The sequence below is a fragment of the Proteus sp. G2675 genome, assembly GCF_963886535.1.
GTDB classification, from domain to species: Bacteria; Pseudomonadota; Gammaproteobacteria; order Enterobacterales; family Enterobacteriaceae; genus Proteus; species Proteus mirabilis.
The window spans coordinates 57,672-115,342 of record NZ_CAWPCB010000031.1 but is presented as its reverse complement, the minus strand read 5'-3'; the positions used below and the strand labels follow the sequence as shown (position 1 = coordinate 115,342).

The following is a 57,671-nucleotide window of genomic DNA, read 5'->3' as shown; positions in this document are numbered from 1 at the left end:
GATAAAAATAATGAGTTAATGATTCTGTATATTACACATTATAAATTGGACTTTATTAGGCTATTTTAGTTATTTAGTTTATTTTTTCTTATTAATCGATATGTATTAAATTATATATCAATGTTAATCAATTGATTAATTTTAAATAATACATAGGGTTAAGAAAACAGCGACAATTGATAACCTTCGTAATAAATCATGTTTCTTTGATGTAAAGCAACTACCACTTTTTATAAGTAAGTAATATCCACATTAACAGTTGGGTTTTATTATCTTACGTTAGCGTGCTTATTTATTAACAAAAATGATAACAATAATTTCTATATAAGCTCTTTATTTTTCTTCTTAAAAATATAATTAAGTGAGTAATGTATGAAAAACATCAAAGAGATGACGTTACTTTCCACCCCCCTATCTCGCCGACGCTTTGTCAAAGTGGGAGCCGCTGGTGGATTAGTTGCAACGGCGGGTGGATTATCTCTCCCCTTTAGCCAAGCCATGGCTTCGGAGCAAACAGCGCCGACATCTACCAATAAAGAAAAAGTCGTCTGGAGTGCATGTACCGTCAATTGCGGTAGTCGTTGTCCATTGCGTATGCATGTCGTTGATGGCGAAATTAAGTACGTTGAAACAGACAATACCGGCAATGACGTTTACGACGAGTTCCATCAAGTACGAGCTTGCTTACGTGGTCGCTCTATGCGTCGGCGTGTTTATAATCCAGATCGCTTACGTTATCCCATGAAACGCGTAGGTAAACGTGGTGAAGGTAAATTTGAACGTATCTCTTGGGATGAAGCCTTTGATACTATTTCCGACACCATGAAACGCCTGATAAAAGATTATGGCAATGAATCTATTTATCTAAATTACGGTACAGGCACCCTCGGTGGCACCATGACAAAATCTTGGCCACCAGGAGCAACCCTTATTGCCCGTTTAATGAATTGCTGTGGTGGTTATCTCAACCATTATGGCGATTATAGTACTGCGCAGATCGCTGCAGGCTTAAATTACACCTACGGGGGATGGGCTGATGGCAATAGTCCTTCAGACATCGAAAATACTAAATTGGTTGTTATGTTTGGTAATAATCCCGGCGAAACACGTATGAGTGGCGGTGGTGTAACTTATTATGTTGAGCAAGCTCGTGAAAAATCAGATGCTCGCATGATAATTATTGATCCTCGCTATACTGATACGGGTGCAGGTCGTGAGGATGAGTGGATCCCCATTCGTCCAGGTACTGATGCAGCCTTAGTTAATGCGTTAGCTTATGTCATGATCAAAGAAGATTTAGTCGATAAACCCTTCTTAGATAAATACTGCGTAGGTTACGACGAAACTACGATGCCAGAAGGGGCACCTAAAAACGCCCACTATAAAGCCTATATTTTAGGTGATGGCGCAGATGGTCAACCCAAAACCCCAGAATGGGCAGCACAAATTACCGGTATTCCCGCGGCACGTATTGTCAAATTAGCCCGTGAAATCGCTGGTGCTAAGCCGGCTTATATTACTCAAGGTTGGGGCCCTCAACGCCGTTCAAATGGCGAATTAGCCTCTCGCGCTATTGCAATGCTCGCTATCTTAACTGGTAATGTGGGAATAAATGGGGGCAATACCGGTGCCCGTGAAGGCTCTTACAGCATTCCTTTTGTCCGTATGCCAACCTTAACTAACCCTGTCACGACCAGTATTTCTATGTTTATGTGGACAGATGCCATTTTACGTGGTCCTGAAATGACCGCTACACGTGATGGTGTGCGAGGTAAAGATAAACTGGATGTACCTATTAAAATGGTATGGAACTATGCGGGGAACTGCTTAGTTAACCAACATTCAGAAATAAACCGTACTCATGAAATCCTACAAGATGATAAAAAATGCGAAATGATTGTGGTTATCGATAATCATATGACCGCATCGGCAAAATATGCAGATATCTTACTGCCGGATTGTACGGCATCAGAGCAAATGGATTTCTGTATGGATGCTTCTGCGGGGAATATGGCTTACGTGATTTTCGCTGACCAAGCGATTAAGCCACGTTTTGAAAGTCGCAATATCTATGAGATGACCAGCGAAATTGCTAAACGTATGGGGGTGGGTGAGAAATTTACCGAAAATCGTACCCAAGAAGAGTGGTTACGCCATCTTTATGAGCAATCTCGTCAAAATTTACCAGAACTGCCTACCTTTGAAGAATTTCGGGCACAAGGTATCTTTAAAAAACGTGATCCACAAGGCCATCATGTGGCTTACCGTGAATTCCGCGCTGATCCACTCAACAATCCACTGACAACGCCGTCAGGAAAAATTGAAATTTATTCTTCGCAATTAGCTGAAATTAAAGCGACATGGGAATTAGCGGCAGACGATGTGATTGATCCACTGCCAATCTACTCCGCAGGTTTTGAAAGCTATGGCGACCCTGCTATGGATAAATACCCATTACAAATGACGGGTTTTCACTATAAAGCTCGTACCCACTCAACTTATGGCAACGTAGATGTATTAAAAGCGGCTTGTCCACAAGAAATTTGGATAAACCCTGTTGATGCTACAAAACGTGGTATCAAACATGGCGATTTAGTTCGTATTTATAACGATCGCGGTGAAGTACGTATCAACGCTAAAGTGACACCACGTATTTTGCCGGGTGTTGTCGGATTAAGTGAAGGGGCTTGGTATAACCCAGACAGTAACCGTATTGATCATGCAGGTTGCATTAACGTGTTAACGACCCAACGCCCTTCACCACTTGCTAAGGGTAATCCTTCTCACAGTAATCTTGTTGAAGTCGTCAAGGCGTAAGGAGTCTGGTTATGTCAACGCAATATGGTTTTTATATCGATTCAAGTCGTTGCACCGGCTGCAAAACCTGCGAACTCGCGTGCAAGGATTTTAAAAATTTATCCCCTGAGGTCAATTTCCGCCGTATTTATGAATATGCCGGTGGTGATTGGACCGAGCAAGATGGTGTGTATACGCAAAACGTTTTTGCTTACTACTTATCTATTTCATGTAACCACTGTGACGATCCGGCTTGCGTAAAAGTCTGTCCAAGTGGCGCCATGCACAAACGCGAAGATGGTTTTGTGGTGGTGAATGAAGAAGTGTGTATAGGCTGTCGTTATTGCCATATGGCATGTCCTTATGGTGCACCGCAGTTTGATGAAGTCAAAGGCCACATGACCAAATGTGATGGTTGTTATGAGCGTGTTGCTGAAGGCAAAAAGCCAATTTGTGTCGGATCTTGCCCATTGCGTGCATTAGATATGGCACCGATTGAAGAGTTACGCGCTAAATATGGTGATCTTGCTGAAATAGCCCCTCTTCCATCTGCGAAATACACTAAACCGAATATTGTACTTAAATTAAATGCCAATAGCCGACCTGTAGGTGACACCACCGGGCATCTGGCTAACCCAGAGGAGGTTTAAGATGGGCATGGGATTACATGAATGGCCACTGATGTTCTTTACCGTTATTGGTCAAAGTGTGGCTGGCGCCTTTATTATTATGGGTTGCGCCATTCTTTCAGGCAAACTGCCTGAAGCGTTAAATCGCAAAGTGCATTACAGCATGTTTGGTTTGTGGTTATTAATGGGGATTGGTTTTTTACTCTCCATGATCCATATGGGAACCCCAATGCGTGCCTTTAACTCTTTTATCCGTTTTGGTCATTCATCATTAAGTAATGAAATTGCCAGTGGTGCCACATTCTTTGCTTTAGGTGGCTTATATTGGCTAATTAGTGTGTTAAATAAAATGCCCGCTGCATTAGGTAAATTGTGGCTAGTGGTTGTCATGATACTTGCGGTGCTATTTATCACGGCTATTTCGCGAGTTTATCAAATTGATACTGTACCTACTTGGTATAATGGCTATACCACAGTTAACTTCGTACTAACCGCATTTATTGGTGGCCCTATTTTAGCGGCACTGTTAATGCGTATTGCCGGTTTTAACTTAAATTGTATTAGTGCATTACCGCTATTAAGTGTCATCGCCATTATTATCAGTGCTATTGTGGCTACCTCTCAAGGCTTTGAATTGGGTTCAATTCAAACCTCCGTACAAAAAGCGGTTGATTTAGTTCCTGATTACGGTTTTTTAATGGGCATTAAATTGATTGCCCTAACATTAGGGTTAGCTTGTTGGATAGCACCGTTATTACGCAAAAATAATCCTTCTGTTTCTTTAATGGTGTTAGGTTTTATTTTGGTGTTTGTTGGTGAATTTATTGGTCGTGGCGTATTCTATGGCTTACATATGACAGTAGGAATGGCTGTTGTAGGTTAATCAACCTATTTATCCTTAAAAACCGCCGTAATGGCGGTTTTCTTTTACTGTGTTACCCTTTTTTAATCTTAGTCATTATGTTTATATAGGGAATAACCTATTATAGATAATATACATTTCAGCGGATAATAAAAATATTATGGAACAACAAGTTATTACAGATATTTCTCTCTCTGCCCGTATTATTGGGGCTGCTTTCTATTACCCACCAACTGAAAAAAGTGACATTGCTGAGTTACTCTCAAGCGGCAAATGGTTAACTGAATGGCCTTATGGCTCTGAAGAAGAAAAACAACGCATTGCCTCATTATTGGCGCAAACTACCTATCAAGATGAAACATTAGCACAAGCCTATCAACGTTTATTTATTGGGCCTTATGCGCTACCTGCACCACCTTGGGGATCGGTGTATCTTGATCATGAGAATGTCTTATTTGGTGATTCAACCTTAGATTTACGTGAATGGATGCTGGAGAATGGTATTGATATTGCCTTGACTCAAAATGAACCTGAAGATCACTTTGGTTTAATGGTGATGATGGTGGCATGGGTTGCAGAAACACGCCCTGAAAAATTAACTGAACTACTTGCTGAACATTTATTACCTTGGGCTTATCGCTATCTAGAGAAATTGTCATTACAAGGGGCATTCCCTTATTATGAAGGTCTTGCCATGTTAGCAACGTTAACGCTTAAAAGCTGGCAATCCCTACTCTCGATTACTCCTGTTGAAAAACAGCTATTTTGCTAATCGACTGATTTGATCAAAAGAAGAACAGCCCTAATTGGGCTGTTATTTTTAGTTAAGATTGTTGAGACCACAGCTGATAAAGTGCCGGTTGTTTTTCGTCTTCAGGTTTTATTTGCACAAATTGCAACCCTTCTTGTTGCTCCGGAGCGACTCTTAATGCCTTAGCAATATTGGCTGTCGATAATCCATAAGGCTGGGCATCATCATTAGAGTAAGCATAAAATATTTGTGAGATCCCCGCCATACGCATAGCCGCCAAACACATTGGACAAGGTTGACCACTGGCATAAACCACACAATCATCCAATTTTGCTCGTCCTAACACTTTTCCGGCTTCTCGTAATGCTAATAATTCTGCATGTGCAGTTGGATCATTTGTCGCTGTAATTTGATTAACAGCATGAGCAATCACTTGGCCATTTTTCACGATCACCGCGCCAAAGGGACGCCCACCAACTTTCACATTCTTTGTGGCAAGCGAAATGGCTTGCTGTATAAATTGCTTATCTGACATTATTTTGCCCCTGCTTGTTGAAGAATATTGATGATATTGGTATAGCCTTTATCTTTCGCTAAGGTTAATGGTGTACGTCCAGATCCATCAGCCAAATTAACATCCGCCCCACCATCGATCAGCAACGTCACGATATCTGCATATTTTTGACTTCCATCACCTAAAATAATGGCTTCAATTAACGCAGTCCAACCAAGGCGATTAACATGATTGACATCTACACCGGCATCAATCAAGGTTTTTACTGTGGCAACATGGCCGCGCTCCGCCGCAGGAATCAATGCCGTACCACCATAACGGTTGATGCTATTCAGATCTGCGCCATGGGCTAAGGTTAAAGCTAAAATTTCCTGCAATCCTCTCGCTCCAGCATAAAGATAAGGTGAATCATAGATAGCATCGCGGGCATTGACGTTAGCCCCTTGTTCAATCAGGTATTTTGCCACCTCAATTTGATTCGCATGAGTAGCCGCCATTAGCGGTGTACGCAATTTGATATCTCGTTGTTCAATATTCTCTCCTTGCGCTATCTGGCGCTTTAATTCTGGCAAGTTTCCCTCTTGTGCCAGTGTTACTAGATCTGCTTTATCAGAATTTGCCATTGCTTTTACCATAAAGATAGATGAAACCATTAATAGGCCTAAGAAGTAGAAAAACCACTTGGTCTTTAAATAGATAGCATTCATTCAATCTCTCCTCGTGAAGGGGTATTTTCAGCCTGCTTAATCAGCAGATTATTCGACTATTTATTACATCTAACAAAGGGATGGCATTATTTCAACCCATTGAGGAATAAAATATTCCACCATTAAGCCTTGATTTAGGTTTGGTCAGCATTTTTATACTTTTTTTACATCCGCCATAGCGCTTTTATCAACATCTTTACACCTCTTTCAGTAGCTTTACTCAATCTAAATCACAAAAGGATAGTTCAAATGTTGATATTCGGTGCTGTGGCATTAGTGATTGTGCTCACTGCTTATCTTATTTATGTGTTGTTTCATGCAGAGGCATTTTAAAAATGGCAACAACAACGTTGATCTATATTGCCGTTTTTCTCACCGTCTTACTGATTATGGGAAAAGTGATTGGCAATTATCTTGCTCGTCTCATAGAAGGTGATTTACCTCGTTGGGTAACAAAAACAGAACAGGTTATTTGGCGTAGCTGTGGTTTTAAACCTGCCGGCAAAGCAATTCAGCCTATGAGTTGGTATCACTATATGTTCGCCCTGTTAATTTTTAACTCAATGGGAGCATTTTTATTATTGGTAATTTTACTTAATCAAGGTTATTTACCTTTAAATCCACAGTTTGCACCTAATATGAGTTGGGATTTAGCATTAAATACCACCATTAGTTTTATTACTAATACCAATTGGCAGGCCTATAGCGGTGAAACAGCCGTCAGCTATTTAAGCCAAATGATGGGGCTTACAGTACAAAATTTCTTATCAGCAACAACGGGGATCGCTGTTGCCTTTGTATTGATCAGAGCATTAACACAATCTTCTTGCCATTCCATTGGTAATGCTTGGGTAGATATTGGTCGTATTACCCTATATCTGTTACTACCTTTAGCCATTATTTGGTCACTGTTATTTGTTAGCCAAGGCGTGATCCAAAATTTCCATCCCGCGCTATTAAGCCAAGGACTTGAAAATCAGCAATGGTTACCAATGGGCCCCGTTGCTTCTCAAGAGGCAATTAAACTGTTAGGAACCAATGGAGGAGGCTATTTTGCAGCAAACTCTGCTCATCCTTATGAAAACCCAACCTCTTTCAGTAGCTTTTTGCAAATACTTGCCATATTCCTGTTACCTACCGCGCTATGCTTCGCCTTTGGCCGACTGAGTGGTACACAACGGCAAGGCTATACCTTACTTTGGGTAATGACATTGATTTTTATTGTTGCGGTTAGCGTGATTGTTTGGGCTGAATGGCGAGGTAACCCACAATTTACGTTAATGGGTGCGGATAGTTCATTAAATATGGAAGGTAAAGAGAGTCGCTTTGGTTTAATAGGCAGTGCGTTATTTGTTGCCGTCACTACAGCTGCTTCTTGTGGTGCAGTAAATGCCATGCATGATTCATTAACTGCATTAGGAGGTATGGTTCCTATGTGGTTAATGCAAACTGGAGAAGTCATCTTCGGCGGTGTTGGTTCTGGTTTTTATGGCATGATCTTGTATGTTTTGTTAGCTGTTTTTATCGCTGGATTAATGGTGGGTCGAGCACCTGAATATCTCGGCAAAAAAATTGGTGTAGCAGAAATGAAATGGGTTGCTGTCGCTATTTTAATATCACCAGCAATCACCTTATTAGGTACAACACTTGCCCTCTTTAGCGAAGTAGGTCGCGAAGCGATTTTAAATCCTGGTCCTCATGGTTTTAGTGAAGTTTTATACGCTTTTACTTCAGCTGCCAATAACAATGGCAGTGCTTTCGCCGGACTGAATGCTAATTCTGTTTTTTATAATCTGTTATTAGGTATCACTATGCTTGTCGGACGTTTTGGTGTCATGTTGCCTGTCTTAGCTATCGCCGGTAGTTTGGCAATAAAAAAACGCCAAGCTGAAAGTTTAGCCACATTGTCCACTACTTCACCGCTATTTATTTTTCTATTGTTCCTCACAGTAATAATGATTGGTGCACTCACCTTTGTTCCGGCATTAGCACTAGGCCCTATTGCTGAGCATTTACAGTTGTTATGGGCTAAATAAGGACACTCATCATGAAAAAAACACCTCTTTTTAATAGAAAAACAATGATGTCGGCTTTCTTGGATGCTATCAAAAAATGCACCCCTCAAGCGCAATGGCATAATCCGGTGATGTTTATTGTTTATGTTGGTGCACTACTCACTACGGGTATTTGGTTTGCCGTTTTACTGGGGTATCTACCACCAGATAATCATTTTACTTTTCAAGTCATGCTTTGGTTATGGATAACCCTACTATTTGCCAATTTTGCTGAATCTTTAGCAGAAAGTCGTAGTAAAGCACAGGCGGCAAGCTTACGAGGTGCGAAACAACAATCTAAAGCGGTGCGCTTACAGCATGCTGATCTTCACGCTCCCCAAGAAATCATTGATTCACTTTTATTACATAAAGGCGATATTGTTTTGGTCAATGCTGGCGAGGTAATTCCTTGTGATGGTGAAGTGATTGAAGGTGGCGCTTCTGTTGATGAAAGTGCGATCACCGGTGAATCAGCTCCCGTTATTCGTGAGTCAGGTGGCGATTTTTCTTCTGTTACTGGAGGGACTCGTGTGTTATCTGACTGGTTGATTATTCGTTGTAGTGCTGAAGCAGGTAATTCTTTCCTCGATCGTATGATTGGTATGGTGGAAGGGGCTAAACGCAGAAAAACGCCGAATGAAATTGCATTAACTATTTTATTAACGGCCCTAACGCTGATCTTTTTATTCGCTTGTACCACACTCTATCCTTTTAGTGTGTTTGCCGTGCAATTCCAAGAGCATGGTGAGGTTATTTCTGTTGTAACGTTAATCGCATTATTAGTTTGTCTGATCCCTACAACCATCGGCGGACTACTCTCTTCTATTGGTGTGGCAGGTATGAGCCGGATGTTAGACGCTAATGTGATCGCGACGAGTGGACGTGCAGTAGAAGCCGCAGGAGACGTTGATGTTTTATTACTCGATAAAACAGGGACAATTACTTTAGGTAATCGCCAAGCTTCTCGTTTTATTCCTCTATCAGGAATAACTGAAAAACAATTGGCAGATGCGGCGCAATTAAGCTCTTTAGCAGATGAAACACCTGAGGGTCGTAGCATCGTTATATTAGCCAAACAGCGCTTTAATTTACGTGAACGAGATTTAACTTCGATGGGAGCCTCTTTTGTTCCATTCTCAGCGATGACCAGAATGAGTGGCGTAAATATTGGCGAGCGTATTATACGTAAAGGCTCGGTTGATGCTATTCGTCGCCATATCGAAGTTAGTCATAGCCATTTTCCCGATGAAGTCAACACCATAGTCGAGCAAGTCGCAAGAGCTGGTGCTACGCCATTAGTCGTCGTTGAAAATCAAAATATCCTTGGTGTAGTTGAACTTAAAGATATCGTCAAAGGGGGTATCAAAGAGCGCTTTGCTCAACTTCGCCAAATGGGCATTAAAACCGTGATGATCACCGGTGATAACCATCTTACTGCGGCGGCCATTGCTGCCGAGTCCGGTGTAGATGATTTTCTTGCGCAAGCCACTCCAGAGGCTAAACTGGCGTTGATCCGTCAATATCAATCAGAAGGTCGACTTGTCGCTATGACCGGAGATGGTACTAATGATGCGCCGGCTTTAGCGCAAGCCGATGTTGCTGTGGCCATGAATTCAGGAACGCAAGCCGCTAAAGAAGCAGGCAATATGGTTGATTTGGACTCAAATCCCACCAAATTAATTGAAGTCGTTCATATTGGTAAACAAATGCTTATGACCCGTGGCGCCCTAACCACCTTTAGTATTGCCAATGATATCGCAAAATATTTTGCCATTATTCCCGCAGCTTTTGCGGTGACATATCCACAATTGAATATGCTCAATATTATGGGATTACACTCCCCAGCATCCGCGATGTTATCAGCCGTTATTTTTAATGCTTTGATCATCGTCTTTTTGATCCCTTTAGCGTTGAAAGGTGTGCATTATCGTCCTGTTTCTGCTCATTCATTATTACGCCGTAATCTCTCTTTATACGGGATAAGTGGGTTAATTGTTCCTTTTTTAGGCATTAAACTCATCGATATGATTTTAGCTATTATTGGGCTTTAAGGAGAATACTATGCATCTTTTTCGTTCATCTTTAGTGATGTTAGTATTACTGACACTTATCACTGGATTAGCCTATCCTTTATTTATAACCGGATTAGCTCAATTGTTTTTCCCTTGGCAAGCAAATGGTTCACTGGTTTATCGGGACGATAAACTGATTGGCTCTGAATTGATTGGACAGTCATTTAATCGAGCCGATTACTTTCAAGGTCGCCCCTCAATGACAAGTGAAATGCCTTACAATAGTATGGCTTCCGGCGCTAGCCAACTTGCTACATCAAATCCACTCTTAAGCGAGAAAGTGGCTGCAGGTGTTCGTTTATGGCAAAAAAGGGTTGATAATCATCAAGTCGTTCCGGTTGATTTAGTGACTGCTTCCGCCAGTGGGCTTGATCCTCATATTTCATTGGCTGCCGCTTATTACCAAGCACCGCATATTGCGTTATTACGTCAATTCACAATAAATGAAATAAAACAATTAATTACAGAAAATACGACATCGCCATTAATACCATTTTTAGGTGAACCTGTGGTGAATGTCTTTAAACTCAATCAGGCACTTGATAGATTGAGTGCAGAAAAAAACAATAAAGTGAGCGGGTAATAAAATGGAACAAGCTCCGCAGTGGCAACGCCCTTCTCCTGATGATTTGCTGGCATTAACGCGAGCACCCCATCGAGGACGATTAAAGATCTTTTTTGGTGCCTGTGCCGGCGTAGGTAAAACCTACGCCATGTTACAAGAAGCTCAACGTTTACATCAGCAAGGTATTGATGTCTTAGCTGGGGTTGTAGAAACCCATCAGCGCCAAGAAACGGCACAACAACTTGAGGGATTACCGTTATTACCGCCATTAAAATTACATTATCGTGGTAGAAAGCTCTCTGCCTTTAATTTAGATGGGGCCTTAGCAAGACATCCTGCGGTGATCTTAATGGATGAATTGGCTTTTAGTAATCCACATAAATGTCGCCATCCAAAACGTTGGCAAGATGTTGAAGAGTTACTTGATGCGGGCATCGATGTTTTAACCACCATTAATGTACAACATATTGAAAGTCTTAATGATATTGTTGGTAGTATTACAGGTATTCGCGTTCAAGAGACTATTCCTGATTATATCTTTGATAATGCTGATGAAGTGGTTATGGTCGACTTACCACCAGACGACCTACAACAGCGCTTAAATGAAGGCAAAGTTTATCTGGCAGGACAAGCAGAACGTGCAATAGAGCATTTTTTTCGTAAAGGTAATTTGATTGCATTACGAGAGCTTGCCCTAAGACGAATGGCAGATCGCGTTGATTCCCAAGTAAAAGAATTCCGTGATAGCCAAGGTGGTACGCCTGTTTGGCATACTACTGATAGTTTAATGGTTTGTCTTGGTGCTCATGGAAGAAATGATAAATTAGTGCGTACTGCCGCTCGTTATGCTGCTGCTTTTGGTTGCCAATGGCATGCTATTTATGTTGAAACACCAAAGCTACATCAGATAGGTGAGCATAAACGCCGTGCTATTTTACATTCCCTCAAGTTAGCACAACACCTAGGGGCAAGAACGGCGATCCTTTCTGATAATCAAGCGGAAAAAGCGGTGATCCGCTATGCCAGAGAGCATAATTTAGGCAAGGTGATTATCGGTCAACGCCCCTATCAAAAGTGGCAATGGTTAAAACGTTGGGTCCGCATGCGTTTCGCTGAAAGGTTAGCGCGTTATGCACCTGACTTGCATGTTATCAGTGTCGCTTTAAATGAAGAAGAGCCGCGTTATAAAACAAAAACATTTGTGCCACAAAATGATAAATGGCGCCAAAATCTTAAAGGCTATCTAACAGCTATTGGTTTATGTCTAGCTATTACGCTTTTTTCACGTACTTTTTTGTTAGCGTTAGATAAGGCAAATTTAGTTACTCTTTATTTATTAGGCGTTGTTCTTATCGCGCTATTTTTTGGTCGTCGCCCTTCTATTTTTGCTGCTTTAATCAATGTGATAAGCTTTGATTTGTTCTTTGTGCAACCGCATTTTTCACTGGCTGTATTAGATATGCAGTATTTAGTGACTTTTTCCGTAATGCTCATTGTTGGGTTAGTGGTGGGTAATTTAACTGCGGGAATGCGTTATCAAACCCGAGTTGCTCGTTATAGAGAACAACGCACTCGTCATTTATTTGAAATGACCCGAGAGCTGAGTCGGGCACTGACTTTACAAGAAGTGGTACGTACTAGTTATCATTTTTTATCAAGTGCTTTTGATGCCAAAGTTTGTTTATTAATGCCTAATCATCATGATGAATTAACGCCATACAATGCTGAAGGTATGGGACAACTTCCCATTGATAGTGGTATTGCCCGTTGGTGTTGGGATAAAGATCAAATCGCAGGTGCAGGAACGGATACCCTACCTAGTGTCCCTTATCAGTTGCACCCTATTAGCGCATCTCAACAAGTATTAGCGATTTTAGCGATTGAGCCAAATAATCTACGCCAAGTACTTATTCCTGAACAACAGCAACTCTTACAGACATTTAATGGCCTAATTGCCAATGCTCTTGAACGGTTACAGCAGGCGGAAATGGCCGAACAATCTCGTATTAATATAGAACGAGAACAATTAAGAAATGCGCTCTTAGCCGCCCTTTCTCATGATCTAAAAACACCACTTACCGTCCTGTTTGGCCAGTCTGAAATTCTTCTTCTAGACTTAAGTGCTGAAGGCTCTGCTCATACTGAACAAGTCAGTCAGATCCGCCAACAAATTTTGACGACCTCCCGCTTAGTCAACAATTTACTGGATATGGCACGTATTCAATCAGGGGGTATCCAAGTCAACCTGCAGTGGAATTTACTGCAAGAAATTGCTGGAAGTGCAGTACGTTCACTCTCTTATTTACTTGATAAACATCCATTACAAATTGATATTCCAGCTGATTTATTACTCTATTGCGATAGTCTGTTAATTGAGCGCGTGTTAACTAATTTGTTAGAAAATGCAGTCAAATATACCGCATCACAGACCAAATTAGGCATAAAAGCCACGGTTGAAGAGGATCAAATTCATGTTGAAGTTTGGGATGAAGGCGCAGGTATTCCCACTGAACAATTGCAGCTTATTTTTAATAAATTTTCACGTGCAGTAAAAGAGTCCGCCATTCCGGGGGTTGGGCTGGGTCTTGCTATTTGCAGTGCTATTATCCACTTACATGAAGGTAAAATTTGGGCTGAAAATAATAAAAAAGGTGGAGCCAGTTTTCACTTTGTTTTACCTTTAAAATCACTACCGAATATTGATGAGATTGAAATAAAACAGTGACGCCATATAACATATTGATTGTTGAAGATGAAAAAGAGATCTTACGATTCGTTCGCCTTGCATTAGAGAACGAAGGTTTTCGTGTTTATGACGCCTCAGAATGTCAACGAGGATTAATAGAAGCAGCATCAAGAAAACCTGATTTAGTCATTCTTGATCTAGGATTACCTGATAAAGATGGGCTTTGCTTTATTCAAGATTTCCGTCAATGGAGTAGCACGCCGATTATTGTGTTATCCGCCAGAGATTCTGAACAAGATAAAGTTGATGCTTTAGACGCTGGAGCTGATGATTATTTAACTAAACCCTTCGGTATGAGTGAATTACTAGCTCGGGTTCGTGCTTCATTACGTCGCTTTGTCAAACAAGAAACAGAAACGACTCAATTTACATTTGGTGATATCACTATTGATTGGGTTAAAAGAATAGTCACTCGCCAAGGCGTACCCATTCACTTTACTCCGACCGAATTTCGTCTACTCAGTGAACTTGTCAACAATAGTGGAAAAGTATTAACTCAACGTCATTTAATGCAGCATGTTTGGGGGCCTAACTTTGTAGAGCATAGCCATTATTTGCGAATTTATATGGGGCATCTACGTCAGAAAATAGAAACCGATCCCACCTGTCCAGTGCACTTAATTACTGAAACGGGGATCGGTTATCGTTTTATGCCTTAAGTCTCTTTTTTCGGTTTATCATAACGACTAAGCCATTGCAGATATCGTTTTTCTAAAACGTAACAGTGCCAATGCAAAAAAGACTGAGCCAATAATAATTAAAACGATAAATTGAGGCCAAACAATCGAGAAATCTGCGCCTCTATATAATATCGCTTGTGCAAGGCTGACAAAATGTGTGGTTGGCATAGTTTGCATCACATCTTGTACAAACTGAGGCATACTCTCTCTTGAGGTCATCCCTCCAGACAACATATTTAATGGCAACAATACCATAATCATCAATAAACCAAATTGTGGCATTGAGCGCGCCATTGTGCCTAAGAAAATACCAATGGATGTCGTTGCAAATAAACTTAACGCGACCCCACACATAAATAACAAAACAGAGCCTTCGATCGGCACATGTAGCAGTGATTTAACCACTAGCACTAAAGACATGGCCGACGCTAACAATACAACCAATCCCATTGACCATATTTTAGACAGCATGATCTCAAATGGTGTGACAGGCATAACTAATAAATGCTCAATAGTGCCATGCTCTCGCTCTCGTATTAGTGCCGCCCCGGTTAATACAATAGATAGCATGGTAATGTTATTGATTATCGCCATAACAGAGCCAAACCAAGATTGTGTTAAGTTTGGGTTAAAGCTCATTCTAACTTCTAAATCCACAGGCAGTGGATCGTTAGTGCGCTCTTTAGCAAGAAAAGTTTTCGCTTCTCCCATAACGATATTTTGAATATAGCTATTTCCTAAGAAAGCTTGGCTCATCCGTGTTGCATCAATATTGACTTGAATTTCTGGCTTACGTCCTGCGAGTAGATCGCGTTGAAAATTAGGCGGAATATCTAACGCAAAAGTATAAGTTCCTCTATCTAATAAACCATCAATCTGCTCGGGTGTAATATCTGCAGGTGGTAAAAAGTAAGGCATATAAAAGCTATTGACAATACGAGCCGAAAGTTGAGATTTATCCTGATCAGCCACCGCTATCGGCGCATGGTGTAATGAGCCCGGTGTTACAGTAGCCGATGAGTATATTGATACGGTAAAGGCAAACACAATTAATGCCAGCATCGCCTTATCACGGGATAAACTTCGTAACTCTTTTATTCCTAAATTAAAAATATTTTGTACGGTATGCCACATTTAAGCCTCCTGCTTTTTCAAGAAAAAGACACTCAGCCCAATCACAATGGGGATCGTGATAAGTAACGGAATAAAAGACCAAGGCAAATCAAATAAGTTAAGTCCTTTTGAAAACGTTCCTCGAGTGATAGTAAGAAAGTGAGAAGTCGGATAAATATGCCCTATCCATTTACCAATACCTTCTAAGGATGATACTGGGTCAATCATGCCGGAGAATTGCGTAGCAGGAATTAAGGTAATAATTGAAGTACCAAAAATAGCCGCAATCTGACTTTTCATAAAACAAGAAATCAGTAATCCCATTCCCGTAGCAATAGTGATATAAAGCAACGCCCCTAATGAGAGTGTTAACATGCTTCCTTTAAAACTGACACCAAAAACAAATACCGAAAGCGCACAGAGCATAAAAAAGTTAAACATTCCCAATAAAATATAGGGGATCTGTTTGCCTAATAAAAACTCGGCTTTAGTGACCGGAGTAACGTATAAATTAATAATAGAGCCTAGCTCTTTTTCACGTACCACACTCAAGGCGCTTAACATCGCGGGGATCATCATCAACAACAACGGAATAACCGCAGGTACTATAGCGGGTAAACTTTTTACATCAGGGTTATAACGATAACGGGTTTCGATATCAATGGGGGAAAATTGATCAACCATATTGGTAGGTTGACGCATGGCCATATCTAACATCCAAGTTAGATGCATTGCCTGAATATACCCACGGACAGTTTCTGCACGATTTGGCATCGCGCCATCAATCCAAACCCCTATTTTTACTTTATGTCCTTTAGCAACATCTCGAGCAAAATTAGGCGGAATTTCAATCGCAACAGTAATATCACCACTGCGGAGACGACGCTCAAGTTGGTTATAATCGGTAATCGGCGCTTTTTCAATAAAATAGCGAGAGCCTGATAGGTTTTGACTATAAGCCTGACTTAGCCCTGTTTGATCTCTATCCATAATGGCAAAGCGTAGGTTTTCAACATCCATACTGATGCCGTAACCCATAATAAACATCAATATTACCGTGCCTAGTAATGCTAAGGTAAGGCGTACTGGGTCACGGCGTAATTCCATCCCTTCACGAATGCTATAACTAAATAAACGGCGTAAACTAAATCGTTGTTTTAACGCTTTTTCCGCACTTTCTTCACTAGAGGCAGGCAATTGTAGCTGTTTATCTTCAATATCGGGCGTTTCTGTTTCACCGGATGCTTTTTTCAAATAATCAATAAATACTTCTTCTAGTGTATCAAATTGACTATTTTTCACTAAATTAGCCGGAGTATCTGTCACTAGCACTTTTCCGGCATGCATCAGAGACATTCTGTCACAGCGCGCCGCTTCATTCATAAAGTGGGTAGAGATAAAAATAGTGACACCGTCACGTCTTGAGAGATCAACCATCAGCTTCCAGAACATATCTCGAGCGATAGGGTCAACCCCAGAGGTGGGTTCATCAAGGATCAGCATTTCTGGTTTGTGGATCACTGCCACCGCTAACGATAAGCGTTGTCGAATACCTAAAGGTAAACCGTCAGGCATCATATCTTCCACATCGGTCAAATTAAAACGCTCACTCATTTCTTTGATACGTTGAGGAATATCCTGTTCTGGGATATGAAAGAGTTTGGCATGTAGCTCTAAATTTTGTCGAACCGTTAATTCGCTATACAGTGAGAATGCTTGCGACATATAACCAACGCGTTTACGGGTTTCGATATCTTTTGGATCAACCTCTTGCCCAAATAACCAAGCGCGCCCTTCACTTGCCTCAAGTAAACCTGTAAGCATTTTCATGGTGGTGGATTTGCCACAACCATTCGAGCCTAGAAAACCAAAAATTTCGCCTTTAGGAATACGAAAACTGACATGATCAACAGCAACAAACTGACCAAAGCGCATTGTTAATTCTTTGGCCTCAATGGCGATAATATCGTCATCACTTTTATCCCGTGGAGGAATAATCACTTTTTGATGGTTTTTGCGTTTTTCTTCCGGTAAAAGCTCAATAAAAGCAGCTTCTAATTCATCTGTCGCCGTTTGCGCCTTTAATTCTTCCGCATGACCTGTGGCTAAAACCTTACCTGCATCCATTGCAACCAGCCAATCAAAACGCTCAGCCTCTTCCATATAAGCCGTCGCAACCAATACGCTCATATTGGTTTGACGTTTACGGATACGATTAATTAACTCCCAAAATTGCGCCCGTGATAATGGGTCAACCCCTGTGGTGGGTTCATCGAGGATCAGCAATTGTGGATCATGAATTAATGCACAGCAAAGCCCCAGTTTTTGCTTCATACCACCAGATAGTTTACCCGCAGGTCTATCCTTAAAAGGCGCTAACCCCGTACTTTCAAGTAAATCATTGATGCGCTCTTCTCGCTCTTGTTTGGATTGACCAAATAAGCGACCAAAGAAATCGACGTTTTCAAAAACAGAAAGTGTGTGATAAAGATTTTTACCTAACCCTTGTGGCATATAGGCAATTTTGGGGCAAACAGCTCGCCGGTGATTAACATCATTCATATCACCATTAAGTACTATCACTTGCCCTTGCTGAATTTCTCTGGCTCCTGAAATAAGAGAAATTAAACTCGATTTTCCGACACCATCCGGGCCTATTAAGCCGACCATTTTTCCGGCAGGAATAGTCAATGTCACATCATCAAGTGCTTTGGTATCACCATAATGTTGGGATACATGAGTCAATTCAATGATATGAGAATGACTTTGCGTTCTCATTAGTTGACTCATTGTGGTAATTTCACCTCTAAATCAGTCGGCCAAGGTTGGCTATTATCTAAGCGAATATAGGCACGTCCCGGTAAACCTGTTTTGACATATTCAAGGTGTTTCTCTAGTAATTCAGGGGAGATCCTCGCTCTTACACGAAACATCAGTTTCAAACGTTCATTGTCAGTTTCAACCGTTTTAGGGGTAAACTGTGCAACACTGGCAACATAAGTCGTTTTCGCAGGGATCACAATATGTGGGGCTGCGTCCAAAATAATATGGACATCACTGCCTAAGGCTGCTTTACCAGCGGCTTCAGTTGGCAAAAAGAATGTCATATACACATCACTAAGGTCGACCATATTTAACACTCGACCGCCAGCGCCTAGCACTTCACCGGGTTCCGCAACACGATATTGTACACGGCCATTACGAGGAGCTTTTAAGATACTATCATCCAACTCAGCCATAATACGTCGTTCGGTAGCTGTTGCTGCATCAACTTTGGTTTTTGCTTGAATAATTCCAGACTTTGCCGAATCAATTGCCGCAATGGTTGCAGTCACTTGTGCTTTTGCAGCTTCAACAGCAGCACGAGCCCCTTCGGTTCTTGCTATATCATCATCCAGTTGTTGAATGGAAATTGCTTTTGTTTTAACTAATGCCCGAGAGCGATTAAGGCGTTTTACTGATGCGTCAAGCTCTGCAATACGCTGACGAACAACCGCCTGCGCTGCAACTTGCTCACTTTGACGTTGAGAAAGTGCCGACTCTGCCGTCATAACGCTACTTTTGGCTTGCTCTAGTTGGGCTTGAACTTCATGAAGTTGCTCTTTTAAGGTACGAGTATCCATTGTTGCCAACACTTCACCCGCTTTAACAAAATCCCCCTCTTTGACCAAAATAGTGTCAATTCTTCCTGGTGTTTTGGTTGAAATATCAATTTCAGTAGCTTCAATTCTCCCATTACTTTGAGCAAACCCATCAGGGAGTGCTGGTGCTTGTGTTTTCCACCAAAAAATACCTGCTGCAATAATTGCAACAATAATAATGCCGTAAACAAAAAAACGATTCGTTTTTTGATTTTTCATATAAATTATTTAACCTTCCTTTTGCCATAAATAACCCAATTTTTTGTGATTTACTGTGTGTAAGAAAATAGTTAAATAACAATTTTTAATTTTATTTCATCTACTTTAAAAATAGTCCATTTATATATATAAAGCGAATTAAAATAAAATAAAAAAAGAGAAAAACAAAAGTTAACCATATGAATTATAAAATATAATAAGAATATGATAGTGTGTTGTGTGAATTTAATGTAGTACTTTTATCACATAATACACTATCAAAATTTGATTATTCGAGATAACACACAAAATGTATAAAATTTAGCATCCATTAGCTTCATTAAAATCAAAATATAATAATAACACTTGGTTACGATAATTGATCGAAGTCACATATTTAATGTTGATGGAGTTAGCTATTTTTTGATTTTGCTATAAATTTAACAACATTAAAAATAAATAATAACCAACATACTTTTATTTTAATATTTTATTTGCAAGGTTTAATTTTAAATTAATTGCATAAAACTCCTTAAATATAACAGTTTGATTATTATAGCATTAATTTAAATTGAAATTATTTGTTATTTTTGCCTGTCATCAGACCACTTATTAGGTAAAGTTTTTATATAGTGATTATTGCAGTTAATAATTATATATCAAATAACAATATACAATTAAAGTAATAACATCCCTGCAAATACACAACTCAATCCGATTAAGAGAAGGTTTATATGAAAAACATTAACTATAAGCTCGCTACACTTACCCTTTGTACTCTTTTTGCCTCTTCTGCGTTAGCTAATAATACACAAGCCCCTATCCGCCTCGTTATTCATGGTGGTGCAGGTACAATAACTAAAGATACCATCACCCCAGAACAAGAAAAAGAATATAAAGCCAAACTGACCGAAGCATTAAATGCTGGATATGCTGTTTTAAATAGCGGAGGCACCAGTATTGAAGCTGTACAAAAATCGATTAATGTTATGGAAGACTCTCCTCTTTTTAATGCAGGTAAAGGTGCTGTTTTTACTCACGATGGTAGAAACGAACTTGATGCTTCTATTATGGATGGTAAAACGCGCAAAGCGGGTGCTGTTGCTGGTGTTACCACAGTAAAAAATCCGATTAATGCCGCGATTGCGGTAATGGAAAAAAGTCCACATGTTATGATGGTTTCTCAAGGGGCTGATCTTTTTGCCAAAGAGCAAGGGTTAACCATCGTTGATCCGAGTTATTTCCGTACTGAATATCGTTGGCAACAACTACAAAAAGCATTAGAAAAAGAACAGGTTGTATTAGATCATGATGGTAAAACTGCAGCTCTTTTTGCTGATCCGATGATGTATGATTATAAATACGGCACTGTTGGTGCTGTTGCATTAGACCAACATGGTAATTTAGCGGCGGGAACATCAACAGGTGGAATGACCAATAAACGTTATGGTCGTGTGGGCGATTCCCCTATTATCGGTGCAGGTAATTATGCGGATAATGAAACGGTTGCGGTATCGGCAACAGGATCAGGTGAAATGTTTATTAGAACGCTGACCGCATTTAATATTGCAGCCCAAGTTAAATATCAAAAACTACCACTAGAGCAAGCGGCACAAAATGCACTTGATGAAGTAAAAGCGATAAATGGAAGTGGTGGTGTTATCGTATTAGACAAATCTGGAAACTATACGATGAGCTTTAACTCTGAGGGAATGTATCGAGGCACCATTGGTAATGATGGCAAACCACTAGTCGCCATTTATAAAGATTAACCTTCATTATTTTAAAACTATGCCTTTGGTTTTTAGCGACTGTTATTAAAAATACAGATAAACCAAGGGCATAATATTAAGCCATTTCCACGATCATCCCCCTATTTTGATCTCTTTATTCCTTTCATGGGTAAAACCCACTGTTCACTTTGCACTCCAAAACCGTTTATAAAACAAACATTATGCACTAAAAACAAACATGATCGCCTCTACTTATTAAAATGATCCTTTGAAAAAGTAGCTTTTTTCTTTTTTAGATCTGTTAGAATATTCAGCATAGTTATATTGATTTAATAAGGAAATTGCTGTGGATTTTCACCACGACGATCAAGAAATAACACCAGAAACATCACTTGTATTGGCGGAAAAACAACCATTATTAGATCTCAATGCAACTTTCACCTCTCCGACACAAACTAACCCTGCACTGGCTTATTTACGCAGTTTAGGCTCTAAACGTAGTCGCCAAACGATGGGATCGTTTTTAACAATCGTGGCAAAAATGATTGGCTTCTCTTCAATAAAGCATTGCCAATGGGGAGCACTTCGCCGCCACCATATTCAAGCAATTATCGACATGTTATCTGATGCGGATAAAGCACCCGCCACGATTAACACTTATTTAGCTGCACTAAAAGGTGTCGCTTTAGAAGCATGGGCGATGAAATTGATGGATACAGAAAGCTATCAACATATTCGCCAAGTTAAATCGGTAAGAGGCAGTCGATTACCTAAAGGTCGAGCGCTTACTGGACATGAAATTCGCGCACTTTTTCGCTGTTGTGAAAAAGACCACTCCTCAAAAGGTTTAAGAGATGCGGCCATATTAAGTGTACTACTTGGTTGTGGATTACGCCGTTCAGAAATTGTTGCGCTTAATTACGAGCATATTCAATTTCGTGATCAAGCTTTTATTGTTAGAGGAAAAGGTAATAAAGAAAGAATATCCTATATGCCAGAAGATACTTGGGAGCGTGTTCAATTATGGATCGATGAAATAAGGGGATCACAAGATGGCGCCCTTTTCACACGTATTCGCCGCTTTGATGATGTAACGGATGAACGAATAACAGACCAAGCCATTTATTATATTTTAGAGACACGCCAACAAGAAAGTGGCATTGATAAATTTGCTCCTCACGATCTGCGACGCACTTTTGCCTCTGCAATGTTAGATAATGGCGAAGATATTGTAACCGTAAAAGATGCCATGGGTCATGCCAGTATTATGACTACACAGCGCTATGATAGACGTGGTGATGATCGTCTTAGAAAAGCGGCTCGACATTTACGTTTTTAGCCTTTTATATTGTAAAAATATACCCAATTCAATCAATGATATTGGGTATATAAATTTTCATCTTATTAATTTTAGCTATGGCTTATCTAAATGGCGGCTCATTAAAGGTTCTTAATTTACGAGAATGTAATTTATCTTCTTCGTCTTTTAATAACTCAATTGCATGAATACCTATTTGCAAATGCTCTGATACCGCACCTTCATAAAAGTGATTAGCTTGTCCTGGTAATTTTATTTCACCATGTAACGGTTTATCAGATACACATAACAAAGTGCCATAAGGAACGCGAAAACGATAACCTTGAGCGGCAATAGTGGCACTTTCCATATCCACGGCAACGGCTCGACTTAAACTAAATCGCCTTGATGTTGCTGAAAAACGTAATTCCCAATTGCGATCATCTGTTGTCACAACCGTTCCTGTTCTTAATCGTTGTTTGATTTCATGTCCAGGCTTACCGCTAATGGCTTTAGTGGCATCATAAAGTGCACGCTGAACTTCAGCAATATTAGGAATAGGAATATCTGGCGGTAATACAGCATCTAAAATATGATCATCTCGTAAATAAGCATGAGCTAAAACGTAATCACCTAATAATTGGCTTTCTCTTAAGCCTCCACAATGACCAATCATTAACCAAACATGAGGACGTAGAACCGCCAGATGATCACAAATTGTTTTGGCGTTTGACGGCCCAACACCAATATTCACTAATGTTATTCCCGGCCCTTCTTTTGCGATTAAATGATAGGCGGGCATTTGATATTTTTTCCATGTCAGATCAGAAATTAATTTTTCCGGATCAACCGTATCGGCGGTTATTTGCTGAAAACCTGCACAAGAAAGTACACAATATGGACTATTTTTATCAGCAACTTGTGCACAGGCCCAACGAACGAACTCATCCACATAGCGGTTATAATTGGTGAATAAAATATAAGGTTGCACATCTTCAGGTAAAGTTCCGGTATAATGCTTTAAACGAGCCAAAGAAAAATCCGTCCGTAGTGCATCAAAATGTGAAAGAGGTAAAAGCTCGCTGTCATCAATTAAACCATCGGTAATATCATCACCAATTTTAGAGAGATCGGTAGTCGGAAAATATTTTGCTAAAGAGGCGCTCATTGACCGATCAAAACCAATGCCAGTGCCATCAATGACAAAAGGATATGGTATCTCTTGTTTTGAGGCCGTCACTTCAAAAGAGACATGATAAGCATCTGCAATAAGTTGCAGTTGCTCAGTTAAATAATTTTCAAATAAAGTTGGATTGGTGATAGTAGTAGAATAAGTACCTGATTTTGATAAACGCCCATAAGCTCTTGTTTTATCTTCTTTTTTAACATCACCATACCAATGTACGGTTAATTGCGGATAAGCAAATAGACCTTCAGCCCTTTGTTTTATATCAGGTAATTTTCCATCTTGAGCATACATAATAATAGCATTACGTAAGGCATCAACAGCATTTTGATATTGTTGTTTTAACTCATTAATAATTTTTTGAATTTCTGGGTTATGAGGTTTTGACATAAAGGAGCCTCTACTTATTCTCACGTTTTTCACATCATAGCAAGAAGCTCTATTTTGACCAAAGAATAAAATTAATAAAAATTATATGAGCATTCTCCACCTAATGAGACTAGTTGTCCTTTATTTAGTTTTAACGTAATATCAACGCTGTCTTCTTTAATGATTTTATTTCGACTCAATAGATGGGAGAATAGCTCTCCTAGCCTTGGTTTTTTATTATCTAGTTGTTTTATTATCTCGTTCATCTTTTCATTTAAAATTTTATCATAAGTTATTTCGATATTATTATTAATAGCAACCATATCATAGATAAAATTATATAACTTACTTTCAAATGGTTGAGCTAAGGGAATATCTAGATTTATTTTATCGCTACTTTTTTTAAAAAATTTTATTTTTAATTCAATTAAATCATCAGAAAGAGTCTTTATACTATAAATTTGTTCTTGCTTAACAACATTACTCATAGAAAAAGATGTTGTTAATGTGTAGTAATCAAAAGAATCATTATATGATTTAATTAAGGTAATCCCTTCTTGATTTAGTAAATAATAAATTGCCTTTTTATTTTCCTCTGAGATATCTTTAGTTAAAGTTTCAAATTCTTCCATTGCCTCGTCTTGATCTTTACTTTTTATTTCTTTACCATTGAAAATATAAGTATTTCTATTTATATCTTTTATTAGTGCCTTTTTTATATTTAAGTTAGCATTATCATTTTCTAAGTTAGCATTATCATTTTCTAAGTTAGCATTATCATTTTCTAAGTTAGCATTATCATTTTCTAAGTTAATATTATCATTTTCTAAGTTAGCATTATCATTTTCTGTATCTAAGTTAGTATTATCATTTTCTATCGCTTTGCTTACGAGCTGTCTTATAGCACTAAAGTTAACTTGATTAAAGTTACTTTTATTAAGCTTTAAGTCTATTTCACCAGAACGTATTTTATTATCTAATTCAATATACAACTCAGCAAAAATTTGATCATTAAGCTCATTTTTATCTAACTTTTCATATAGACATTTCAATGCAATTTCATTAGAAAAAATTAATGAATGCCGATTAAATGCATTAATTATTGTTGACATTTTATTAAGTTGTTCATTGTCTATATCCGTTATAGAAATATTATAATTATCTATTGAAATCGTAATATTTTTATCATTATCATTAGTATTGATTTTTATTCTTTCTTTATATGCATCTGAAGCCATAGTTTTTAGCATTAAAACATGATATAGCATTTTAAAATGATTTTTGTCATCAAATAGATCTTGACATACAATATTTTCAACTGTTTTTAGTGCTTTTTCTCTTTTGTTTGATTGGAACCAGTCTTTTATTTTATCCCATAATGACATCACATCTTTTGTTTTTTCTCCTTGTGATATTCTTAATATTTGTGAATTAGAAATATCATTGTGATTAATTTTTACACTCATCATATTTTCCTCTTAAATTAACCATATAATAATTAAAATTACATTTAAGAGAAGAACACTTTTAGTGAAACTATGCTATAAAAAATCACCCACTATAAATCATATTAGTCGTATTTCCTTTAAGTTTATGGAATTAAAAAACTTAATACGATCGGCAAGGTAACTGCTGCAAGCATGGTTTGTGATGTAATGATCCCCGCCATTAGCTCAGAATCCCCTCCTAGCTGTCGAGTTAAAATATAAGAAGTTGGGGCTGTAGGGATAGAAAAGAAAATGACTAAAAGCATCATAACTAATGAAGACAAACCTAAAAAATTAGCAACACTATATGCAATTATCGGTACAATAAGCAACCGAGTCACTGTGTTAATACTAATCATTTTACTTTCTGCTTTTAATGTTGATAAATGTAATGCCGCACCAATACAGATAAGCCCTAAAGGTAAACTAGTCGCAGCTAACAATTTTAGAAACTGATCGCTACCAAAAGGAAGCCCTATTCCTGATAAATTGATTACAATCCCTATTACACAAGAGATAATTAATGGATTTTTAATAATTGGGAAGATTAATTGACGAAAAGTTACATTTTGTCCTGCGGTTAAACAAAGCACTGAAGTCACATTTGATAGAGGAACCAAGGTTGCTAATATCAAAGCAGCTATTCCTAAACCCTCAACCCCAAATAAATCAGCGACAATAGCTAAACCTAAATAAGTGTTAAACCGAATATTGCCTTGAACGATCGCACCAAAACGGCCAGCAGACCAACCGGTTATTTTTTTTAAAATAACACACAAAATAGTGGTAATGATGACTACTGAGAAAATAGCCCCAGCAAGGTGAGGTAATTGAGGATCAGATAAAGGAGCATTAGCCAAGCTATTGAGAAGTAATGCAGGAAAGAGTAAAAAATAATTTAATTTTTCAGCCCCTACCCAAAATGCAGGTTCAAATGCTTTATTTCTTCTTAAAATAGCGCCTAGCGCAATTAACGCAAATAAAGGCCATAACGTTAACAACACATTTTGCATAGTGTTTGCCCCAGAAAAATAGTCATAATTTACAATATCGTAACATTAGCAAAATTACCAACTGATATTGTTAATATAAAAGCTAATTCAAAAAATGATAAAAATAAAAAATTTTCGCATTTTAAGCCCAACTTTTTCTGTTCTATAATGCTAGGTATAATTTTTATGTCAATAAGGCACTATTTATAAATTTTATAAATCAATATACATTCGATAACAGTGTAAACTTGCCTGAGCCAAGCTAGAATAGTACTCTCGCTCTTCTAAAACAGTGAACCCTTGTTTTAAATAAAATAGCATCGCATTAGGCGTTGCATCTAAAAATAATTTAACAAAATTTCTTTGTTTAGCTTCATATTGTAGCTGTTTAAGAATAAGTCCTGCATATCCTTTTCCCATGCATTCCGGTAATGTAAAAATAGCTTCAGCAAAGCCTGTTTTAAGATCTAAAAATCCAGAAGCTACGGGAATAGATAATTTTTTATCATCAATAACATAGAAAGGATTATTAATAATAGATTGTCTATAGCCGTCAGGCATTTCATCAGGAGTCCAAGCGGCTAATATATCGGGCGGATAGACATGTTGACAGCCAAAACGTAACGCTTTATTTCTTAAATACCATAATCGTTTTGCTTCATGAGGCTCCGCAAGCCTAAGTTGAACACCTTCCATTATAACCTCATTATCCACTGTAGATATTGCAATTATAGAAGTTATTATTCACTATTTTATTTTTATATCACTATTATAAGATTATTTTTATAATGTCCTAAGTGTATCCATTACGCCTGATACACTTAGGCTAATTCACTTGTTAGTTAACTATTTTAGTATAGTTATCTTGTTATTTTCATCGTTATTACACTCAACATTATTCGAAGATGGCAATAATAATGCAATAATATATCCTAATAATAAAATAAAACGCACTATCACCATTGTATCTGAAGAAATAAGTAATGGATATGGCGTAAGGACCATGGTGCCAATGGTAAAGATCAGTGCAATAGTGATAGGATATTTGAAACCAAAATCTCTTACTCGTTGAGTTAAAATAAGTGCAAATACGTAGATTTGTGCTATTAATAATATGAATTCGACTATACCATAAGAACTAAAAGAGAATTGGTAGAAAAATAATTTATCAGGATCATTCCCAACGGAATCAGGTAACAAGGTCATAAATAACATATATATTAAACCGTTTACAATACCAAATAACACAGAAAAAACCACTTCTGCCCCTAAAAAAGAGAGTCTATCCCGTCTTTTTTCCTTCCATTGATAAACTATTTTAGTTTTCATATTCAATCCTTTCTATTTTAAAATTGTATTCTTTCATATCATATATAATATACTTAATATTTTTACCTAAACCTATATGTTTATAAGACAGTATAAGCAATTCTAACATCTTCTGTTTTGATTATTGAAAGAGACAATCAACAAAGTTCTAAATACTTTTAAGCACATATGATGAAATTTTAGACTCACTATATCGGCTCAAAATAGACACTACCGCTCTTTTATCTAATTGATAATAGAGCGGTTTTATCATTTTGAAATTTATTTCACCATTTTATTGATCCACTTAATTTCTTCGTTAGTGAATCGAATATTGCTTTCTTTATTTGTATCAGTATCTTGCAAGATTTTGTCTTTAATTAATTGGCTAACAGGGACAATAATATTAAAATGGTCTCCATTTTTTATATTATAAATTTTCAGAGGAATATCGTGTTCCATTGCAACCACACGTAATTCATTGAATTCATCCCAAAAATAATCATGACCTTCAAAATAAAATGTTGGTGTTTTTATTGATTTAATATAGCGGTATACAGAACGGACATTAAATTCTTCTTCGTTGTTTTTATCAAAGGGTAATTCAACCATCATCCGCCCTTCTGTGCGTAGTTTAAGATCAGGTATTCCTCCTAAAGAGAATATTGCCCTGAATTTATCACTGTATTCACTAGCCAATAATGCTCTCGTTCCCCCAGTGCTATGTCCTACTACGTAAATACGTTTAGGATCAATATAAGGTAATGACGCTAAATATTCTCTAGCTGAGTCTAAATCTTCTAATTCACCATAAAACATTTCATAGCGACCAGGGTTGGTATTTTCACCACGAAAAGAAGGTATCATGAGTACCATATTAGGATCACGAAACGTCGCTCCTGTTTGGTCATTTTCAACTGGTTGTGGTGTCCAAAAATAATCATCTCCTCCTATCCCACCATATCCTCCATTCAGCCAAATCACCGCAGGTAGTTTATTTTTTTTATTCGCCGGCGGATGGGTTAAATAAGCATACATATCACCTAGTTTGGCCGGATATTTAACTACATTGAATATTTCTGCTGGCGCTTCCCAAGGTGCTTCAGTATTGTCAAAACTATCATTTATAATTTGTGTTTTAAAACGCTGATGTGCTTCAAATAAGGTTTCATCGCGAACATCGATATTCGCATTCGCCGAGAAAGTACCAATTGTTAGTAAAGAAAAAATAAGCGCAGGAGCAATTTGTCTAAAACATCTCTTTTTTAGAACCATATCAATCAATTTCCTTATAGATTATTTAAGTAGTGGAATAATAGTATAGATAGCTTAAAAATTTTGAATAGCATTTTTCTTGAACAAAGAAAAATAGATGTAAAAAGTATCTTAATTGGAATGGTTAAATTGCTTAAAAATTAAATAGGCAGAAAACGGCTTTTGGTTTGAGAAATTATTTTACCATTTTTTGGGCTATATTGAGAGCATTCAAACAATTAAAGAACACCATTATCCCTTTTTGATATAACACCTAGATCTCTGCTTGCCATGTTCACGAGACACTTCAATCCGGAGATTGGTTGACGAATCAATACAGATTTATAATGAAAGGCGACCCCATTTATTATTAAACTATAAAACGCCCGATGAGGTTCATCGAGCATTTTATACCTGAAAAGTTGTCAACCTATATCAAGATTAGTCATTATTTTTCAATGGATGGAAGTGTTTTTTCTTGTTAACAATTTACTATAAAATTTTTTAAAGCTTTTCCCAAAGAAAAATAATTCAAATTATGCATACGCTACAAAATGACATCGTTGAAATTATTCGCTGACCCTTTTTATGCTCTAAAACCTCGCCAAATGTTTTCTCCCAATCGCTATATTAAGAAATCACCCATACTGGCAATTTTAAGCCCCTTTCGTGTAGATTTTTAATATCGGGTGAATTGCACGAACTACAGTTATTGCTAGGACTCCAAGTAAAACAATAAATAAGTTAATATTAGTTAACTTATTAGCTTGGAGAAAAGAATATGCACCCATCAAAAGTAAGAGTTTATGTATTTAATTGGAGTACTTTTGTGATGGTATTAGGAATATTAGCATCATTATATTTTCATATTTCTACTCAAAATAACATAGCAGATAGAGACAAAGAAAATAGAGAAAATGAAAGAAATAATATAAGAACAATGTTCGCCTATGAGATTTCATATAATCAATCAAATCTAAGACTTTTAGAAGGAACTAAAAATGCAGGTTTTGATAAAGAAAAGTGCCAAGCAGAAATCTGCACTGCTAGTCCTGTTGAACTCAATGTATTTGCTGGCATAAGATTGATGATTCTAAACTCGCTAAGAGATGATGTATATACTATTTATCTACCTCAGATATATCTTCTTGAACCTAAAGAAGTCTCGTTAATAATGAATTATTATTACAGTCAGAAAGAGCTATTACAAAGCTCAAAAGCCATTCAGATAGGATTAGCCCAAAATAGAGACAATAAAAAATGGCTTGAAGAAAAAACATACCTTCTTACCCATAGTTTTGAGAATGAATACTTATTAGGCGAACAAATACTGTCAATGTATAAAGCTTATATTCCTGATGAATTAGTGAATAAACGTTAATACTCAAAAAATGATATGGCTTATCTACATACTTCTTACAAGATGCCATTCAATATAACCCCTTGAAAGGTAGTACAGAATTACTGGTTTAGAGTGTCCACATATTGTCCACACTTGAACACTTAGGGGCACTTTTTAGCCCTTTTTGATGGTTTTATGTACAAAAAAAGGCATCTTAAAAAAGATGCCTTTCTCTACAACTTATTGATTATCTTTGATTTACTTATTTTGCAGTTGTGCGAATTAAGTAATCAAATGCGCTTAATGAGGCTTTTGCACCTTCACCTGCGGCGATAATAATTTGTTTATAAGGAACAGTTGTACAGTCACCCGCAGCAAATACCCCTTTAATATTGGTTTCACCACGTGAATCAACCACGATCTCACCAATTTTATTACGCTCAACTGTTCCGTCTAACCATTGTGTGTTTGGCAGTAAACCAATTTGGACGAAAATACCCGCTAAGGCAATATCATGCATAGAATCGTTAGTGCGATCTTTATATTTCAGTCCTGTTAACTTAGTGCCATCTCCATATACTTCTGTTGTTTGAGCATTTAAGATAACATCGACATTACTTAAGCTACGCAGTTTCTTTTGTAAAACAGCATCGGCTCTCATTTCTGAGGCAAATTCTAGTACGGTCACGTGCTCCACTAAACCAGCTAAGTCAATGGCAGCTTCAACACCGGAGTTACCACCACCAATAACAGCCACTCTTTTACCTTTAAATAGAGGACCATCACAATGTGGGCAGTATGTTACACCGCGAGTACGGTACTCGTTTTCACCCGGTACGTTCATATTTCTCCAGCGAGCACCCGTGGCAATAATTAAGCTACGGGTTTTTAAAATCGCACCAGATGCGGTTTCAATTTGGTGTAGATCACCTTCCGCTGCTCCCGGAATTAAACGGCTGACAGTTTGGCTGTCAATGACATCAACTTGATAATCATCAACATGAGCTTTTAAAGCCCCAGCTAATTTTGCACCTTCTGTTTTAGGTACAGAGATATAGTTTTCAATATCAACAGTATCAAGAACTTGTCCACCAAAACGTTCACCGATAAGACCTGTATTTAAGCCTTTACGTGCAGCATATACCGCCGCTGACGCCCCCGCAGGGCCGCTTCCGACGATCAAAACATCAAAGGCATCTTTTTTATTTAATAACTCTGCAGTGCGTTTTTCTGCATTGCTATCTACTTTGCTAACAATTTCAGCTAAAGTCATACGACCTTGGCCAAACTCGTTGCCATTTAAGAATACCGCAGGAACGCCCATGATATTACGTTCCTGAATTTCATTTTGGAACATGCCTCCGTCAATCGCCGTATGGGTGATGTTCGGATTTAAAATCGCCATTAAGTTTAATGCCTGAACAACATCAGGGCAGTTATGACAAGAGAGCGAATAATAGGTTTCGAAATGAAACTCACCGTCTAACTGACGAATTTGTTCAAGTAATTCTGGGGCTTCTTTAGATGGATGACCACCGGTTTGTAATAATGCTAATACTAAAGAAGTAAACTCATGACCTAATGGCGAGCCTGCAAAACGAACGCCAGTTGTTTTCCCTGGGTTGGTAATAAGAAAAGATGGTTTGCGCACATTAGCACTGTTATCTTCACGGTATGTGACTTTATCAGATAACGGTTCAATTTCTTTTAATAAGGCTTGGATATCAGCAGAATGTTTGCTGTCGTCTAATGTTGCAACTAACTCAACTGGCTGGGTTAATCGTTCTAGGTAAGCTTTCAGTTGAGCTTTTAAATTATTATCTAACATTTTTGCACCCTCAATAAAATCGGGTGCCGAAACACCCGATAAATAACTACGTTAGTAGCTTCTTTAGTGGCTTGATTCTTATTTAGAATTTTTTAGATTTTGCCAACTAAATCCAGTGATGGAGCTAAAGTTGCATCACCTTCTTTCCATTTTGCTGGGCAAACTTCACCTGGGTGGCTAGCAACATATTGAGCCGCTTTTACTTTACGTAACAGGTCAGCTGCATCACGGCCAATACCTTCAGCAGTAATTTCGATTGCTTGGATGATACCTTGTGGGTCAACAACGAAAGTACCACGATCTGCCAGACCTTCCGCTTCACGCATATTTTCAAAGTTACGAGTTAATGCGCCAGTTGGGTCACCGATCATGCCATATTTGATTTTACCGATAGTTTCTGAGCTGCTATGCCATGCTTTATGAGTAAAATGAGTGTCAGTAGAAACAGAGTAAATTTCTACACCCATTTTTTGGAATTCTTCATAATGATCAGCTAAGTCACCTAATTCTGTTGGACAAACAAAGGTAAAGTCAGCTGGATAGAAGAAGAAAATGCTCCATTTGCCTTCGACGTCCTTTTCAGTCACTTCTACGAATTGACCGTCTTTAAATGCCATGTTTTTGAATGGTTTGATTGGGGTATTAATTAAAGACATTGTATTTCCTCCTGTTTGGTATGAATCTAATGTACCTATTCCAATTGAGAATATCTAATACATTCCTACTATCATATCAATAGGTTTTACCTAATGAGTTTAATAAATTGATAGAGATAGATTAACGAAATGTAGCGACTAACGCAAATGACTAAAAAAAATACAAAAAAACACGATTTAATGACAAAACAAGCTAATTATTGCTATTTTTAGCAGTAAAAATATAAAATTAACTCTATAAAAAGTAACAATTATTTTTTCAATTTAGCGCTTTTTATCACATATATACAGATCAAATCTCTTTGGCGGTTTTTAAAATAGTATAAGTGCATTTAAAAGCGGCCTGTTGGATCCGATAAATATCTTGTTTATCGGTGGTAGATTGCACAACTGCATCACCGGCTTGAAAACGTTGTAGCTCTCCCCAAGGCGCTTCCATTGCAAACTCAGCGGTTTGTTTTGGAACAATAAAATAATTCATTTCAATCCCTTTAGGGATAAAAACTTGATAGCCTTGCCTTATCGGTGTGATGCTTTTCGCTTTGTCTGCATCAGCCAGATTATAGCGCTGAGCAAATTTATCTTTTCTGACCAGAATTTCTTCATTACCTGTTGCTGGACAAATATTTTGTACAACCCAATCACCCGCTTTGGCTGGCTCCGAAATAGTTTCAACCCCTTCACCTTTTATGTAAGTGGTGATCACTTCTCCTTCTTTTGCAGGTCTGGCTAAAACGGGTTTGGTTTTGATAGCCACACCAGTGATGGCCATTTTCTCCGCTTGAGCAAAATAAGAAATGCGATCTTTTTGAGGTAAATGAGTGAGTGATTCAGCCACAGAAAATCTAGGTAGCAAGGCAGAGGCGAGGAATAATATTGCTATGCTATTTTTATAATGTTTGTAAGGCATATAGGTACTGTTTATCTTATCTGTCATCTTATTTATCTTATCTATCATCTTATTCATATAGATGCATGAGTAGCATTTTGGCTTTACCATATATCAATGGTATCTCGAATATTATGACAAATTAAAAAATAACAGTATCAATAAAATCAGCAAGTAATAAACTAAGAATAAAAAAGCGAGGAGTCTCACAACTTATAATAAAAAACTAATAAAAAACCACCGAAATAGTTATAAAGTGCCTCATTAGTAGTGAGAACTATTTGAAAAACAGTGCGTTGAAAGAAATGATGACAGGATAAAAGAAATATGCAAGGCAGCATGCTCAAAACGACAGAAGCTATAGCATATGGATAGCCTCTGTCTAGCATTATCATAGTCTACCTGTTTTTCGTAATGCTCGTCGAAAATAGGATACTGGCATTTTAGGACAAATTTGCTCTTTGACGGCTGGATTATTTTCTAGCTCTTCTTTTTCAATATCATTATTTTTGCTTCTGTTCCGTAATGGTGTTTCTGTTTTATTCATCTTCCCTTACCTCAGAGATCAATGCCTCATTAATGGCTTCTATTTTTTCGACTGCTTCATTAAGTATAAAAGCAATGCGTTGCGCTTTTTCTACAGAAAGTTGTTTCAATACTAACTTATGACGTAATACCGCTTTTAATTTTCCTACCGCAAATTCGATTTCCTCAGAAACTCCCCCTGCGTTTTGTGATAAATCACGTGCATAAGCCAGCTTATTTTGAATATTTTTTTCTGTTTCTTGGTTTTCTGCTAAAAATGCTGAACCTTCTGGCGTAATACTATAATTTTTACGGCCTTTTTCAGCGATATTAGCAACAACTAAATCTTGCTCTTCTAATAGTGTCAGTGTTGGATATATAACCCCTGGACTTGGTACATATAGTCCTGAAGATGCTTCATCTATTCCTCGAATAATTTCATACCCATGGCTAGGTTTTGCTGCGATCATACTCAACAAAAGGACACGTAAATCACCATGGTCAAACATACGTTTTAATTGACGACCTTGGCCTCTTCCTTTTCCTTTACCGGCACCACAACCTCGGCCATGTCGTTTACCATGCTCTTGCTGTTTTTCACCGTGACAACAGCCATGATCGGCATGACCATTATGCTCATGACTTTGCTCACCCTGTTGGCAACATTCGCCATGACGTTCTTGGTGATGGCCCCTTTCACCATGACAACAATGTTCATTATTGCCATTGTGGTGTTGTCCTCTGAGTTTACCTTTACCACCACAACGTCCGATGCCATGACCACCATTATCGGTGTGTTGTTGATAAAGCGAATGTAACGCTTGGATCATCATAATATTCCCTCATTTTTTAGATATATCGAAATCATTGATGACCAATATAATCCGATATATCTAAATGATCAAGTTTTAGATATATCTATTTACTTTTATCTATCATAAGGAATAGTAACAATATGATTTATCTATAGTTACATTCTATCATTCACGCCTAATTATGAATGATTCTCATTCTCGAGCTTGATTTTATGTGCTATTTATAACGAAAATAAGGAGCTAGACAAACGAAACAAGCAAAGGAAGGAGTAACTTTAGTGACAGCGTCACTTTTATAAGGGTAAACTAAAAAAGTTAGCAACCTTTTCCTTGCTAACTTTTACTATGTTAAATAATAAATAGAACAAAATAGCTATTTTAATGCAGATAGGACAACTTTTTTAATATAGTCGCACCCTGCTTTAATATGCTCTTCACTCCATTTGTCAGTGTTTTTTATCGTTAATTGTAAAAGACTTAAGTGGTTAACTTGCTTCCATTCATCTTTACCTAAATGACATTGTTGACAAAACTGAGCAGGTATATCATCGCTATTACGAGCACACAGCACTAATAGGTTGAGATCTGGCTTATATTGGCTCTTTATTTCTAAATTTTTATAAATAGCATTATTTAGCTGATTTTGTATTTTTAAACATTGGTTGCCTTTAAGAGCAATGGCAAAAGTGAGTTTATTAAAATCTGAAACTGGCAAAATATGAATAGCATAAGAGATACCCGATTTTTCAAATTCGTTCTCTTGTTTTAATTGTTGTTCCAGTTTTACTCTAGCTTCCCATTGATTTTGAGCGCATTGTCCATACCCAAAATGATTAAAAGCATATAGCTGATGGATCCCCCACATTGATGCAACCGCAGGTGCTGATTGGATCCCATCAATTTCATCGGGAATATTCCCCTCTTCTGGGCACAGTTTTGGCGGGTTAGCGAGAAAACGACTTAATCGAGCATCTTTTATACAAACAATCCCCGTCGGATAAGGAGAAAATCCCGCTTGAAATGGCTCAAAAGAGACAGAGTCAGCTCTTGAGAGCTGAGTAAAACTATCATAAATATCCGAGGTTAACTCAAGTAAAGGTGCTTCTTGCTTAAGTTTATCGCACAATATGTTATAAGGGATGATGCTATTATTTTCGTCAAGAAACAGGCTTTTCATATAGCCTAATTGGGATGCATCAATGTGAATATAGAATGAGTTGTTATGTTGTTTTTCACACTCTTCACGTAATTCGAAAAGAGGCTTAAGTTTGTCAATGCTACCGTATGTCGATGAGCCTAACACGCCAATAATACCGAGTATCGGCTCTCCCTGTTCTATTAAGCGAAGCACAATATGACGCGTTTTAGCTATATCTGTTTTAAACTCTTCATCTATTGGTAAGGCAATGAGATTATCATAACCTAACCCCAAGATATCCATCGCCTTCTTCCAAAATTCGAAGCGGTATATCGGTACTAGTAATTTACCTAAATGCATCGTTCTTGTCATGCCGGTGCCACGACAAGTTAAATGGCTGACATCATCAAAAATATCTCGTTCATATAGCTGTTCACTGATGGATAAAATATCAGTGATAGACATATTAAATAACTCAAATGCTTTTTTATCTGCAACCAGATCCCTTGATTTTGGATGACGTGCAATCGCCATCGGCAGTGTTTTTAAATTTCTCAAAGCCCACAAAATTTCATAACAAGCAAAAACATGACTGGTGGTAATATGTCCAAATGCTTTCTCTGGTTCAAAACCGATTAGTTTACACAAATCATGAGTTATTTTTTGCTCTTGCTGTTTTTGTATGGGTGAATGTTTGTTAAAAACATTATCAGCATTATAGGCCAGTGCAGAAAGGTAGCCTAATTTCGCCAATCGCATGACGGGAGAGTTGTAATGTGAGAAATAAGGCTCAATCTCAGGTTTATTATTCATTAGCTGCTGGTTTAAATTATTTAAAATATCACCATAAGATCCCTTCACAGCTTTATTTTCAATGGTATTGCTTTTTATTTTGTTCTCTAATCTCTCATTAGTATTTATCTGTGAGTTATTTGGACTAGAATAAAAGGACTCACTATCCATCAACATCTTTACCATCTCTCGATGATAACATGTTAGGGTATCCACGGTTCGGGTATCAAACACACGCTCTGCAGCACTCAGACAGGTTTCTTTGTGATTTGCCATCATCGCACCTATATATAAATTTTTGTTATCAATTTTAATCAGAATTGAGTTTATTTTACGTAAATAATTAGTCTCTTTTTAAATGATATACTACATGATGAGTAAGAATCTTCTTTATTTTATTGATATCAGATAAGATTTTCCAAGTTCGTTCTAAAGTTTTTACTTTTTCATGATAAATGATTTAGTTTTATTAATTAGTTTATAAATTTCATTATCAATTTTGATTTATGCTATTTTTCAAAACTTATTATAATATTTTTACCATAGTCGATACTTAAATCTGTTTTATTTTAAATAAGTGATTTTTTATCTTAGATAAGATGAATTATTAAGTGAGGTTTATTTTTATAATGACGCAAAAAGCACAGGATCATATTAAAGCTTCTTAAATTTTTTATAGAGAATAAAAAAACACATAATATCTTTATTATGTGTTTTTTCAGAATAATCGTGATTGAGAATGAGAATGCTTTTATAACTTATAATAAATAAAATAAATTTATTTTCGCTCTACACCAGTGATTTATTCATATCAATCTCAAGCACTACTTTACCAATTAAGTCACCAGACTCCATTAATTGATGTGCTTTGGCAACTTCTTGTAAAGAAAAGACCGCATTAATAATAGGCTTAATTTGACCTTTGATAATCAACGGCCATACTTGTTGTTTTAATTCTTGTGCTATATGCGTTTTTTCTTCTGGCGTTCTAGAACGCATGGTAGAACCTGTATGAATTAATCGCTTAAGCATCAGTGGCATCATATTTAAGTTTTTAGGGGCCCCTTTCATCATGCCAACTTGGATCACTCTGCCAAATTTCGCCGCAACTTGATAATTTTTTTCCACATAATCGCCGCCGATAATATCAAGTATGACATCAACGCCTTTACCTTGAGTTAATACAGGAATTTCTGTAGCAAAATCTTTCTCACGGTAATTAATAACATGATTAGCCCCTAATTTTTGGGCAACTTCGGCTTTTTCTTTTGAACCTACCGTTGTGTAAATTTCACAACCAAGATTGTGTGCTAACATAATCGCCATAGAGCCAATCCCAGAAGTGCCCCCATGGATCAAAACCGATTCCCCTGCTTTTAACTGACCGAGTTGAAATAGATTTGCCCAAACAGTAAATAAATTTTCAGGTAATGCTGCCGCTTCAATATCGCTTAATCCTTGCGACGGTAAAGCGATATCTTCATGGACTAAACAATATTCAGCATAACCGCCACCAGCAACTAAAGCACAAACACGATCACCTATTGCCCATTTTGTACAATGTTCACCTAATTTCACCACTTCGCCAGCAATCTCTAATCCTAATATAGGAGATGCATCGGCTGGCGGTGGATAACTACCTTGACGTTGAAAAATATCAGGGCGATTAACACCCGCTGCATTAACTTTTACCAACATATAATGAGGGGGCAATGACGGTAATGGGCTATTTTCTAATTGCAGTTTATCAACGCCACCGGGTTCAGTAATAACCACTTGCGTCATAAAAGCAGGTAAGTCATTATTTTTTATCATGATGTCACCTTACTTAGAAATGAATGAGATCTTTATCAACAATCACTATCGCATAAAAATAGTCATTTTATTTAAGTAATGATGTTATTGAGATAAATTTATTTTTGCATAGAACAAATTATAAACACTGTTATAGCCATCCCTGTTTTTGATGCTGAGTACAAATCGGACATAAGGTGGCATTAGGCTCCCAAGCAAAAAAAGCAAGGCGGCATTTATCACATTGTGCATCATAATAATGGTAGTGTGTCGGTGTGCTATTTTTAGCAATTTGTTCTACGACTTTTATTGATTTTGGAAAACAGACAATTTGGCAATTCATACAACCGGTACAACGTTTTTCATCAATGATAAAGCGATTATCTTCGATTGTGATTGCACCTTCATCACACACCTTGGCACATGCAGAACAAAGAATACAACTTTCTTTATCTAATTGAATATGGAACCAGCTATCTTGCGGATAAAGCTGTTTCCTTGCATTTAATCCTGTTTTTACGTGACCTTTATTAAGTGGCTTTTCATCTAATTTTTGTCGAAATAGCATAAAGCGACGACCACTATCGACCGGTTCAGGCTCCACTAAAACTAATTGCCAAATAGGCTCTTGTAAGGTTTTTAATTGCAAATTAAGTTGTGCGAGTATCGGCAGCCACTTATCAACCAAGGGTTCCGCTATTTTCATACCGCGTATTTGATATTGTCGATGCCAAACCAAAAGCTCTTCAATACTGGCCAGTGGTTCATCATGATTAATGACTAATAGATTATCTTGAAAGCTACGTTCATGGGGGGAGATATTTTCTATAGCATCAACAGGACAAGTAAATAGACAATTACCGCATTGGAAACAACGCTCATTATCTATTTCAACGTTCAAAAGACTAAAAGTGATAGCGTCCACAGGACAGACTTTTGAACAGCTATCACAAAGGCTTTGTTTGAGGCGTTTCCTAACACATTTATCATTAATGATAGGTTCAGGAGGAAGATCTACCCTAATAAAACGCCTCATACTTCATGACTCCATTACTATTACTTAACAATAAAAAATGCAAATCGGTTAAGTATTTCAGCAATTAACAGGACAATACCGCTACCCCAAATTAGAGATAACCCAGAAGTAAATACAGCTATACGATATTTATACAGGCTATATCCCATCATTAATATACTGATAATAGACAATATCCATGCAGATATTCTTAATCCGAAAGTCTCATTATACGCAATTATAGGGGTATGAGGAAAAGTAATTGCATCATTGGTTAATTGTATTTCTGACATCCATGATAAATAAAGTGGTTGCTCTGCCATACGGATAGTCACGGCAAGAAAAATACCAACTAAAGCACTTAATACTATTTTTTTAGCAAGTTCGCCATCAGCAAAGGCTTTAACCCTTATTGAAGTGATTAATAACGTGATCACCGCTCCCGCAGAAAAAACAGAGCCGATAAACATAAAATAGGTATTAACATGCATCCAAGTTATCATCGATGTGCTGTAATAAAGTGAAGCCATACAGAAAATATCCACTAACCCCAGTAAACCGATAATGGCTAAGAGGGTTTTATTCATATGACCTTTTATTAGTACTAGCAAGGTATATAAACATAGTGCGCCCAGGTAAAGAGCAGCAAAGATAATCTCACGGCTTAGCCATGATGATGATATATGGCGTAAGGCATGAAACGCATTCCACGGATATCCCATATGCAGTGTTGAGGCTAATAATCCTAAGCATCCCAATATAGCACTTGTCAGTAATACGGGGCGCAAAGTGCGTGTTGCTCGTTGATTACCTATTTCTTTCTCTAACCAACAAAAATAGAGGGCAGTAAAAATAGTAACACCAACAGAACTTTGTACTAACAAAGTAAAGGTAACTAATGGCCATTCACTCATGCTTGGTTCCCTCCTTTTTTAATTGCACCAGTATGTGGTTTGATGACCAAATTAGGGTGAGTGATTGTAAAATCAGGTAACCCTTGAACTTGGCTTAAATGGCCATATTTAGCGCGTAGATCTTTAATTTTTCCAAACTTAATCGCATTTAATGGACATGTATCAACACAAATAGGATTTTTACCTTCTGCTAATAAATCTACGCAGAAATCACATTTCGACATTTGTCCTGTTTCAGTATTCATTTGTGGTGCACCATAAGGACATGACCATGAGCAATAACCACACCCAACACATTTGCTGGTATCAACACGGACAATGCCATCTCCGGGGCGTTTATGCATTGCTGTTGTTGGGCAGTTTTTTACACATATAGGATCGTCACAGTGATTACATGAAATCGTTAATGTGTATGCAAAGACATTATTTTCAAATGCACCTTGCCCATTAGGTGCAAATCCCCCGCCCTGTATTTCATAAATACGGCGAAAACGGCGCCCAACCTCTAAATTATTTTTATCTTTACATGCAACTTGGCATGCTTTACAACCTGAGCAACGAGAAGAATCAATAAAAAAACCAAGCTGTTCATCGCTAACAGGCGCATATTGTTTGAATTCACTCATGCTTTGGTTACCTCAACTAAAACGGTTAAATGTGAATTACCATGGGCTAATGGTGTCATACGTGTTGATGTCAAAACGTTAGGACACCCACCATGATCAACACCGTCTTTATCAGGAGACCACCAAGCCCCCGCCTGTAAACCAACCACACCAGGAATAATTCGCTCGGTAACTAAAGCAGGTATTTGTGTGATCCCTCTGTCGTTATAGATACGCACCATATCGCCATTTTTGATGCCTCTATTTTGTGCATCAATAGGGTTTATCCACATTTCTTGGCGTTGTACCTCTTGTAGCCAAGGGTTAGCATATTGCGTTGAATTAGCTCTATTTTTTCCTTTCCAAGTTAACATTTGTAGTGGATATTTCTCGGTCAATTTATCTTCTGGACCTTCAATTGCGGGAACATAATGAGATAATGCAGGAATATCGACATTATTCATGTCATAGAGACGTTTAGAGAAAATTTCAATTTTTCCTGATGGAGTTGGGAAAGGATGATTTTCTGGATCACGAATATTTTCTTCAAATGCAACAAAAGGTGCATCTTTGAAAAGATAGCGGCGAGTCTTGAGTAATTCATCAAAAGTTGGGAAATCAGGTCTATCTTTAAAGCGTTCTTTGTTAGTATTAACGAGATAAGCTATCCACTCTTTTTCTGTTCGTCCTTCGGTAAAAGCCTCTTTGACTCCCATTTTCTCAGCAACATCGCTGATCCATTCATAATCAGAACGTCTTTCAAAAGCAGGTTCAACGACTTTTTCTGACAGTAAGAAATAGTTGCCCGTTCCCCAAGTATTACCGATATTCCAACGCTCTAAAAAGCTCGTTTCTGGTAAAACTAAGTCTGCGTATTTGGCTGACGGCGACATATATAGATCACTAACAACGATAAACTCTACTTTAGATTCATCTTCAAGTAACTTAGCTGCCGCATTAACATCAGGGTTTTGATTGACAAGATAGTTACCCGCTAAAGAAAAGATCATTTTGATATTACTATCAAGTTTGTCGACGCCAATAAGGCCGTCTTCTGGCGTCACTTTGCTCGCATCCTCAACAGCTTGCATCCAATTCATAATGGATATTTGTGCAGTTACCGGATTTTTGCCAATATTAGGACCACGAATAGATTGACGGTTACCAATTCCGCCATATCCAGCCGCCCAAGCGCCTTTTTTACCCACATTCCCAGTAATTGCTGCTAATAACGTTGAACCACGGGCGGTACGTTCACCACAAATATGACGTTGTGGCCCCCAACCTTGAATTAAAGCCGCGGGTTTTGTCATCGCATATTCACGTGCTAATTGACGGATAGTATTGGCTGGGACTCGTGTGATTTTTGTCGCCCATTCAGGGGTTTTCGCTATACCGTCTTTTTTCCCTAACAAATAAGCCATTAATGATTCGTTAGCTGGCACCCCTTCTGGCATATGATCTTCATCAAAACCTACCACATATTTATCGATAAACGCTTTATCATGTAAATTTTCGGTCACAATGACATACATCATTGCATCCATCAGTGCATTATCTGTGGTAGGAAGTAATGGGATCCATTGATCAGCTAAAGATTGAGCTGTATCTGAATAACGAGGATCGACAACAATAAATTTGGTCCCATTATTTTTCATTTTTTGAAAATAGTGATTGGTGTGACCAAAAATGGTTTCGTTGGGATTATGTCCCCACAAAATAACTAAAGGCGTATCCGCTAAAGTATCAAGAGAACTTCCTGTTTTAGATACGCCATAAGTATAAGGTGTTACTTTAGCGGTATTCCCTAAGCTCACTGAGTGATAATAAGGAAGATATCCTCCTGTGAGATTAAAGAGTTTTTTCATCATAGTATCACCAGAGAAGATCCCCCCAGTGACGGCGGTATTTACCGTAAGAAAACGGCTTGCTGCACCATGCTGTTGAGTTAATCGTGTTACATTATCAGCAATTAAAGAGGTTGCTTCATCCCAAGAGATACGCTCAAATTTGCCTTCACCGCGCTTACCCACACGTTTCATGGGATATTTAAGTCTATCCGCATGATAAGTGAATTTACGATAACCTCTACCTCTTACGCAGGCTCTCATTATCGGCATTTGTTCATCTAAATCAGCATCTGGTCTTGTGGTAATACGGGTAACAATCCCCTCTTTAACATGAGCTCGGATATCACATTTACCACCACAGTCAAAGGTGCTACATGTTGCGACGACAGTAGCAGGTTTCTCATCAATGTTGGCAATAGGTAGGCTTTTATCAAGATTGGCCTGTGCATTTTGTGCGAAAAAAGGCATACTCACTAATGCTGCACTGGCTTGTACAAAATGACGACGCGTTAATGGCATCCCCTCTTGATTAGCAAGCCTTTTTTCTTGTTTTTTTATAGACATATCATTCTCACATAACTATTTTTATTAATGAAAATGATAAAAGATAGTGGATAACCCTTATTGATACATATCAATACCACTTAATAGGTAAGCGAATGTTTCAAAACTCCATTCGTCTTTGTATGGGATCTGCCATTTTATAAGGAAAAGCTAATTCAAGTTAGCATTAAGTTGTATCAAAAATACATTTAGCTAACTTTACTTAGGAAGTGTTAACAGATGATTAATTTCTGTTGGCAAAACGAAAAGTTAAGAAAATAAAGTGAATAAGATGTTAATCCTTGAATAAAATTTCTTGAGTTCCCTCCTAATTTTTAGTTTTACCAAAGATAATTTAGCAAATACCCTATGACTTCCTTAAAAAATCGAATAATATACCAATCGTGTATAGGGTTAGCGCAAATTATTCTAAATAAGTCACCAAACAAAACACGGGCTTAATCAATCTATATCGTTTTTTACATTCAGAATTATTTCTATGCGTACCATTATTCCCCTTACCAATTACAGCAATGTGTGTTAAAATTGACACATATCAATATTTTTATTTGTAATGAGCAAGCTTATGATCCCAGAAAAACGCGTCGTTCGCCGAATCCAATCTGGCGGTTGTGCAATCCACTGTCAAGATTGCAGTATTAGCCAGCTCTGCATCCCGTTTACTTTAAACGAGCATGAGCTTGATCAACTGGATAATATTATCGAGCGTAAAAAACCTATCCAGAAAGGTCAAACCTTGTTTAAAGCCGGTGATGAGCTGAAGTCACTTTATGCCATTCGTTCAGGAACTATTAAAAGTTATACGATCACTGAAGAAGGCGACGAACAGATCACAGGTTTTCATCTTGCAGGTGACTTGGTTGGATTTGATGCCATTATCAACACCGAACACCCAAGCTTTGCACAAGCTCTTGAAACATCAATGGTTTGTGAAATACCATTTGAAACACTAGATGATTTATCAGGCAAAATGCCTAATTTACGTCAACAGATGATGCGTCTAATGAGTGGCGAAATCAAAGGTGACCAAGAGATGATCTTACTGCTATCAAAGAAAAATGCAGAAGAACGTTTAGCCGCCTTTATTTATAACCTCTCTCGCCGCTTTGCGCAGCGCGGTTTTTCACCTCGTGAGTTCCGTTTAACCATGACTCGTGGTGATATTGGTAATTACTTAGGCCTGACAGTAGAAACCATTAGCCGACTATTAGGTCGTTTCCAGAAAAGTGGTATGTTAAGTGTAAAAGGTAAATATATCACTATTGAAGATAGTGAAATGTTAAGTGAACTCGCAGGCAAACTGCCTTCCTCAACAGAAGCTTAATCTTTTACATTACATCACCTATTTTTATAACGGGGCACACAAATTTGTGTCCCGTTTTCTATTTTGTGCTATTGCATTTTAGCTTCTTGGGTTATCTTTAAAAATGTAGATGGATAAATCCAGCCCTAAAGAGGATATAGCAATGGAAAAATATCAAAACCTTCTCGTTGTCATTGATCCTAACCAAGATGACCAACCAGCACTACGTCGTGCTGTTTATATCGTTCAGCGTAATGGTGGGCGGATAAAAGCTTTTCTACCTGTTTATGATCTCTCATATGACATGACCACCCTTTTATCTCCCGATGAACGTAATGCGATGCGCAAAGGCGTGATTAATCAAAAAACTGCTTGGATAAAACAGCAAGCTCGCTATTATCTTGAAGCCGGCATTCAAATCGACATAAAAGTGATTTGGCATAACCGACCGTATGAAGCCATTATTGAAGAAGTGATCACCGATAAGCATGACTTACTGATTAAAATGGCTCATCAACATGATAAGTTAGGCTCCTTAATTTTTACTCCCCTAGATTGGCAATTGTTAAGAAAATGCCCTGCTCCTGTATGGATGGTAAAAGATAAAGAGTGGCCGGAATACGGCACTATTGTTGTCGCCGCTAATCTGTCCAATGAAGAGTCATATCATGATGCATTAAATTTAAAGTTAATTGAATTAACTAACGATTTATCTCACCGTATACAAAAAGATCCAGACGTTCATTTACTCAGTGCCTACCCTGTTGCACCCATTAATATTGCAATTGAGTTACCTGACTTTGATCCTAATCTTTATAACAATGCCTTGCGTGGACAACACCTTATAGCGATGAAAGAGCTTCGCCAGAAATTCTCTATTCCTGAGGAAAAAACACATGTCAAAGAAGGATTGCCTGAGCAAGTTATCCCTCAAGTATGCGAAGAGCTAAACGCGGGTATTGTCGTATTAGGTATTTTAGGGAGAACCGGACTTTCTGCCGCTTTCTTAGGCAATACAGCAGAACAGCTGATCGACCATATAAAATGTGATTTACTCGCTATCAAACCTGATGGCTTTACCTGTCCTATCACTGTTGATTCAGATAACGAATAACGCTTTTAATACTGTATAACAAAACGCCCGCTATCACTTAAATAGTCGGGCGTTTTTTATTAAAGATTATTTGCTAAACAGATCACAAGGCTTTTAAAATCGCATCGACACTGGCTTTAGCATCACCAAATAACATTTGGGTATTTTCTTTAAAGAATAATGGATTTTGTACCCCCGCATAGCCGGTATTCATAGAGCGTTTAAACACGATCACGTTTTGAGCTTTCCATACCTCTAATACCGGCATACCTGCTATTGGACTATTAGGATCGTCTTGTGCGGCTGGGTTAACAGTATCATTTGCACCAATAACTAAAACGGTATCTGTATCAGCAAAATCATCATTGATTTCATCCATTTCTAAGACAATATCGTAAGGTACTTTCGCTTCTGCTAACAATACATTCATATGCCCCGGTAGACGACCCGCAACTGGATGAATACCAAAGCGTACTTTTATACCACGCTGACGAAGCTTTTCTGTTATATCATGTACTGGGTATTGTGCTTGTGCCACTGCTAAGCCATAACCCGGCGTAATAATCACTGAAGTTGAGTTTTTCAATAGTTCAGCAACTTCTTCTGCGGTTGTTTCACGATATTCCCCCATCTCTCCTTCGTCACTGGAGCTGCTACCATCTGTACCAAAACCACCGGCAATCACGCTAATAAATGAGCGGTTCATTGCTTTACACATGATATAAGAAAGAATAGCGCCCGATGAACCCACTAATGCCCCTGTCACAATTAACAAATCGTTGCTTAACATAAAACCAGCAGCAGCGGCGGCCCACCCCGAATAAGAGTTCAACATTGACACAACAACAGGCATATCCGCACCACCAATGGAGGCAACTAAATGCCAACCAAATGCTAATGCAATGACAGTCATCACAATCATTAAAAAGACTTGTAAACCAACACTGTCAGTTTTAACAAACCAGATCATTAATAAAAATGAAATAACTAAAGCCGCTAAATTAAGTTTATGGCGATTAGGCAACATCATAGGTTTGGATGACATTTTGCCACTTAGCTTGCCATAAGCGACAATGGAGCCGGTAAAAGTAACCGCACCGATAAAGATACCTAAAAAGACTTCTGTGAGATGAATGTTGGCCATTACAGGATCAATGGCAGGATTGTGATCTAGATAACTATTAAAACCAACCAGAACCGCGGCTAAACCTACAAAACTATGCAAAATAGCCACTAACTCTGGCATTTGCGTCATTTCAACTTTTTTGGCTAAACGGATACCAATAACGGCACCAATAACCATAGCAACAATGATCCAACCTACATTATCAGCATAAGGCCCAAAGATAGTCGCAAATAACGCGATAGCCATCCCTGCAATACCAAAGTAATTCCCCTGTTTTGAGGTTTCATGTTTGGATAACCCTGCAAGGCTAAAAATAAATAATATTGCGGCGACAATATATGCCGCTGTAACAACACCGCTGGACATAATTGTCTCCCTTATCCTTTACGGAACATTTTCAACATACGTTGAGTGACGGTAAATCCACCAAAAATATTAATACTGGCAATTAAAATAGCGATAAATGAGAAAAAGCTTACCCAACCACCACTACCGATTTGTAGTAATGCACCAACGACAATGATACCTGAAATGGCATTTGTCACTGACATTAATGGGGTGTGCAATGAATGGCTGACATTCCAAACAACGTAATAACCAACAACACAAGAAAGTGCGAAGACAGTAAAGTGTGATAAGAACTCTTTTGGCGCAACATTAGCCAACCATGCGAACAGTAAAAAGGCAATAGCCAATAAACCATATTTTTTCCACGGGGAAATAGGTTTTGCAACGGGTTTTTCTTGGGGTTTTGCAGCAGGAGCTGCTTTAGGTTGCACCGAAACTTGAATAGGAGGCGCCGGCCATGTCACTTCCCCTGCTTTAATAACGGTAACACCGCGAATAACCACATCATCAAAATCAATATTGATATTACCATCTTTTTCTTTACATAGTAATTTCAATAGGTTAACTAAGTTAGTACCATAAAGTTGAGATGATTGAGCCGGTAACCGGGCGGCTAAATCAGTATAACCAATAATTTTTACACCATGTTCAGTGGTAAAAATCTCACCAGGAACGGTATATTCACAGTTACCACCATTTTGGGCTGCCAAATCGACCACCACACTGCCTGGTTTCATTGAATCAACCATCTTTTTAGTGATTAAACGTGGTGCAGGTTTTCCTGGAATTAGTGCTGTTGTAATAATGATATCAACATCTTTGGCTTGCTCTGCAAATAATGCCATTTCTGCATCAATAAATGCTTTTGACATCACTTTAGCATAGCCATCACCACTTCCCGCTTCTTCTTTAAAATCAAGCTCTAGGAACTCAGCGCCCATACTTTGCACTTGCTCTTTGACTTCAGGTCGAGTGTCAAATGCACGAACAACAGCGCCTAAACTACCTGCGGCCCCAATAGCGGCAAGTCCAGCGACACCCGCACCAATCACCATCACTTTGGCTGGTGGTACTTTACCTGCAGCGGTAATTTGCCCAGTAAAGAAACGGCCAAATTCATGAGCGGCTTCAACTACGGCACGATAGCCGGCAATGTTCGCCATTGAACTTAATGCATCTAAAGATTGTGCACGGGAGATACGCGGTACACTATCCATAGCCATTACATTAATCTCTTTTTCAGCTAATTTTTCTAGCAATGGTGCATTTTGTGCGGGCCAGATAAAACTAATTAAAGTCGAGCCTTTTTTGAGTAAAGCAATTTCATCTTCTAGGGGGGCATTAACTTTTAAGATAATGTCGGATTGCCAAATATTTTGACAATCTAAGATCTCAGCCCCTGCTTGTTGATAAGCGTCATTATCGAAACTAGAAGCAATGCCAGCTTCATTTTCTATCGCGACTGTAAATCCTAATTTCAAGAGTTGTGTGACTGTAGCAGGTGTTGCTGCAACTCTTGTTTCGTTAGAAAGTCGCTCTTTGGGTATACCAATTCGCATAATTTTCCCTTCTTATCCATCCGAAAACTGTTAAAATTTCATGGCTAATTTCATTAATATGCAAAAAAATTGTTAAGCATTATCATTCACATGCCATTTATTGGGGTACTAATAACCTACTGAAAATAAAACCAATAATCTAGATCTGTGTAAAGCTAAAATTGAACTTAATGCGATCATTTTAGTCGAAAAGGCATATTAATGAATTATTCACTATATTTAAGTAAATATCTGGTAACATATACTGGTCATTTGACCCAGTGGCTATTCACTAAATAAAATAATGCGACAAACGCTATTATTACATGTAATAATTGCACTCTATGTGATAGATCACTATGTTCAGCACATGACCAATATTAATTGCGCAAGGCGGAAGGATTTTGTATGAAGCTGAAAACCTCAGTCATCGCAGCAGCGGTGTTATCTTTAACTAATATTACTGTTGCGCAGGCTGCACAGGAACTGTCTCCAGAACAAGCGGCAGAGCTAAAACCATTTGAAAGAATTACAGTCATCGGTCGTTTTAATGCGATTTATGAAGCAGCTGACGCAGTATCTCGTCGTGCTGATAAAATCGGTGCTGATAGTTTTTACATTCAAGGTCTAGATGATATCAGTGATAGTGGCAACATGAGTGTGACTGCCGATCTGTATCGAAAAGATGCACCAAAAGCAACTGAAGAAGAATACCGCGTATTTCATGGTGTAAAAGAATTACCAAAACCTGAAGCTATTTTGCTACAGCCTTTTGATACCGTTACTATTCATGGTTACTATCCAACAACACCTGATATTAATAACGAAATCGGGAAAGAAGCAGCAAAAAAAGGTGCAGCATCATTCTTTATTGTCCGTAATATCTCGGTAAATGATGGTGGTAACCAAGAAGTTACTGCTTATATCTATAAAAAAGATGCCCCTAAAAGAGCCATACAGTCTTCAGAAGCCGTGGTTCCTTATGACTCTGATGCGGGTCGAGCGCTTATTGCCGAAGGTGGAAGTGCAGCCAATAAAGTTGAAAAACCAGGACTTGCGTCAAATAGTGACTTTGATAGAAATGTAGGTGTATTTGCTGAAACACAATCATCAGGTAAAAGCGGACGTTACACTGTCACCTTACCTGATGGCACTGAAATTCAAGAGGTTAATAAAGCAGCGGCTGCATTAATGGAACCTTTTGATACCATTACTTTCAGTGGTTATTTTGTGAACTCACCGGAAGTTTCTTATCAAGTTGCTAAACGTGCCGCAGAGAAAGGTGCAAAATACTACCATATTACTCGTGAATGGCAGAGTAATGGTGGTACGGTAACAATCACCGCTGATTTATTTAAATAATCTGTTGTTACTTTCTCTTTTAAAAACCTTGCTCTATGCAAGGTTTTTTTATACTTGTCCAAATAACCTCACTCAATTTCTTATCCTTGTGCATAAAATTTATGATTTTATGCATAGACAACCAAGTCAACTCTCCGTAAAATCTCGCTGTTTTTTAGTGGTTTTATCTTTGTCTTAAATTAACAGATTCATATTTATGCTAATTATTAAACCAAAAACAAGAAAATACGCTATTTATTCACAATTTTAATCATGCAGGAACTTATCTTTGAATAAAAAACTTGGTTTAATGTCACTAACAGCGTTAGTGCTAAGCTCAATGGTTGGTGCAGGTGTATTCAGTTTGCCTCAGAATATGGCTGAGGTTGCAAGCCCTGCGGCACTGATTATCGGTTGGATAATAACAGGGGTTGGCATCCTTTTTCTCGCCCTATCATTGTTATTGCTTTCTCGCTTAAGACCTGATCTTGATGGCGGTATTTTTACCTATGCGAAAGAAGGATTTGGTGAATTTATTGGCTTTTGTTCTGCTTGGGGCTATTGGGTCTGTGCGGTAGTTGCCAATGTCTCTTATTTAGTCATCGTTTTCGCTGCTGTGAGTTTTTTTACCGACAGCCCTAATAATATTATTTTTGGTGATGGTAATACATGGCAGGCATTGTTGGGTGAATCAATCTTACTTTGGGTTGTGCACTTTTTAGTTCTACGAGGTGTGCAAACAGCCGCTAGTATCAATTTAATGGCCACGATGGCAAAATTAATACCATTGGGGTTATTTATTATTGTTGCCCTACTTGCCTTTAATATGGATATTTTTACCCTTGATTTCGAAGGGATAAAAATGGGCGTGCCCGTTTGGGAACAAGTAAAAAATACCATGTTAATTACTTTATGGGTATTTATTGGTATTGAAGGGGCCGTTGTCGTATCTGCAAGAGCAAAAAATAGAAGAGATGTTGGTTTAGCGACAATATTTGCGGTTGTGATCGCGCTGATTATTTATATTCTCGTTACCCTATTATCTCAAGGATTAGTTAGCCAACCAGAGCTTGCTATGATGAAAAACCCATCTATGGCACCTTTACTGGTTCAACTAATTGGAAATATAGGTGAGATAGTTATTGCCGCCGGCCTTATTCTATCGGTATGTGGCGCTTATTTAAGCTGGACAATTATGGCTGCTGAAGTCCCTTATATTGCCGCATTACACCACTCTTTTCCCAAACAACTAAGTAAACAAAATCACAATGATGCGCCTTCCTCTTCCTTATGGTTTACTAATTTAGCTGTTCAATTATCACTAGTATTAATTTGGCTTACTGGTAGTAATTACAATACCCTACTGACCATCGCGTCAGAAATGATCCTTGTTCCTTATTTCCTGGTTGGTGCTTTCTTATTTAAAGTTGCCATAGAACGCAGTAGCCGAGGATTATTACTGATAGCAATACCTGCAAGCCTCTATGGTTTATGGTTACTTTATGCATCAGGTGTAATTAATTTATTGCTTTCCGTCGTTCTCTATGCACCCGGTGTATTAATATTTTTATATTCACGAAAACAATATAAAGATAAACAGTCATTAAATACTAGTGAAAAAATACTACTGATGATGGTATTAATTGGCGCAATTCCTGCTTGTGGCTATTTAGTATTTAATTAAGATCTATATTCCCCCTTGAGAAAGAAGCAAGGGGGCATCTCTTTCCCTTCACTCCCCTTTTTTTCTACCCAAGCTTCTCTTGTTCATTTCCTTAAGCTTTGTAATTAGAAATTGAATAACGCCATGTTTTGATTACTTAGCAAGTAAATATTATTGATGATGGTTAGGTGCATTATATTAGAGAAATAAATTGTATGTTGTAACTAATTATTTTATTAATTGACCACAATTTACCCATATAATTTTTATATAAAATTCATTTTTTATATGATGTTTTTTAAAAATCTAGTGAATAACACAATAAAATATATTATTTTTAGTTAATACCTCCATGTAGAGTATAATACACAGACAGATAAGCTGATTTTCTAACAAAAAGCAGATAAATACACTTTATTTACTTTTTGTTAGAAAACTATATTATCCACTCCGTCGCAACAAATAGGATAAACCTATTGCATTATCAAATTATTTATTAAAGGAAAAACGATGAAAATAAAAAATCATATCAGATTACTATCTGCATTATTAGTTATCTCTTCTAGCATGAATGTATTAGCAGATAATAGCAAAACAACAGAAAAGAAAAATAGCAATATTATTAATTTTAGTGGAACAGTAACATCAACATCCTGCAATATAGAAAGCCCTAATTCTCTTATCACTTTGCCCGCAATTAATAAATCGGAAATAGTCTCAGATAAAGATTGGGCCAAAGCCAAAAGCAGTACAGGTAGTAATTTTGAAATTAAACTATTAGATTGTGGCAATAATAATGCAACATTAACATTTAACGGCACTGATTTAGCCGGTGAAAATAAAATCATGAAGAATAAAAGCATCACAAATAATAGTGCTAAAGGAGTAGGAATTTTCATTCGTAGTGATGAAGGTAATAAAAATATTATTCATTTAAATGGTAACCAAGCAATAACTAAGAGAATTGAAAATAAAACAGCAACTTATAAATTCCATGCCAATTACGCGAGTTATCTTCCAAATCCAACATCAGGAACTGTCAATACATCAGTAAATTTTACCGTTAAATATTCTTAATTAAAAAAACACAGGATTATTTTATTATGAAGTATAATGTTTATATTTTATTTATCATAATTCTGTGTTCTACTTTTTTTACACAAGCAAATGTAATTTATAGTGGAACACGGTTTATCTATAATGAAGACGATAATGATATTATTATTAATATAAAAAATAAAAACTCCGCTACTGATTATTTAATACAAAGCTGGATCACAAAGGATGAAAATGATAAAAATACACCTTTTATGATTACCCCACCTTTATTTAAATTAAATAAAGAACAATCTGCAATTTTGCGAATTGCCAAAATCACATCAATAGCTCAAACAGATCGTGAAAGTCTTTTTTATATAAATAGCAAAGCGATCCCTATAGCTGAATCAAAAAATAATAGTATTCATATATCAATTAAGTCAGTGTTTAAATTATTTTACCGACCACATGGCTTAACAGAAACAGTTGAAGAAGCGACAAAAAAAATTATTTTTTCTATAAATAATAAAAAAGAAATGATAATAAAAAACAACTCTGAATACTACTTCACTATTATAAATATTTTTTCTAATGGGGAAAAAAAAGAGATCTCAGTCATGCTATCCCCTTTTAGTGAAATTAATATAGGAAAAAATCATTTTGGTACAGCTAAAGTAGGCTGGAGCTATATAAATGATTTTGGTAATGAAGTTAATATTAACATAAAAAATAGCGAATAGTATTAATTATGATAAAGTTATCTCCTATTTCTTTACTCTTATTATTTACGCCCTATGTATATGCAAATGCACTTTACTTACAAGCAATTGAAAACCACAATGGAAATATTGATTTTTCACTCTTGCTTAATGAAAATTTTCTCGAAGGAACCTATAACATAACAATTTATATAAATAACAATAAAAAACAAAATTCTGAGATATCATTTAAAAACAAAAACAATAACTTAACTCCAATAATAACTCTATTTGATTTAAAACAATGGGGAATAAACACCAATTATTACGAGCCTTTAAAAAATAAGTTAGACAACGATATCGTTGACTATGATTTATTAAAAAAATTATTTAATATAAAATTAGAAATTAACAAACAGTCGATTTACTTTAAAGTACCATTAATTGCGATAGAAAAAAACACTTCATATTCCAAAGAAAAATTGGATGATGGTGATAATGCTGCTTTCATTAAATACCACTATCAAGGCCATTATTATAAACAAAATAGTTTAAATGGACAACACATACATAACCTACAGCTATATAATGGAATTAATTTATTTGCATGGCGTTATCGTCAAGATCTAAACTATAATAATAATAATTCTTTTTCTATAAACCAGCAATATGTATATAGGACACTTAGAAATATTAATTCTATTTTAACTATGGGTGATTTCTATGCTTATTCTCCTAACTTAAACACTTATAAAATACTAGGCGTGCAAATCAATAGCGATAATGCAATGAAAGATGGCTCCCTAGTAGGTTATGCACCCATTATAAGTGAAACCGCCTATACCTATGCAGAAGTTAGCATTGAGCAAAATGGAGAAACACTATATAGCACATCTGTACCACCTGGGCCATTTACTCTTAATAACCTTCCCTCTTTAGGTACAAATGGTGAATTAGTATTAATTATAAAAGAAGAAAATGGCGAAGTAAGAAAGAAGAAAATCTGGAATTATTCTTCACAGTATTTATTAAGAAAGAACCAATGGAATTATTACTATACTATGGGTTTAGTAAACAATCCTCAAAAAAGACAGTTTCCTTCTAATAAGAAAAAAGAACTATTAACTCAATTGAATTTAAGCTATGGAGTGAGCAATTATTTAACGACAATGATAGGAGCTGAAAAAAAAGGAGATGATATTAAAGCACTTATTGGAAATACCCTAGGATTAAATATCCTGGGTATAGTCTCATTAGAAAACGCTTGGATTAGAGAGAAATATCATCAACAATATCAGTCCAATAAGATTAATTACCAAAAAGTATTTTCTATGGAAAATACAACTATTTCATTAAACTCATCATTCTACTTTAGATTTAAAGAGAATTATGCTGTAAATAAAGAATATAAGAAATATGATTTAGGATTTCACTTTTCACAATCATTAAATAATAATATTGCTTTAACGTTGGGGTATAATATTGCAACCTATTATCACTCAAAAGAAAAAAGCCAACGACTTTTTATTAATACTAGTTCAAATTATAAAAAACTTTCCTATTCATTAGAGCTAGAGAATAGCAAAGATCAGTACAGCAATAATAATCAATTATCAATTTTTTTAAATTATCCTATTGGTCAAGATCTCTCTCATTGGGTAACAGCAAGGATCAATTATGATAATAGAGAAAAATATTTTCATGAGAATATTTCATTTAGTGGAAATACATTAGAAAATAATCGGTTAAATTACAACCTTAATTTTTCTAAAAATAATAAAGAACACTTAGATTCATCAATGAAAATTAGTTATTTAAGTAGGATAGCCAAACTAAATATAAACTCTCGATTTAATAAAGATAGTTATTCTTTAGGCTATGGACTCAATGGCGGCATTGTGTTTCATAATGGAGGAGTAACTTTAGCACAAGATCTAAATGATAGTTTTGCTATCCTAAATTTTGCAGGTGCTAAGAAAGTAAAAATAATAGGAAAGCCAACAATAGAATCAGACCGAAGAGGTTATTTAATCATTCCTAATTTAACTAGTTACCATAACAATAAGTTCCACATTGATGCGAAATCATTAGATTATAATTATAATATTGATAATTATAGCTATCATTTAATTCCTACTAAAGGAGCTATTATTGCAAAAAATATTAAGATAACTAAAGGAGAAAGTGCTTTATTTACATTTAACCAAAACATTCCTTTTGGTGCAACAGCCTATGTGAAAAATTCTGATGGCACCCTATCCGATATATCCTATGTAAATGAAGATAATAAATTATATATTTCTAATTTACCCATCTTAGGAAAGATTTTTGTAAAATGGGGAAGTTCCAACAAACAACAGTGCTCATTTAACTATCAATTAAATGATAATGAAAAACAAAATAGAATTTATTTTAAAACTGTAAATTGCATTAAAGAGGAATAATATATAAAAATGAAATACATTATTATTTTAATTTATTTACTCTCATTCCATTGTTATTCTGATGAATCAAAATTTAGTAACAATTGCGTTTATGACGATATAAAAGACAATGGTTTTATTCCAGTACATAATATTAGATTTAAAGCTAGTGATATTGATTTAGGTGTCGATATTGGCCAACCTATCGCAGAAATGAGTTTTACTGATGCCGCTCTATCTACGTCAATTCTTCATTGTAAAAAGAAAGTTGATCTAAAATTAATCATTAACGCAAGGCATTATAAAGATGATATTTTCAAAACAAATATTCCAGGAGTTGGCTTTAAGATATCATTTAATAAAACACCTTTTAACTTAGTAGGCGATGAGTTTAATGTAACGCCTGAATATGCAAATGTCTGTAACGCTCAAACTAGAAAAGAAGGATATAAAAATATTTATTGTACTGATAGTTGGCCAAGACTATATATTCAATTAATAAAAATAGGTGAAATCGTTCTAGAACCTCTGAGCGACATATTTGTTATAGATGATTTTCTTGTTTATACATTAGATAATAAAAAATTTACTTATAATAATTTGATTATTGAGAAGCCTCAGAATAAAGTTTGCGAACTTAATATTGAACAACCTAATATTGAATTAGCGCCTGTAGAAAAAAACAGTTTAAGCGATTCAATACCCGCTAATGAAACACATTTTTCTATTGGTGTTATTTGTAACCAAGATACATTAGTTTCATTAAAGCTTGATGCACCTGCTATTTATAAAAGTAGAAATACTAATTTATTAACACTTCTAAATAATGGCACCCCTTCTGGGGTAGGTTTATCAATTAAATATAATGATAATAAATATTATTTAGGTAATGTTATTTATAATAGCGTTCATAGAACACCTTCGACGGAATATACTTTTCCTTTTTCAGTAGGTTATGTGAAAATGAATGAAAACATCTTGCCTGGCAAGGTAACATCACAAATTAATGTAAACTTAGAATATAAATAATTTATTTCCCCTATGAAAAAACATTTAACTCCTATTATCATGTTATTAATATTACTACCTGTGTTTTCTGTAAATGCTTATTATATCTATGAAACTAGCTGTGAATACATAATGGATGATAATAAATCAAAAGAGAACCAAGAAGTTATATTGAAGATATCAAATTGTCCATCAATAATAAAAAACGCTAATAGAATATTGAATATTAAAAAGAACACTGCCATTTCAATAAAAAATAGCGCAATAACATCTTTTATCTTAGACAGTAATAAAGTGGTTTTAGCTGACAATATTAATGATCAATTTACCATTTCAGTACATTATCAATAATAGTAGTATATAAACCCACAATGGCCATAACTCACCATTGTGGGTTTATCTATCAGCTTT

45 protein-coding genes (1 of these 45 only partly in view) are annotated in these 57,671 nt (G+C 36.9%); 20 read left to right on the top strand and 25 right to left on the bottom strand.

The features are described from left to right. The first annotated feature begins 372 nt into the window (after positions 1–372). The 4 genes from dmsA (at position 373) to dmsD (ending at position 5,059) form a co-directional block, all read left to right on the top strand. The gene (dmsA, locus tag AACQ49_RS08560; RefSeq protein ID WP_017628118.1) at positions 373–2,817 is read left to right on the top strand and encodes a dimethylsulfoxide reductase subunit A; all 2,445 of its coding nucleotides are present in this window, start codon (positions 373–375) and stop codon (positions 2,815–2,817) included. A gap of 11 nt (positions 2,818–2,828) precedes the next feature. Beyond that, complete coding sequence (locus AACQ49_RS08555) at positions 2,829–3,446, top strand: DMSO/selenate family reductase complex B subunit (RefSeq protein WP_004242892.1); 618 nt, start codon at positions 2,829–2,831, stop codon at positions 3,444–3,446. A 1-nt stretch (position 3,447) separates the two neighbouring features. Beyond that, positions 3,448–4,308: a DmsC/YnfH family molybdoenzyme membrane anchor subunit gene (locus tag AACQ49_RS08550; protein ID WP_004242891.1), complete on the top strand. Its 861-nt coding sequence runs from the start codon at positions 3,448–3,450 to the stop codon at positions 4,306–4,308. 139 nt (positions 4,309–4,447) lie between these two features. After that, the gene (dmsD, locus tag AACQ49_RS08545; protein ID WP_088207218.1) at positions 4,448–5,059 is read left to right on the top strand and encodes a Tat proofreading chaperone DmsD; all 612 of its coding nucleotides are present in this window, start codon (positions 4,448–4,450) and stop codon (positions 5,057–5,059) included. A 52-nt stretch (positions 5,060–5,111) separates the two neighbouring features. Here dmsD and AACQ49_RS08540 read toward each other — a convergent pair whose 3' ends face one another. Further along, positions 5,112–5,573: a nucleoside deaminase gene (locus AACQ49_RS08540; RefSeq protein WP_049203322.1), complete on the bottom strand. Its 462-nt coding sequence runs from the start codon at positions 5,571–5,573 to the stop codon at positions 5,112–5,114. After that, on the bottom strand, positions 5,573–6,259 hold the full coding sequence (locus tag AACQ49_RS08535) for an ankyrin repeat domain-containing protein (RefSeq protein WP_004242887.1): 687 nt from the start codon (positions 6,257–6,259) through the stop codon (positions 5,573–5,575). Before AACQ49_RS08535 ends, AACQ49_RS08540 begins: the two co-directional genes overlap by 1 nt. 335 nt (positions 6,260–6,594) lie before the next feature. On the opposite strand from AACQ49_RS08535, the gene kdpA reads away from it, so the two are divergent. From kdpA to kdpE, 5 genes are read left to right on the top strand one after another with little or no spacing between them, the layout of a single operon-like run. Beyond that, positions 6,595–8,295 carry a potassium-transporting ATPase subunit KdpA gene (gene kdpA / locus AACQ49_RS08530; RefSeq protein ID WP_049203320.1) on the top strand — a complete coding sequence of 567 codons (1,701 nt, stop codon included), beginning with the start codon at positions 6,595–6,597 and terminating at the stop codon, positions 8,293–8,295. A gap of 11 nt (positions 8,296–8,306) precedes the next feature. Beyond that, the gene (kdpB, locus tag AACQ49_RS08525; RefSeq protein WP_004242885.1) at positions 8,307–10,364 is read left to right on the top strand and encodes a potassium-transporting ATPase subunit KdpB; all 2,058 of its coding nucleotides are present in this window, start codon (positions 8,307–8,309) and stop codon (positions 10,362–10,364) included. Between the two features lie 10 nt (positions 10,365–10,374). Continuing rightward, on the top strand, positions 10,375–10,968 hold the full coding sequence (kdpC, locus tag AACQ49_RS08520) for a potassium-transporting ATPase subunit KdpC (protein ID WP_041701120.1): 594 nt from the start codon (positions 10,375–10,377) through the stop codon (positions 10,966–10,968). A gap of 4 nt (positions 10,969–10,972) precedes the next feature. Continuing rightward, positions 10,973–13,675 carry a two-component system sensor histidine kinase KdpD gene (gene kdpD, locus AACQ49_RS08515; RefSeq protein ID WP_161778986.1) on the top strand — a complete coding sequence of 901 codons (2,703 nt, stop codon included), beginning with the start codon at positions 10,973–10,975 and terminating at the stop codon, positions 13,673–13,675. Next, a complete protein-coding gene (gene kdpE / locus AACQ49_RS08510; RefSeq protein ID WP_004242882.1) occupies positions 13,672–14,355 on the top strand; it encodes a two-component system response regulator KdpE in 684 nt (227 codons plus the stop codon). The genes kdpD and kdpE overlap by 4 nt, the downstream gene beginning before the upstream one ends. A gap of 27 nt (positions 14,356–14,382) precedes the next feature. Here kdpE and AACQ49_RS08505 read toward each other — a convergent pair whose 3' ends face one another. From AACQ49_RS08505 to AACQ49_RS08495, 3 genes are read right to left on the bottom strand one after another with little or no spacing between them, the layout of a single operon-like run. Beyond that, positions 14,383–15,510, bottom strand: a complete 1,128-nt coding sequence (locus AACQ49_RS08505; protein WP_004242881.1) for an ABC transporter permease — start codon at positions 15,508–15,510, stop codon at positions 14,383–14,385. Then, positions 15,511–18,279, bottom strand: coding sequence for a ribosome-associated ATPase/putative transporter RbbA (gene rbbA / locus AACQ49_RS08500; protein ID WP_012367912.1), 2,769 nt, complete (start codon positions 18,277–18,279; stop codon positions 15,511–15,513). It lies immediately after the preceding gene. Further along, on the bottom strand, positions 18,276–19,349 hold the full coding sequence (locus AACQ49_RS08495) for an HlyD family secretion protein (RefSeq protein ID WP_004242877.1): 1,074 nt from the start codon (positions 19,347–19,349) through the stop codon (positions 18,276–18,278). Before AACQ49_RS08495 ends, rbbA begins: the two co-directional genes overlap by 4 nt. Positions 19,350–20,062: 713 nt before the next feature. Between AACQ49_RS08495 and AACQ49_RS08490 the strand changes: the two genes are divergently transcribed. Both AACQ49_RS08490 and AACQ49_RS08485 read left to right on the top strand, forming a co-directional pair. Beyond that, entirely contained in the window at positions 20,063–21,100 is a 1,038-nt protein-coding gene (locus AACQ49_RS08490; RefSeq protein WP_004242876.1) for an isoaspartyl peptidase/L-asparaginase family protein, read from the top strand. Between the two features lie 307 nt (positions 21,101–21,407). Then, on the top strand, positions 21,408–22,400 hold the full coding sequence (locus AACQ49_RS08485) for a tyrosine-type recombinase/integrase (protein ID WP_004251263.1): 993 nt from the start codon (positions 21,408–21,410) through the stop codon (positions 22,398–22,400). Between the two features lie 82 nt (positions 22,401–22,482). Here AACQ49_RS08485 and AACQ49_RS08480 read toward each other — a convergent pair whose 3' ends face one another. From AACQ49_RS08480 to AACQ49_RS08455, 6 genes are all read right to left on the bottom strand, one after another. Then, positions 22,483–23,934 (bottom strand): AMP nucleosidase, encoded by a 1,452-nt coding sequence (locus AACQ49_RS08480; RefSeq protein ID WP_004242872.1) that lies wholly within the window; start codon positions 23,932–23,934, stop codon positions 22,483–22,485. Between the two features lie 71 nt (positions 23,935–24,005). Continuing rightward, complete coding sequence (locus AACQ49_RS08475; RefSeq protein WP_161778985.1) at positions 24,006–25,382, bottom strand: hypothetical protein; 1,377 nt, start codon at positions 25,380–25,382, stop codon at positions 24,006–24,008. A 122-nt stretch (positions 25,383–25,504) separates the two neighbouring features. Continuing rightward, positions 25,505–26,413, bottom strand: coding sequence for an AEC family transporter (locus AACQ49_RS08470; RefSeq protein WP_004251269.1), 909 nt, complete (start codon positions 26,411–26,413; stop codon positions 25,505–25,507). A 192-nt stretch (positions 26,414–26,605) separates the two neighbouring features. Next, positions 26,606–27,088 (bottom strand): GNAT family N-acetyltransferase, encoded by a 483-nt coding sequence (locus tag AACQ49_RS08465; protein ID WP_020945626.1) that lies wholly within the window; start codon positions 27,086–27,088, stop codon positions 26,606–26,608. A gap of 150 nt (positions 27,089–27,238) precedes the next feature. Beyond that, positions 27,239–27,721 (bottom strand): hypothetical protein, encoded by a 483-nt coding sequence (locus tag AACQ49_RS08460; RefSeq protein ID WP_129623685.1) that lies wholly within the window; start codon positions 27,719–27,721, stop codon positions 27,239–27,241. A gap of 261 nt (positions 27,722–27,982) precedes the next feature. Next, positions 27,983–28,975 (bottom strand): alpha/beta hydrolase family protein, encoded by a 993-nt coding sequence (locus AACQ49_RS08455; protein WP_135091776.1) that lies wholly within the window; start codon positions 28,973–28,975, stop codon positions 27,983–27,985. A 760-nt stretch (positions 28,976–29,735) separates the two neighbouring features. On the opposite strand from AACQ49_RS08455, the gene AACQ49_RS08450 reads away from it, so the two are divergent. Beyond that, positions 29,736–30,335 (top strand): hypothetical protein, encoded by a 600-nt coding sequence (locus AACQ49_RS08450; protein ID WP_036908028.1) that lies wholly within the window; start codon positions 29,736–29,738, stop codon positions 30,333–30,335. A gap of 223 nt (positions 30,336–30,558) precedes the next feature. Here AACQ49_RS08450 and ahpF read toward each other — a convergent pair whose 3' ends face one another. The 11 genes from ahpF to AACQ49_RS08395 form a co-directional block, all read right to left on the bottom strand. Then, positions 30,559–32,124: an alkyl hydroperoxide reductase subunit F gene (gene ahpF, locus AACQ49_RS08445; RefSeq protein WP_017628129.1), complete on the bottom strand. Its 1,566-nt coding sequence runs from the start codon at positions 32,122–32,124 to the stop codon at positions 30,559–30,561. Positions 32,125–32,216: 92 nt separating this feature from the next. Beyond that, positions 32,217–32,780: an alkyl hydroperoxide reductase subunit C gene (gene ahpC, locus AACQ49_RS08440; protein ID WP_004242845.1), complete on the bottom strand. Its 564-nt coding sequence runs from the start codon at positions 32,778–32,780 to the stop codon at positions 32,217–32,219. A 292-nt stretch (positions 32,781–33,072) separates the two neighbouring features. Continuing rightward, positions 33,073–33,780, bottom strand: a complete 708-nt coding sequence (locus AACQ49_RS08435) for a hypothetical protein (protein ID WP_135091774.1) — start codon at positions 33,778–33,780, stop codon at positions 33,073–33,075. A gap of 280 nt (positions 33,781–34,060) precedes the next feature. Then, positions 34,061–34,216: a hypothetical protein gene (locus tag AACQ49_RS08430; protein WP_004242841.1), complete on the bottom strand. Its 156-nt coding sequence runs from the start codon at positions 34,214–34,216 to the stop codon at positions 34,061–34,063. Beyond that, positions 34,209–35,027: a PadR family transcriptional regulator gene (locus tag AACQ49_RS08425; RefSeq protein WP_135091772.1), complete on the bottom strand. Its 819-nt coding sequence runs from the start codon at positions 35,025–35,027 to the stop codon at positions 34,209–34,211. The genes AACQ49_RS08430 and AACQ49_RS08425 overlap by 8 nt, the downstream gene beginning before the upstream one ends. 355 nt (positions 35,028–35,382) lie before the next feature. Then, the gene (gene disA, locus AACQ49_RS08420) at positions 35,383–37,215 is read right to left on the bottom strand and encodes a swarming inhibition tyrosine decarboxylase DisA (protein ID WP_161778984.1); all 1,833 of its coding nucleotides are present in this window, start codon (positions 37,213–37,215) and stop codon (positions 35,383–35,385) included. 513 nt (positions 37,216–37,728) lie between these two features. After that, complete coding sequence (locus tag AACQ49_RS08415) at positions 37,729–38,754, bottom strand: NAD(P)H-quinone oxidoreductase (RefSeq protein ID WP_004242837.1); 1,026 nt, start codon at positions 38,752–38,754, stop codon at positions 37,729–37,731. A 130-nt stretch (positions 38,755–38,884) separates the two neighbouring features. Continuing rightward, positions 38,885–39,769: a 4Fe-4S binding protein gene (locus AACQ49_RS08410; protein ID WP_161778983.1), complete on the bottom strand. Its 885-nt coding sequence runs from the start codon at positions 39,767–39,769 to the stop codon at positions 38,885–38,887. 20 nt (positions 39,770–39,789) lie between these two features. Beyond that, positions 39,790–40,662 carry a dimethyl sulfoxide reductase anchor subunit family protein gene (locus AACQ49_RS08405; protein ID WP_004248022.1) on the bottom strand — a complete coding sequence of 291 codons (873 nt, stop codon included), beginning with the start codon at positions 40,660–40,662 and terminating at the stop codon, positions 39,790–39,792. Further along, on the bottom strand, positions 40,659–41,288 hold the full coding sequence (locus tag AACQ49_RS08400) for a DMSO/selenate family reductase complex B subunit (protein WP_004242832.1): 630 nt from the start codon (positions 41,286–41,288) through the stop codon (positions 40,659–40,661). Before AACQ49_RS08400 ends, AACQ49_RS08405 begins: the two co-directional genes overlap by 4 nt. Continuing rightward, positions 41,285–43,681 carry a DMSO/selenate family reductase complex A subunit gene (locus AACQ49_RS08395; protein WP_036918287.1) on the bottom strand — a complete coding sequence of 799 codons (2,397 nt, stop codon included), beginning with the start codon at positions 43,679–43,681 and terminating at the stop codon, positions 41,285–41,287. Before AACQ49_RS08395 ends, AACQ49_RS08400 begins: the two co-directional genes overlap by 4 nt. A gap of 565 nt (positions 43,682–44,246) precedes the next feature. Between AACQ49_RS08395 and AACQ49_RS08390 the strand changes: the two genes are divergently transcribed. Continuing rightward, complete coding sequence (locus tag AACQ49_RS08390; protein ID WP_004248018.1) at positions 44,247–45,005, top strand: FNR family transcription factor; 759 nt, start codon at positions 44,247–44,249, stop codon at positions 45,003–45,005. Between the two features lie 142 nt (positions 45,006–45,147). Continuing rightward, the gene (uspE, locus tag AACQ49_RS08385; protein ID WP_004248016.1) at positions 45,148–46,098 is read left to right on the top strand and encodes a universal stress protein UspE; all 951 of its coding nucleotides are present in this window, start codon (positions 45,148–45,150) and stop codon (positions 46,096–46,098) included. Between the two features lie 82 nt (positions 46,099–46,180). Here uspE and pntB read toward each other — a convergent pair whose 3' ends face one another. Both pntB and pntA read right to left on the bottom strand, forming a co-directional pair. After that, complete coding sequence (pntB, locus tag AACQ49_RS08380; protein WP_004242825.1) at positions 46,181–47,569, bottom strand: Re/Si-specific NAD(P)(+) transhydrogenase subunit beta; 1,389 nt, start codon at positions 47,567–47,569, stop codon at positions 46,181–46,183. An 11-nt stretch (positions 47,570–47,580) separates the two neighbouring features. After that, a complete protein-coding gene (gene pntA / locus AACQ49_RS08375) occupies positions 47,581–49,110 on the bottom strand; it encodes a Re/Si-specific NAD(P)(+) transhydrogenase subunit alpha (RefSeq protein WP_036969750.1) in 1,530 nt (509 codons plus the stop codon). 387 nt (positions 49,111–49,497) lie between these two features. Here pntA and ydgH point away from each other — a divergent pair, with 387 nt between their 5' ends. From ydgH to AACQ49_RS08345, 6 genes are all read left to right on the top strand, one after another. Further along, positions 49,498–50,451, top strand: coding sequence for a DUF1471 family protein YdgH (ydgH, locus tag AACQ49_RS08370; protein WP_004242823.1), 954 nt, complete (start codon positions 49,498–49,500; stop codon positions 50,449–50,451). Between the two features lie 268 nt (positions 50,452–50,719). Then, positions 50,720–52,114 (top strand): amino acid permease, encoded by a 1,395-nt coding sequence (locus AACQ49_RS08365; RefSeq protein ID WP_004248014.1) that lies wholly within the window; start codon positions 50,720–50,722, stop codon positions 52,112–52,114. A gap of 489 nt (positions 52,115–52,603) precedes the next feature. Further along, the gene (locus tag AACQ49_RS08360) at positions 52,604–53,170 is read left to right on the top strand and encodes a fimbrial protein (RefSeq protein ID WP_135092044.1); all 567 of its coding nucleotides are present in this window, start codon (positions 52,604–52,606) and stop codon (positions 53,168–53,170) included. A gap of 26 nt (positions 53,171–53,196) precedes the next feature. Next, on the top strand, positions 53,197–53,871 hold the full coding sequence (locus tag AACQ49_RS08355) for a fimbrial biogenesis chaperone (protein ID WP_004248012.1): 675 nt from the start codon (positions 53,197–53,199) through the stop codon (positions 53,869–53,871). Between the two features lie 8 nt (positions 53,872–53,879). Further along, positions 53,880–56,273, top strand: a complete 2,394-nt coding sequence (locus AACQ49_RS08350) for a fimbria/pilus outer membrane usher protein (RefSeq protein WP_161778982.1) — start codon at positions 53,880–53,882, stop codon at positions 56,271–56,273. 9 nt (positions 56,274–56,282) lie between these two features. Beyond that, a complete protein-coding gene (locus tag AACQ49_RS08345) occupies positions 56,283–57,281 on the top strand; it encodes a fimbrial protein (RefSeq protein WP_161778981.1) in 999 nt (332 codons plus the stop codon). 388 nt (positions 57,282–57,669) lie between these two features. On the opposite strand, the gene hrpA is transcribed toward AACQ49_RS08345, so the two are convergent. After that, on the bottom strand, positions 57,670–57,671 hold a 2-nt sliver of the coding sequence (gene hrpA, locus AACQ49_RS08340) for an ATP-dependent RNA helicase HrpA (protein ID WP_161778980.1). Its footprint extends 3,895 nt past the window's final position; only 2 of the gene's 3,897 nt are visible here; its start codon lies off the right edge, out of view; only part of the stop codon is in view: it crosses the right edge, with 2 bases visible at positions 57,670–57,671.

Excerpts from the sequence above, each read along its gene's own strand:
- dmsA (WP_017628118.1), top strand. The coding sequence starts at position 373 with ATGAAAAACATCAAAGAGATGACGTTACTTTCCACCCCCCTATCTCGC.
- AACQ49_RS08555 (WP_004242892.1), top strand. The coding sequence starts at position 2,829 with ATGTCAACGCAATATGGTTTTTATATCGATTCAAGTCGTTGCACCGGC.
- AACQ49_RS08550 (WP_004242891.1), top strand. The coding sequence starts at position 3,448 with ATGGGCATGGGATTACATGAATGGCCACTGATGTTCTTTACCGTTATT.
- dmsD (WP_088207218.1), top strand. The coding sequence starts at position 4,448 with ATGGAACAACAAGTTATTACAGATATTTCTCTCTCTGCCCGTATTATT.
- AACQ49_RS08540 (WP_049203322.1), bottom strand. The coding sequence starts at position 5,573 with ATGTCAGATAAGCAATTTATACAGCAAGCCATTTCGCTTGCCACAAAG.
- AACQ49_RS08535 (WP_004242887.1), bottom strand. The coding sequence starts at position 6,259 with ATGAATGCTATCTATTTAAAGACCAAGTGGTTTTTCTACTTCTTAGGC.
- kdpA (WP_049203320.1), top strand. The coding sequence starts at position 6,595 with ATGGCAACAACAACGTTGATCTATATTGCCGTTTTTCTCACCGTCTTA.
- kdpB (WP_004242885.1), top strand. The coding sequence starts at position 8,307 with ATGAAAAAAACACCTCTTTTTAATAGAAAAACAATGATGTCGGCTTTC.
- kdpC (WP_041701120.1), top strand. The coding sequence starts at position 10,375 with ATGCATCTTTTTCGTTCATCTTTAGTGATGTTAGTATTACTGACACTT.
- kdpD (WP_161778986.1), top strand. The coding sequence starts at position 10,973 with ATGGAACAAGCTCCGCAGTGGCAACGCCCTTCTCCTGATGATTTGCTG.
- AACQ49_RS08505 (WP_004242881.1), bottom strand. The coding sequence starts at position 15,510 with ATGTGGCATACCGTACAAAATATTTTTAATTTAGGAATAAAAGAGTTA.
- rbbA (WP_012367912.1), bottom strand. The coding sequence starts at position 18,279 with ATGAGTCAACTAATGAGAACGCAAAGTCATTCTCATATCATTGAATTG.
- AACQ49_RS08495 (WP_004242877.1), bottom strand. The coding sequence starts at position 19,349 with ATGAAAAATCAAAAAACGAATCGTTTTTTTGTTTACGGCATTATTATT.
- AACQ49_RS08490 (WP_004242876.1), top strand. The coding sequence starts at position 20,063 with ATGAAAAACATTAACTATAAGCTCGCTACACTTACCCTTTGTACTCTT.
- AACQ49_RS08480 (WP_004242872.1), bottom strand. The coding sequence starts at position 23,934 with ATGTCAAAACCTCATAACCCAGAAATTCAAAAAATTATTAATGAGTTA.
- AACQ49_RS08475 (WP_161778985.1), bottom strand. The coding sequence starts at position 25,382 with ATGATGAGTGTAAAAATTAATCACAATGATATTTCTAATTCACAAATA.
- AACQ49_RS08470 (WP_004251269.1), bottom strand. The coding sequence starts at position 26,413 with ATGCAAAATGTGTTGTTAACGTTATGGCCTTTATTTGCGTTAATTGCG.
- AACQ49_RS08465 (WP_020945626.1), bottom strand. The coding sequence starts at position 27,088 with ATGGAAGGTGTTCAACTTAGGCTTGCGGAGCCTCATGAAGCAAAACGA.
- AACQ49_RS08460 (WP_129623685.1), bottom strand. The coding sequence starts at position 27,721 with ATGAAAACTAAAATAGTTTATCAATGGAAGGAAAAAAGACGGGATAGA.
- AACQ49_RS08455 (WP_135091776.1), bottom strand. The coding sequence starts at position 28,975 with ATGGTTCTAAAAAAGAGATGTTTTAGACAAATTGCTCCTGCGCTTATT.
- AACQ49_RS08450 (WP_036908028.1), top strand. The coding sequence starts at position 29,736 with ATGCACCCATCAAAAGTAAGAGTTTATGTATTTAATTGGAGTACTTTT.
- ahpF (WP_017628129.1), bottom strand. The coding sequence starts at position 32,124 with ATGTTAGATAATAATTTAAAAGCTCAACTGAAAGCTTACCTAGAACGA.
- ahpC (WP_004242845.1), bottom strand. The coding sequence starts at position 32,780 with ATGTCTTTAATTAATACCCCAATCAAACCATTCAAAAACATGGCATTT.
- AACQ49_RS08435 (WP_135091774.1), bottom strand. The coding sequence starts at position 33,780 with ATGGTAAAGCCAAAATGCTACTCATGCATCTATATGAATAAGATGATA.
- AACQ49_RS08430 (WP_004242841.1), bottom strand. The coding sequence starts at position 34,216 with ATGAATAAAACAGAAACACCATTACGGAACAGAAGCAAAAATAATGAT.
- AACQ49_RS08425 (WP_135091772.1), bottom strand. The coding sequence starts at position 35,027 with ATGATGATCCAAGCGTTACATTCGCTTTATCAACAACACACCGATAAT.
- disA (WP_161778984.1), bottom strand. The coding sequence starts at position 37,215 with ATGGCAAATCACAAAGAAACCTGTCTGAGTGCTGCAGAGCGTGTGTTT.
- AACQ49_RS08415 (WP_004242837.1), bottom strand. The coding sequence starts at position 38,754 with ATGATAAAAAATAATGACTTACCTGCTTTTATGACGCAAGTGGTTATT.
- AACQ49_RS08410 (WP_161778983.1), bottom strand. The coding sequence starts at position 39,769 with ATGAGGCGTTTTATTAGGGTAGATCTTCCTCCTGAACCTATCATTAAT.
- AACQ49_RS08405 (WP_004248022.1), bottom strand. The coding sequence starts at position 40,662 with ATGAGTGAATGGCCATTAGTTACCTTTACTTTGTTAGTACAAAGTTCT.
- AACQ49_RS08400 (WP_004242832.1), bottom strand. The coding sequence starts at position 41,288 with ATGAGTGAATTCAAACAATATGCGCCTGTTAGCGATGAACAGCTTGGT.
- AACQ49_RS08395 (WP_036918287.1), bottom strand. The coding sequence starts at position 43,681 with ATGTCTATAAAAAAACAAGAAAAAAGGCTTGCTAATCAAGAGGGGATG.
- AACQ49_RS08390 (WP_004248018.1), top strand. The coding sequence starts at position 44,247 with ATGATCCCAGAAAAACGCGTCGTTCGCCGAATCCAATCTGGCGGTTGT.
- uspE (WP_004248016.1), top strand. The coding sequence starts at position 45,148 with ATGGAAAAATATCAAAACCTTCTCGTTGTCATTGATCCTAACCAAGAT.
- pntB (WP_004242825.1), bottom strand. The coding sequence starts at position 47,569 with ATGTCCAGCGGTGTTGTTACAGCGGCATATATTGTCGCCGCAATATTA.
- pntA (WP_036969750.1), bottom strand. The coding sequence starts at position 49,110 with ATGCGAATTGGTATACCCAAAGAGCGACTTTCTAACGAAACAAGAGTT.
- ydgH (WP_004242823.1), top strand. The coding sequence starts at position 49,498 with ATGAAGCTGAAAACCTCAGTCATCGCAGCAGCGGTGTTATCTTTAACT.
- AACQ49_RS08360 (WP_135092044.1), top strand. The coding sequence starts at position 52,604 with ATGAAAATAAAAAATCATATCAGATTACTATCTGCATTATTAGTTATC.
- AACQ49_RS08355 (WP_004248012.1), top strand. The coding sequence starts at position 53,197 with ATGAAGTATAATGTTTATATTTTATTTATCATAATTCTGTGTTCTACT.
- AACQ49_RS08350 (WP_161778982.1), top strand. The coding sequence starts at position 53,880 with ATGATAAAGTTATCTCCTATTTCTTTACTCTTATTATTTACGCCCTAT.
- AACQ49_RS08345 (WP_161778981.1), top strand. The coding sequence starts at position 56,283 with ATGAAATACATTATTATTTTAATTTATTTACTCTCATTCCATTGTTAT.